We start from the raw sequence: 57,671 nt of genomic DNA, 5'->3' as shown, positions 1-57,671 counted from the left end.
AGCCCACTCGTTACGCGATAAATGTGTTTTACGGCCACTTCTTCTTCAAAAAATAGCAAATAAGGCTCCAATAATTGCATGTCCATTTGGAACCAATTAGCTAAAAATCGTTTGATATAGTAACGTCCGGTATGAAGCTGGTCTACAACCGCAAATATTTCCGTTCGATTACAGGTTGAGATAATAACGTTTTCTAAAATGCTTTTTTCTTGATGCAAGGAAACTAATGCCATTTCCTCTTCTTCGGTGTGGAAAGCAAGCCGTTCTCTAATTTCAATTGGTGCGCTCGTATGGTTTAACCCTACAGAGAGAATGTACATTAAGATGCCTCCTTGTTTATTGAATGCAACGTTCATTTTATCACTTTTTTAGAGTGGTTCCAACTTGTTCGCTTGTGAATTCTGGCTGGTTACTGCATTGCTTTTTCGATAAGTTCCCATGCTTCTTCTTTGCCCATCTTTGTTTCGGATGAGAACATGACAAATCCGTCTTCTGGATCAAAATCGAGTGTTTCTTTGACAACTTTCATGTTTTTGTGCCATTTGCTTCGTGGGATTTTGTCGGCTTTCGTTGCAATAACGATAACTGGAATTTGGTAGTATTTCAAGAATTCATACATGGTGCAGTCGTCTTCTGTTGGTTTATGACGCAAATCAACAATTTGAATGACTGCCTTTAGTTGGGTACGGCTTGTCATGTATGTCTCAATCATTTCGCCCCACTTCTCGCGTTCTTTCTTCGAGACTTTTGCAAAACCGTAACCGGGAACGTCTACAAAATAAAAGGAATCCTCGATTTTGTAAAAGTTCAATGTTTGCGTTTTGCCGGGCTTTTGTGAGATACGTGCCATACTCTTGCGGCGAATCATTGTGTTGATAAATGATGACTTCCCAACGTTCGAACGGCCAGCGAGTGCAAATTCTGGTAAATCACCTTCTGGATACTGTTCTTTCCAAACAGCGCTAATCACAAGTTCTACATTATTTATATTCATTATTGTCCACCTTTATTTAAAATAATTCTTTTTTAAGTATAACGGAATTAGCCAAATTAAGCAAAAAGGCTCTCCGTGAATGGGAGAACCTTTCTTCTTTACTTATAATTGGGAGACTTCTACTTGTACGCGAGCGATGAATTCGTCTAATGGTAATGTTTCTGAGTCTTTTTCGCCGTATTTACGTACGTTTACTGTGTTGTTTTCTACCTCTTGATCGCCAATTACGAGTGCATATGGGATTTTCTTCGTTTGCGCTTCACGAATTTTATATCCTAATTTTTCATTGCGTTCGTCGATTTCTGTGCGGAAACCAGCGTATACTAGCTTATCTTGCAGGGCTTTACTGTGCTCTAAATGAGCGTCAATGCTAACTGGGATGATTTCCATTTGTACTGGGGCAAGCCATGTTGGGAATGCACCTTTGTATTCTTCAATCAAGTAAGCAACGAAGCGTTCCATTGTAGATACGACACCGCGGTGGATAACGACTGGACGATGTTTCTCGCCATCTTCGCCGATATAAGTTAGGTCGAAACGTTCTGGTAATAGGAAGTCAAGTTGGACAGTAGACAATGTTTCGTCTTTGCCGATTGCTGTTTTTACCATAACGTCTAGTTTTGGTCCGTAGAAGGCTGCTTCACCGTCAGCTTCGTAGTATTCTAAGCCCATGTCGTCCATGGCATCTTTTAGCATACCTTGTGCTTTTTCCCACATCGCATCATCATCGAAATATTTCTCTGTGTTTTCTGGATCACGGTAACTCAGACGGAAGCTATAGTCGGTAATATCGAAATCTTTGTATACTGCTAAGATTAGCTCTACTACACGTTTGAACTCGTCTTGGATTTGGTCTGGACGAACGAATACATGTGCATCGTTTAGCGTCATGCCACGAACGCGCTGCAGGCCAGATAGTGCGCCACTCATTTCATAACGGTGCATCATGCCAAGTTCCGCGATACGGATTGGTAATTCACGATAGCTGTGAATGTCATTTTTATAAATCATCATGTGGTGCGGGCAATTCATTGGACGCAAGACTAGTTCTTCGTTATCCATTTTCATAGTTGGGAACATGTCTTCGTGATAGTGATCCCAGTGACCGCTTGTTTTGTAAAGTTCTACGTTCGCCATAATTGGTGTGTAGACGTGGCTATAGCCTAAGCGTTCTTCTTTATCCACGATGTAGCGCTCGATAACGCGGCGGATTGTTGCGCCTTTTGGTAGCCACAGTGGCAAGCCTTGCCCTACTTCTTGACTGTTTGTAAATAGTTCTAGTTCTTTACCTAATTTACGGTGATCGCGTTCTTTCGCTTCTTGCTGCAAACGTAAAAATTCTTTCAAGCCTTGTTTGTCAAAAAATGCAGTGCCGTAAATGCGTTGTAACATCTTGTTATTACTATCACCACGCCAATAAGCTCCGGCAACGCTTAGCAATTGGAAGACTTGAATTTTGCCTGTCGAGGGTACGTGAATACCACGACATAAATCAAAAAACTCGCCTTGTGTGTAGATGGTTACTGTTTCATCGGCTGGAATTGCTTCGATTAGTTCTAGTTTGTAGTTGTCACCGATAGCTTTGAATCGTTTGATAGCTTCTTCGCGCGATACTTCTTCCCGAGTGATTGGTAAGTTTTCGCGGATAATTTTTTGCATTTCTTTTTCGATGGCTGGGAATGTTTCTTCACTGATGGCTACTTCTGTATCCACGTCATAGTAGAAACCTGAATCGATGGCTGGTCCAACGCCAAAAGTGATGTCCGGATATAGGCGTTTTAGCGCTTGGGCTAGTAAATGCGCCGAACTATGTCGCAAAATCTGTAATGCGTCTTCATGGTCGGGAGTCACAATTTCGATTTTTGCGTCTTCTTGAATTGGTGTCACTAGGTCTACCAGCGTTCCGTTTACTTTACCTGCTAACGCTTTTTTCTTGAGACCGGGACTGATGGATGCTGCAATATCTGCTGTTGAGACGCCGACCTCAAATTCTTTTACTGCACCATCGGGAAATGTAATTTTCATTTTTTTCGACTCCTTCTTCAATTTTTTGACGAAACGCGGACTTTACGGCTCCGGAACAAAAAAAGACCCATCCCAAGCTTATGCAAGGACGAGTCTTTCAACACGTGGTTCCACCCAAGATTTAAGAACGATAAAAAAGTTCTACTCTTGTCACATATAACGGTGTGTTCCGTTCCATACTACTCAAATTTCGAATGGAAAGTTCAAAGGGGGTCACTTTATTGGCTAATTGGGAGGTTCGCAGCAATGCCTCCTTCTCTGTGAATCAGACTCGAATAAAATGTTGTCCTTATCAATACTTGTTTCATCATTACTAGTATTATAAAACGGATTTTGTGAAATGGCAAGCTTTTCTACTAAAAAAATTAATAGCGTCGATTTCTGCCGTCCAATTCTACTTCTGTTGCCAGATAGCGAATTCGCTCCATGATTCGACGTGCTTTCATTCGTTCTTCATTTCCGTTATTGGAGAACATCAAGTGGCTTTCTAGTTGTTCCATACTGTAATTAGAAGAAAAGAATGTCGGGAGTTCTTCTTGCATTCTAAATTGCAAAATCGCGCCAAGTACCTCATCGCGGGTCCATGTTGTCATCGATTCTGCACCGATATCGTCTAACATCAAAATATCTGTTTCTTTAGCAAATTGGATTTTCTCGCCGACACTGTTATCTGCAATCGACTGCTTGATTTCACGCATGAATTCTGGTAAGTAAACCAATGTGGAAGAGATCCCTTTTAACGCTAAATCTTTTGCAATGGCACCAAGTAAGAATGATTTCCCCGTACCGAAACTACCGTGAATATATAGCCCTTTTTGCATGCCTGTTGTGCCTTGTTGGTATGTGCTTAGGAATTCGCCGGCTGATAAAAAGGCGGCGCTACGCGATTCGTTATCGATTGTGAAATCGTCCAATGTTGCTTCCATAATTTGTTTTGGCATATATAGCGAACGGATTCGTTTTTCGACGGCACGCTGGCGGTCTGCTTGGATTTTTTCTTCTGTTGGATAATATGTGACGGTGATGTATTCCCCATCCAGGCTAAGCCTTGGCGCATAGCCAGGCATTAAGGTGTCTTGTTTGTCTCGATATTTTTGATGTTCTGTCATGAATTCATATAGTTTGGATAGGTTTTGGTTGATGATTTGTTCATTTAAATCGGACTGATTTTCTTGTAAAAATGCTTTGACTGGCTCATAGGCGAAAACTTGTTGTTTTAGCGCCTCATATTGTTTTTCAAAGTCGCGGCCTTGGAATAATTGTCCTAATGTTCGTTCGATTTTATCCATACGTATCACCTACCTTCTTTTAGTCGTCTCTTCATTTCGGCTACTTGTTTGTCGAGCGTTGATTTCTCGCGCGTTGTCATCGCTTGCTGTGCGGGAGCCACTTCTTCTTTATCAAACCAGTCTGGTAATACTTCTTTTCTGCCTGTTTTATTAAATTTGCGATTGTTTGCAGGGGTTGCTTTTGTGCCTTCTTCTTGGAGTTTCTTGTATTTTTCATGTTCTGCCCAAGCAAGTTCCATGGCCTCTTTTGCGGTTTGAATTTTCTTGCGTTTCCAATGAGCAGCAATAGTCATCATGAAATTTTTGGCGATTTTGCCATCTAGGCGGAGTAAGACATATTCGATGAGGACATTCATGACTGGGATTGGTAAGTTTTGCTGTGTCATAACTTCATCGACCGTTTTTAAATCGGTTTCAGCGGGAACAGCACCATCGCTTATATCGACTAATAATTGATAGGGAGTAATGGTGTCGAGATATGCCTGAAGCGCTTCGATATCAGCGGTGTCTTCAGGTCTTGATACGCGTGGTTGCTCTTTGTTTGCCATGGGTTTCTTGGTTCTTACTTTAAGTTCTGGCAAGCGTTGATGCTGTAACTGATAGCCATCGCGAACGATTTTTCGTAAGTAATCCAAGTCTAGTGAACCATCAGATTGAACGGAGCGATATAAATAATGCACCATATCAAGCTCAGTTATCGCATAAATCGCATGCAATTTCAAAATACAAGCGCGTACTTCCTCGTTTATTGCTTGTCGGGATAACATCGTCGGCGATAAACTTTGCAACATGACCGAGAAATCAAAGCTTTTATCATCCAAAGAAATGCCTTGCGATGTGGCACGCCCAACAGGTTCACCAATTTCTGGAGCGCTTACTGGTAATTCACTACCGTTAAATGTCTCAAAAACATCTTGAAATGATCGCGTCACTTCATCAAAGCCAATTTCTTCGCGCGGTGCATCAGAGAAAAAACGGCGTAAGCGTTGATATTGCGCGTTCCCAATTTTGCTATATAAATAAATGTTTAGCAGGCCGTCGGAGAAAAATTGTTCTGGTGAAAGTGGTGCCGCGATTTCATATATGTAGTGGCGGGACTCACCGTTTGTGCGAACAAAGCTTCGCAGCAAGCCTAGCCCCTCCAGCTTCAAACGTGCTTGAAACAAGTTAGACAGACTAATTCCGAGCAGATTTAGCAACTGTGTATGACTATGACTCTCCGACCAAAGGCGATTTTCTTCGACTTCTGTTGTCAGCGTGTCATATAGCGCCAAGCATTCTGCGCCCATCAACGGCTGGTACAAAAATGTCAAGATATTGCGGTCGTTCGGAGACAGCATACCGCTTGCTTTGACTTGATAACTATCTACTGGCTGTAATTCCATCCAAAATTCTGCCACGTTTTCTCACCTTTCTAGTCGTTTTTCGTACGATCCATTAATTCTTTGAGTTCTTCTACAAAAACACTAATATCCCTAAACTGGCGGTACACGGAGGCAAAACGAACATAAGCAACTTCGTCTAATGTTGCTAATTTATCCATTAATTTCTCACCAATTAAATGCGAGGACACTTCACTTTCTCCAATGCTGCGCAGTTCACGTTCCACTTCATTAACAACGCCTTCCAATTGTTCGACAGAAACTGGTCGTTTTTCACAAGCTCGAATAAGCCCTCGCAATATTTTATCTCTGGCAAATTCTTCGCGCGCGCCATCTTTTTTCACGACGATTAATGGACTTTCTTCTACCTTTTCAAAAGTTGTAAAGCGAAAGCCACATGTTTCGCATTCTCTGCGTCGTCGAATGGAATTGCCATCATCTGCTGGTCGCGAATCGACAACACGTGAGCCGTTGCCTTTACAAGATGGGCATCTCATTTTCATCCACTCCTTGTTCGTCTTTTTCTTAGTATACCACGACTACCTCACTAGCTTCTACTTTCAAAAGTTTGCATGAGTGCTTCTACTTGTTGCTCTGTTTCTGCTAAACTGCCTGCGTTATCAATAACGACATCAGCGCGTCTTACTTTCTCATGTAGGGGCATTTGGCTTGCCATACGTGCTTGGGCATCGGTTTTTGTTAGTTTGTTACGTTCCATTAAGCGGGATATCTGGGTGTTTTCGTCTACAGACACAACAACAATTTGCTGAACCATATCTTCTAAATGACTTTCAAATAGTAGTGGGATGTCTAAAATAATTGTTTTGGCGCCATTCGCCATATGCTGTTCTTGCTCGGCAAGCATCCACTGTTTCACTAACGGGTGTACAATGGCATTTAATTTCTCTCGCTTCTCGGCATCATGGAAAATAATATTGCCTAATTTGGATCGATCTAACTCCCCGTCTGCTTGAAAAACTCCCGAGCCAAATGCTTCTTTGATTTGTTGTGCGCCAAGACTATCTTTTTTGACAACTTCACGGGCAGCTATGTCAGCATCCACGACTGGGTAGCCTGCTCTTTGTAGCATTTTACTAACCGTACTCTTGCCGCTTGCAATACCGCCTGTGAGACCTATAATTGTTGTCATATGGATTTCCACCTACTTTTGACATTTCGGGCAAAAATGCGTGCCCCTGCCGTTTAGTTTTATTTTTACAATCTGTGTGCCGCATCGTGGGCATGGATTTCCTTTTTCGCCGTATACTTGGAGTTTCTCTTGGTAACCGCCAATTTTTCCTTGTGAGTTAACGTATGTTCGGATAGTGGAGCCGCCAAGTGCGACGGCTTCGGTCATAATGGCTTTTGTGCTATCGTAAAGTCTTGTGATTTCGGCTGGTTTTAACGTGTTCGCCGGTCGTTCTGGCAAGACTTTCGCTTGAAAGCATATTTCATCCGCATAAATGTTGCCGATGCCTGCTACTAAGCTTTGATCCAATAATACCGTTTTGACGGCGCGTCCGGATTTTTGAAGTTTTGTGCCGAATGATTTCTTTTCAAAATTCGCAGAAAGTGGTTCGGGTCCTAATTTTTGAATCGATTTCGTTGTGTCTTCTTGGTGTTTTGGAACAAGCTCCATCGTACCGAATTTGCGGACGTCGAGGTAGCGCAGTTCGGTGTCATCTGTGAAATGGAAAATGACGTGGGTATGCTTGTCTACAGGGTCGCTTGCGTTGTTTAGACGGTACTTTCCTTCCATTCGTAGATGCGATAATAGCGTGCCGTCTGTCGTATCGATGAGTAAGAATTTACCGCGACGGCGTACGGCTTCAATTTGTTGGTCTATCATGTTATCTATGAAAGCTTCGGCTGGCATTCCTACAATCATTTTGGGAACACCGACAGAAACGCAATCGATTTTTTTACCAACGACGAGTTCTGCTAACGTTGCGCGAACGTTTTCTACTTCTGGTAATTCAGGCATGTTTTTAACTCCTTGCTTCTGTTATTTAGCGTCGTACCACGTATCGCCAAATGCACTATCGACTTTTAGTGGAACCGCGAGTTTAACGGCGTTTTCCATGACATCTGGTACGATTTCTTCGAGTTTTGCAATTTCATCTTCTGGTGCTTCAAAAATTAATTCATCGTGTACTTGCAATAAAAGGCGTGCTTCAAGCTTCTCTTCAATAAGGCGGTCGCTCATTAGAATCATCGCTTTCTTAATGATATCGGCGGCGCTACCTTGGATTGGCGTGTTCATTGCTGTCCGTTCTGCAAAACCACGCACATTAAAGTTGCGGCTTGTAATTTCAGGGATGTAACGACGGCGATGCAAAATTGTTTCCACATAGCCTTTCTCCTTGGCAGAGCGAACAATTTCTTCCATGTATTCTTTCACAGCAGGATAACTGACGAAATATCGATCGATAAAATCGCGCGCGTCTTTGCGGGTGATACCCAGATTCTGCGATAAGCCGTAATCACTGATGCCATACACGATTCCAAAGTTCACAGCTTTAGCTTGGCGGCGCATGAGAGAATCGACTTCTTCTTGCTCCACATGAAAAACATCCATTGCCGTTTTTGTATGAATATCATAATCATGCTGGAAGGCGTATTGCAAGTTCTCGTCACCGGAAATATGGGCTAAAACGCGAAGCTCAACTTGCGAATAATCCGCGGAAAAGATTTTCCAACCGGCTTCGGATGGAACGAATACTTGACGGATTTTGCGACCTTCTTCTAGGCGAATTGGTATGTTTTGCAAGTTCGGGTCTACAGAGCTTAAACGACCTGTTTGCGCTAAGGTTTGGTTAAATCGTGTGTAGACTTTTTGCGTGTCTTGATGTGTTACTTTTAGCAAGCCTTCGATGTAGGTAGATTGTAGTTTGCCCAACTGGCGGTACATTAAGATGCTCTCGATAATTGGATGCGCGCCTGAAAGCTTTTCTAAGACGTCGGCGGATGTGGAATAGCCTGTCTTCGTTTTCTTTTCTGCTGGTAATCCTAGGTTTTCAAAAAGGATAACGCCTAACTGTTTCGGCGAGTTGATGTTGAATTCGGAGCCGGCATATTCGTGAATGGTTTTCTCAAGTTCACTCAAGCGGCCTGCCAGTTCTACTTTCATATCTTCTAAACGTGCAATATCGACTTTTACGCCGTACATTTCCATTTTCGCAAGGACTTTGGATAACGGTAATTCTAGGTCTTCAAAAAGTGCTAATTGCTCGTTATTTTCTAATTCAGTTTCGCATTTTCTTTTCGAGTTCTGCGACTGCGGTTACTTTTCTGGCAAGATGTTCTGCGACGATTTCTTCGGCTGGGATAGCTCGTTTAGCGCCTTTTCCGTAAATGGATTCGTCTGTGTTCACCGCGTCATAATCATGACTAATGGCCACACTTGCGAAGTCATCGATGGTATCTGACGGGTTTAGTAAGTAGGAGGCAAGCATGATGTCGAATGTTATTCCTGCAACGGCAATATCGAATTTCGATAGGCCGACAATTGTTTTTTTGGCGTCATAGACGGTTTTTTCTTTTGATTCGTCTTCTAGCCATGTCTGGAAGGCCGGTGATTGTTTTACAGCTTCTTCGTTGGCAAAGTAGACGCCTTTTTTGGACTGAATCGCGATGCCGATGAATGGCGCCGTATGGTAATTATCGTTGTCTAATTCTACGTAGAGTGCCATTGTATCCTCAAAATGTGCGTCTGTAATCTCTTGCACGATTTCGAATGGAATATTTTCCAGTGTTTTGTCAGTTTCAGCAACATCGCCTTGCAAATTCTTTAACAGTGTCGCAAAACCGAGTTCTTTCAGTAGTGGAATGACTTTTTCGGTATCGTAGCCGTTATATTTTGTGTCAGTAATCTTGATTTCTAGTGGTGAATCGGTGTTGATTGTTGCTAATTCTTTACTCATGATGGCTGATTCTTTGTTGTCTTGTACTTTTTCTTGGAGTTTCTTGCCTGATATTTGGTCCGCATTCGCTAAGACTTCTTCCACTGTGCCAAATTGATGTAATAGTTTCAATGCTGTTTTCTCACCAACGCCTGGAATGCCGGGAATATTATCCGATGAATCGCCCATCAAGCCTTTCATATCAATGATTTGCTCGGGAGTTAAGTCATATTTTTCTTTGAGACTCGCCGGTGTGTTTTCTTCCATGTCAGTAATACCTTTTTTAGTAATAAAAACGGTGGTTTTGGGACTCGCGAGTTGTGTTAAATCCCGGTCTCCGGTAATAACAACGACTTCTAAATCCGCTTTTTCAGCTTCTTTTGTTAGCGTGCCAATAATATCATCGGCTTCGTAATTCACAAGTTCATAACGTGGAATGGAATACGCATCTAAAAGTTCACGAATGAATGGGAATTGTTCGGATAGCTCGCTCGGTGTTTTTTGGCGACCGCCTTTATATTCTTTATATTGACTGTGTCTAAAAGTCGTTTTTCCCGCATCAAAAGCGACTAATACATGATCTGGTTGTTCTCTTTCTAAGACGTTCATTAACATCATCGCAAAACCATATACCGCATTCGTGTACACACCTTTATCATTACTTAAAAGTGGCAAAGCATAAAAGGCACGATTCGCGATACTGTTTCCATCGATTAATACTAATTTATTCATAGGGATTCCTCCTCCAAATTTTGCGCTCATTATGTCTATTTTACCATAGTTACTTGGAATTCGCCCGTACTTCGAAAGGCCTTTGCACAAATAAAAACCGTGTCTCGTAGGAACGAAAACACGGTTTTTGCTTTTTAGAAATTACGAATTAGCGCATCGGCAAATTCAGAACATTTTACTTCTGTTGCACCGTCCATCAAACGAGCAAAGTCGTATGTGACCGTTTTGTCGGCGATTGTTTTTTCCATGGATTTGATAATAAGCTCTGCAGCCTCGCCCCAGCCAATATGTTCTAGCAATAATGTACCAGAAAGAATGACGGAGGATGGGTTTACTTTGTCTAGGTTCGCATATTTTGGTGCTGTACCATGTGTTGCTTCAAAAATGGCATGACCTGTTTGGTAGTTGATGTTCGCGCCTGGCGCAATACCGATACCGCCGACTTGAGCAGCTAGTGCATCAGAAATATAATCGCCGTTCAAGTTCATCGTCGCGACAACATCAAATTCTGCAGGACGTGTCAAAATTTGTTGTAAGAAAATGTCTGCGATAGAATCTTTGATAAGGATTTTCCCAGCAGCTACGGCCGCATCTTGTTTCGCGTTCGCCGCATCTGCGCCTTCTGCTTCCACAATACGGTCATATTCCGCCCAAGTGAATACTTGATCGCCAAATTCGCGTTCTGCAAGCTCGTAGCCCCATGTTTTAAATGCGCCTTCTGTGAATTTCATAATGTTGCCTTTATGCACAAGCGTCACGGATTTACGATTTTCTTTAATCGCATACGCAATTGCCGCGCGGACCAAGCGTTCTGTTCCTTCTTTAGAAACAGGTTTCACACCGATTCCTGATGTTTCTGGAAAACGGATTTTATTTACGCCAAATTCTGTTTTTAGGAAGTCGATTAATTTCTTCGCTTCTTCGCTACCTTCTTTGAACTCGATTCCTGCGTAAATATCTTCTGTGTTCTCACGGAAAATCACCATATCCGTATCTTCTGGGCGCTTCACAGGAGAAGGCACACCCGTGAAATAGCGAACTGGACGCAAGCAAACGTATAAATCTAATTCTTGGCGTAACGCCACGTTAAGTGAACGAATGCCACCGCCGATTGGTGTTGTCAGTGGTCCTTTGATTGCAATGAGAAATTCATCAATCGTATCTAAAGTCGCTTGTGGCAACCATTCGCCGGTTTCATTAAATGCCTTTTCACCAGCCAAAACTTCTTTCCAAGCAATTGCTTTTTCACCGTTGTATGCTTTTTTCACAGCTTCGTCCAATACGCGCTTGGATGCACGCCAAATATCTGGACCTGTGCCGTCTCCTTCAATAAATGGAATCACTGGATTGTTTGGTGTTTGTAATACGCCGTCTACAACTTGAATTTTTTCACCTTGTGTCAAATCAATTTCCTCCTTCTATTTTAGTCCCGTTCCGTAACAGGGATATATTCGCGTGATTCTGGACCAACGTAAATGGCACGTGGACGAATCAATCGATTATCACGATATTGTTCAAAAATGTGCGCCAACCAGCCAGATACACGACTCATCGCAAAAACAAGCGTGAATAAGTCATGGTCAATGCCTAACGCATGGTATACAGATGCGGAATAAAAATCAACATTTGGTTTCAAATGCTTGAACTCCCAAACTGCTTCTTCTACTTCTGCAGAAATTTCATAGTATTCTGGTTCGCCACTTCTTGCAGTTAATTTCTGGGACATTTCTTTTAAATGACTAGCACGTGGGTCGCCACCTTGATAAACGCGGTGTCCGAAGCCCATGATTTTTTCTTTACGGTCGATTTTGTTTTGAATGTATTCGCGAGCATTGCCTTTTTCTTTGATTTCTTCTAGCATGTCAATGACGCGTTCGTTCGCACCGCCGTGTAATGGGCCTTTAAGAGCGCCAATTGCAGCTGTTACGCCAGAATATACATCGGATAAAGTCGCAACACATACGCGAGCTGTGAAGGTGGAAGCGTTAAATTCATGATCGGCATGTAAGACAAGCGCTTTATTCATTGCTTCTTCTGCCAAGTAGCCAGCTTCCTCTCCTGTTAACATGTACAAGAAATTGGAAGCCATACTTAAGTCATCACGTGGTGGAATTGGATCTAAGCCACGACGAATTCGTGAAAATGCAGCAACGATTGTTGGCATTTTGGCTTGCAAGCGAATTCCTTTACGGTAAACCGCTTCTCCGTCATCCATTTCTGCTTCTGTGTCAAAAACACCAAGCATTGATACCGTTGTTCGCAAAACGCTCATTGGATGCAACTTTTGATGGTGTTGCAGACGCAAACTTGTAATAATTGATTCAGAAACTGCCATATTTTCGCGGATTTCTCCTGTGAATTTTGCCAGTTCTTCTGCATCTGGTAAACGCAAATGCCATAGTAAATAAATAACCTCTTCGAATGTCGCGTTACTTGCCATTAAATCATCAATGCCGTAGCCAACATATGTTAACATATCATCTAAAATCGAGCTAATGGACGTTTCCGCCACATATACATTTTCTAATCCTTTTGAAACTGTCATCTTGTTTCCCCCTAACAATATGAATTTAGCATCATTTGCTATGTAAATTATTTGAATAGAGCGACACCTTGCATAAGTACATACGCAATTCCCGCTGCAATGACTGGCCCAGCCGCCACACCACGAAATAGCACAACCGCTAAAATAGTACCAAACACAAGCGATACTGTTACTTGTGGATCAACAGCCATGTAACCAACGCCCTTCTTCGCTAAAATGGAAACCGCGATTCCCGCGCCTAAACCAATCCACCCCGCCGCTGACTTGAAAGAGTCTAGTAAGTCTTTAAAACCAATTTGTCCCGTCGCAATCGGTATTAAAATCGCAACAGTAATAACCGTCACGCCCCAGTTAATGCCTCTTGATTGGATTGTTTCCATTATTTTTCCGTCCACATGGAAAAGCTTTAGCAAGATAACGACTGCCACAGCTATAATCAAAGAATTATTCTTGGCTAGCAACCCGAGTAAAAGAAATAGTAATAAAAATAGCATACTCTCTGTAAACAAAAAGACACAACCTTTCTGCCTGAATGACCGTTATTTTTTGAGTCAGTTGTTGTCTTCAATCTATTTTGGCCACAGTAGCCCTATTATAGCACACCTGTACCCCTGTGTGTAAAGCGATACTTATTGTAAATCTAAAAATAGATAAGAAAACCCAATGACTCTTTATTTCATATCAAAATACGTAAAATTCCCCTGATTGATTCGTTGTTGTACCCACCTGCTGAGACGCGGTTTAATCCAAGTACGTATGAATGGGAGAAATAATAGTAACCCTGCGATAGTGGTAATGATGCCTGGAATGATGAGCAGTATTCCTGCTAAGAAGAAGCAAAACATGTCTAGTAGGTGCGGCGTTATGTTTCTACCTTCACTTACGTTCTGCCCGATACCGCGCCATAGTCGTTTTACGATAAAAATGCCGAAAAGACTGGAGGCAATTTGAATAAAGATTAGTGGCCAAAATCCAAGCCAGAGGAATAATAAGATATAGGTGAGTAGTTCGATGAGACCATATGCGGCCCAGTAATATGTGATTTTTTGCATTTGGAGTGTCGCCACCTTTCTTATGTGATAAAAAACCAGATCATGCTTTCCCTCCGATTAGTTTGGTGGGAATAGTGATCTGGTGTTTTGCTTAGAGTCTTACGAAGCTTTGTTTGCTGAGTTTGATCCTAAATATTAGTTTTATTGCAGGAATTTTGGCTCTGTTTATGTTGTTTCACAATCTAGCTACACACGCTAGCCCTTGTAAAATTCACACCCATCAAAGAGGACTCTCCGACGGGCGTGTTTCGCTTTTCAATTAATGTGTTGCTGTTTTACCATTGTAGACATTGCCTTGGCGAGCATCTACTGTGATTGTTTCGCCGTCTTTTACTAAGTCTGTGGCGTTTGTTGCGCCCACGATTACTGGAATACCAAGCGTGATACCCACTACTGCAGCATGGCTTGTTAGTCCACCTTCTTCAACGACTACTGCAGCGCTTTTTTCGAAAGCTGGCAACATTTCTTTGTCTGTTGTTTTAACGACTAGGATACTACCTTCCTCTGCTTTTTCTAGCGCTTCTTTATTGGATTTTGCAACGACTGCTTTTCCGATAACAGAGCTTGAACCAATACCGTGACCTGATACTGCTTTGTCACCGATTAATTGGATTTTCATTAAGTTTGTTGTACCGGATTCCGTAACTGGTACACCGGCTGTGATGATGATTAGGTCGCCTTGTTTCGCTAAGCCTGATGCTAGTGATTCTTTAACTGCAAGGTCGAACATTTCATCTGTGTTTGAGATTGGCTCTGCTAGACGTGGGTATACGCCCCATGCAAGAGATAGTCCGCGACATACTTGTTCGTCAAATGTCACTGCTAAAATGTGTGATTTTGGACGGTATTTCGAAATCATGCGTGCTGTATGACCACTTTGCGTTGTTGCAACAATTGTGTGTACATTAAGATTACGCGCTGTGTGGCCTACTGCTTGACCGATTGCTTCTGTCATATCAGAATTAGAATGTGCTTTAAGTGCAAATTTATCTTGTGCTACCAATGCTTCTTCTGTACGAAGTGCGATTTTAGACATCATTTGCACAGACTCTACAGGATAATCCCCAGCCGCTGTTTCACCAGAAAGCATGATAGCATCTGTACCATCAAAAATGGCATTGGCTACATCACTTGCTTCGGCACGTGTTGGACGTGGGTTGCGTTGCATAGAATCAAGCATTTGCGTAGCTGTTACAACAGGTTTCGCAAGCTTGTTACATTTCTTAATCAACTCTTTTTGAACGATAGGTACTTCTTCTGCTGGAATTTCAACACCAAGATCTCCACGAGCAACCATTAATCCATGAGAAACTTGTAAAATTTCATCGATGTTATCCACACCTTCTTGGTTTTCGATTTTAGGAATGATTTGAACGTGGGTTGCATTGTTTTCTTCTAAGATTTTAGTGATTTCAAGGACATCTGTTGCACGACGAACGAAAGATGCCGCGATGAAGTCAATGCCTTGCTCTAAACCAAAACGGATATCATTGGCATCTTTTTCTGTGATACCTGGTAAATTGATAGATACATTAGGTACATTAACACCTTTTTTGTTTTTAAGTACGCCTGGGTTTTGAACAAGCGTTACTAGTTCACGATTTGCAGCGTCTTTTTCTGTTACTTCAAGACCGATCAGACCGTCATCTAAAAGAATAACAGACCCGATTTCAACATCGTCAAATAGTTCTGTATATGTTACTGAGAACTTCTCTTTCGTTCCTAAAACTTCTTGCATTGCTACGCGAACAATGTCACCTTTAGCAAATTCTAATTTCCCGTTTTCCATATCATTTGTACGAATTTCAGGACCTTTTGTATCCAGTAGAATCGCTACTTGTTTTCCTGTAATTTTAACTGCTTCACGAATATTTTTGATACGCGCGCCATGTTCTTCGTAATCGCCATGTGAAAAGTTAAGACGGCAAACGTTCATACCTGATTCGATTAATTGTACTAATGTCTCCACCGTTTCACTTGCTGGTCCGATTGTACAAATAATTTTTGTTTTTTTTCATTTTTTATACTCCTCCTAAGAATACCTATTCATTCGTTATTTATTATAAACTCATCGGCTCCATTTTACCAGTAACTACACTAGTAAACAAGGGTCTTGTGAATTCATATGCATGTTGACTAAAGTTTTGATGTCTTTTTGGGCAATTGTGTATGTAGCATTGGTTCACTTGATTTTCATTTTAATCCGTATTAAGAGGCTTCTAACATGATTGCATTAGAAACCTCTGTCATAGTCGTATTAAATCGAAAGAATCGTTGCTAAATCAAACATTTCTTTATCGATAACGTGTTTTTCTTTCAGAACTTCTGTAATGTCGTTCTCAACGATTTTGTTATTCTTGATGCCTACAGCAAGTCCGCCGCGGTTCTCCATTAATAAATCAACGGCACGCGCGCCTAAACGACTTGCTAATACGCGGTCAAATGCTGTTGGGCTACCACCACGTTGCACGTGTCCTAAAACGGTTACGCGTGCATGATAATCGCCAAACTCCGCTAATTGTGTTGCAAATTCATTTCCTGAAATAACGCCTTCTGCAACAACGATAATACTATGTTTCTTACCTCGTGCAAGACCTTTGTTCAAGCGATCCACAACATCTTCCATTTTGAAGTTATGTTCTGGAACGATGATAGCTTCAGCACCACCTGCTAGACCAGACCAAAGCGCGATATCACCAGCATCACGACCCATTACTTCAATAATGAAAGTGCGTTCATGACTTGTCGCTGTATCACGAATTTTATCTAGTGCATCTAAAACAGTGTTTAATGCTGTATCAAAACCAATTGTAAAATCAGTACCAGAAATATCGTTATCGATTGTTCCTGGAATACCAACTGTTGGGAAGCCACGTTTTGTAAGGGCTTCAGCACCGTGATAAGAGCCATCTCCACCGATAACAACAAGACCTTCAATACCGAATTTCTTCAGTTGTTCGATACCTTTAAGTTGTCCTTCTTCTGTCGCGAACTCAGGGTAACGCGCGGAATATAAGAACGTTCCTCCACGATGAAGTAAATCACCAACAGAACCTAGGTCTAATTTATGAATATCGCCATTGACAAGACCTAAGAAGCCATAATCAATACCATATACTTCTAAACCTTCATAAATACCTTTACGAACAACGGCACGAGCCGCAGCGTTCATTCCTGGTGCGTCTCCACCACTTGTTAAAACTGCAATACGTTTCATCAAAATCCCACCTCAAACAATGAATATTATTTTTCATCACATGGTTACATTCTACATCACTTTTCCCAAAAATGAAAGCACGAATCTAGTCCTTTCTTCATGTTTTGTGAAACTTTTCATTAATTATACACTTGAATGGTGTAGACCAATTCTCACTTAGCCGGACACCGTATTGATTTATTACCCTATGAGGATGTATACCAAACATAGTAGGAAGAGGTATCTATCCTTATTTCTTATCTTGTTTAGTATAGGCTTCGCTCTCTTTTTTATTTTTGCTTCTTCGGATAGCAATATTTTAGCAAGATATATTTCAGCAACTTTATGCATTGTTTTTGGTATTTTTTATGTATCAATTGCTTTATCCTATGTTCAAAAATATCACATTTATACTCTAAAAAGTGTATTGAAATTATATACAATGCAAATAAAAACCAGCCTAAACGGCTGGTTTTTATTCACAATTCTTCATAAACACCAATTTTTTTGAACTTCTCATATCTCTGATTGGCTAATTGCTCGCTACTTAGTGCAGACATTGCGTTTAAACCTTTACGAATAACAGTTGAAATTAGTGCCGCTTGTTCTTCGACATTACGATGGGCACCGCCACGGATTTCTGGAATAATACCATCTGTAATACCTAAATCAAATAGGTCAGCAGCAGTAATTTTCATGGATTCAGCGGCTTGTTTGGCAAGGCCTGCGTCTTTCCATAGAATTGCTGCTGCACCTTCTGGTGAAATAACGGAATAAACCGCGTTCTCCAGCATGTAAATCTGGTTTCCGACTCCAAGAGCTAGTGCACCACCACTCCCGCCTTCACCGATGACGACAGAAATAATTGGCACAGTCATATCGCTCATTTCATATAAATTACGCGCAATCGCTTCGCTCTGTCCACGTTCTTCTGCGGCACGACCTGGATACGCGCCTTTTGTATCAATAAAGCAAATAATTGGGCGTCCAAATTTATTCGCTTGTTTCATCAGGCGTAGCGCTTTACGGAAGCCTTCTGGATGGGGCATACCAAAATTACGATGTAAATTATCTTTTGTATCTTTTCCGCGTTGATGACCGATAACCGTTACTGGTCTTCCATGAAAAGTAGCCACTCCTGCAACAATTGCTGCATCATCACCAAAATAACGATCGCCATGCAATTCCATAAACTGGTCGAAAATTAGCGGAATATAATCGAGTGTTGTTGGACGTTCTGGGTGACGTGCAACTTGAAATTTGTCCCACGCCGACATATTTCCATAAATCGCATCCTCTAATTTACCTAAGCGAATCTCTAATTTCACAATTTCTTTTGTTAAGTCTACGTCAGACTTCTCGTTGTACTCTTTAAGATCGGCAATTTTTGTTTGTAATTCTAAAATTGGTTTTTCAAATTCGAGCTCATTCGCCATCAGACGCGACCTCCTTTTTGGTGTGGATATCCAGAAGAAAACGCAATGTTTCACGCATATCAAGGCGCGAAATAACATCGTCTAGCTGACCATGTTTGAGCAGAAATTCTGCGGTTTGAAAATCATCTGGCAAATCTTCACGAACCGTTTGTTCAATAACGCGACGCCCTGCAAAGCCAATTAACGCGCCTGGTTCTGCAAAATTATAATCACCCAACGACGCAAAGCTGGCAGAAACGCCACCTGTTGTAGGGTGGGTCATGATCGAAATCGCTAAACCTCCGTGATTACTAAAACGTTTAAATGCCGCAGATGTTTTTGCCATTTGCATTAAGGAAACCATACCTTCTTGCATTCTTGCACCACCGGATGCAGTGAAAATAAGAAATGGAATGCCTAGTTCGTCCGCTTTTTCAACGGCACGTAAAATCTTCTCTCCAACAACAGAACCCATACTCGCCATTCGAAAACGTGAATCCATGACTGCCACGACAAACGGTAACTCAGCAATAGTAGCCGTTCCGGTCAGAACCGCCTCGTTTAAATCTGTCTTCTTCTTATCTCTAGCAATGCGATCCATATAATCTTCGAATTGAAGTGGATTTGCGGTTGTTAAATTCCCATCTATTTCGTGGAATGATTCTTCGTCAACTAAATAAGCGACACGTTCTTGCGCGCTAAGTGAATGGTGATAGCCACAGTAACTACATACCTTCAGGTTTTTCTGTAACTCCTTAGAGTACATAATTTTTTTTACATGAAGGACATTTTGTCATAATACCTTCCGGAACATCAGGCTTTGCGCCATCTGAAGGAATTGTTGCATATTTCCTCTTTTTCGGTTTTGTAAATAGATCTCCTAACAAAGGATGAACCCCCTTAAAACACAATCTCTTTTCCTATCAGCGCGAAAAAATAATAAATAATAGCCGTACTTGTGCGCTTATATTATGATAGTTTATATTCTTGCTTAACAATAGTAGCATTTTTTAACGCATTTGTCTTATTTATTCTATGTCTATAGCAAAAATAGCCACTTCATCCCACTACTATATCATATTTGGTAACACTTTTAAAAGATTAACGAATGATAAAATTACCTTCACCAAGAAGTTTGGTAATCGCTTTGGCAGTTTCAGGACTACCATTAATGCTAAACTTCGGTTGTAGTTGGGTCGTTTTTTTCGTTGCTTCGTCGTGCAGAATAACGCTGATATCGCCTCTGTTAGCAAGTAAGATTGGTTTTAATGTTTCGAATTGACTGGCTGTTTTAACGCGTAGGAAAGCACGCTTTGGCGGTTCGACATCTTTTACGTTTCCTGCTTTATGGATAACAAGCTGTAATTCACCATTTCGTTGATCGACTTTGGCTTGAATAAGTAAAATAAGCCCCTTTTGTGCTAAATCTGTGTATTTGCGGTAGGTTTCAGGAAACATCACAGCGCTTATTTCACGGCTGTCGTCACTTAATGTTAGGAAACACATCGACTCGCCTTTTTTTGTACGGATGGTTTTGATGGCGTGCACATAGGCGGCTAATTGATAGGTTTTACCAACTTTTATTTGTGAAAGAGCTGTGATGTCAAGTGCGCGTAGCTTTTCCTGGTAAAATGTAACAGGATGCGCGGATACATATTGGCCCACATACTCTTTTTCTTTTTCCAATTTTTCATCAAGAGGTAACGGGCTTGATTCGCGGTACTTCGGTTTCATTTTGTGGAAAAGTTCATCGTCGGTTGTAAATAAATTGATGCCTTTTTCGTCATCACCAAGTAAGCTAACGTATTGAAGCGCTGCATCCATAGAAGCGATGTAGGTTGCGCGGTCTTTGCCAAATTCATCGAAGCAACCAGCATAAATGAGTGCCTCAAGTACTTGTTTTGTTAATTGTTTTTGTGGCATGCGTTCGCAGAAATCGAAAAAATCCCGGAATAGTCCGTTTTTGCGTTCGTTTACGATGGCCAGCGCGAACTTACTTGGAATTTTGTGAATAATACGTAGACTAAAGCGTATCGCGTCGCCTTCTACTTGGAAATGGTAGTGGCTTTGATTGATTGATGGACCATGCATTTTGATACCGTAATTCTTGGCTTCCGTGATATACTGACTAATTTTGTCGTCATTGCCAAGAACAGCGCTGAGAAGTGAGGCCATGAAAGCGGCTGGATAATTGGCTTTTAAGTAGGCTAATTGGAAGGCGATCTTGGAATAAGCTACGGCATGGCTTCGGTTAAAACCGTAATTGGCAAAACGCACAATAAGATCATACACTTGATTGGCGCTTGCTTCTGTGTAGCCTTTTGTACTTGCACCAGACACGAAATGAATGCGTTCTTGTTCCAAAACATCAGCCTTTTTCTTACTCACTGCTCGGCGCAATAAATCTGCTTCGCCAAGTGAGAAGCCTGCCATTTGTGAAGCGACTTGAATAATTTGTTCTTGGTATACGATAATGCCATACGTGACACCTAAAATTGGCTCTAAATCAGGATGCGGATAAACAATGTCTTGTTTGCCGTGTTTGCGTGCAATGAACGTGTCGATTTGTTCCATTGGACCTGGGCGATACAAGGCGTTTGTCGCAACAATATCTTCAAACGAAGTCGGGCGCAAATGTTTCAACACACGCCGAATGCCGTCTGATTCGAATTGGAAAATCCCCGTTGTGTCCCCTTTTTGAAAAATTTGCAATGTCTTAGCGTCGTCTAGCGGAATGTCTTGTAAAGTAAGCGATGTTTTGCGTGTATAATTGACATTTTTTAAAGTTCGGTCAAGCAATGTCAAATTTCGCAAGCCCAAGAAATCCATTTTGAGCAGGCCGATTTGTTCTAATTCTCCCATCGCAAATTGCGTCAAAAGCGCATCTCCGCTTCCTTTTTGAAGGGCAATTTGATCTACAAGTGGGCTATCACTAATCACCACACCAGCAGCATGCGTCGAAATATGGCGCGGCAAACCTTCAATTTCCGTCGCAATCTCCCAAATGAGTTGGTTCTGTTCGGAACTAATAATATGGCGTTGCAACGCAGAAGATTGATCGTAGGCACGCGTCAACGTAATGCCCAATTCACGTGGAATCAATTTCGACCAGTCGGCGAGCTGCATGGCATTTAAACCAAAAGTCCGCGCTGTATCACGAACCGCGGCCTTCGCAGCTAGCGTCCCGAACGTCCCAATTTGCGCCACGTGTTGCGTCCCATACTTCGAAACGACATAAGAAATCACTTCGTCGCGTCGATTATCAGGAAAATCCAAATCAATATCCGGCATCGTAATCCGCTCTGGGTTCAAAAACCGCTCAAACAAAAGCTGGTATTGAATCGGATCCACATCTGTAATCTGCAGCACATAAGACACGAGCGAGCCAGCCGCCGAACCACGACCAGGCCCCGTCAAAATCCCGTTCTCACGCGAATATTTCATCACATCCCACACAATCAAGAAATAATCAGAGAATCCCATATCTTGAATGACCTTCAATTCATAATTCAGCCGCTCCCAATAAACCGCATCAGGATTTGCCACCCGTTTCAGAAGTGCTTCATAACATAAATCTTTCAAAACCGGTCCTGCTTCAAAACCAGAAGCTAGCGGGAATTTCGGTAATAAATGTTGATCCATCGCGATTTCTACATGGCACAGCTCCGCGATTTCACCAGCACGACACAATGCCTCTTGCTCAAATGGCGTCACAAATAACTGTCCCATTTCCTCTGGCCCAGCAAAATAAGCCCCACCAGCCATCGGTAAGTTATGCCACGCAACTGTTTCATTATCTCGAATCGCACGCAAAATCTCTGTACTCCGAACCCCTTTTGGCTCCAAGTACTGCACATTTTTCGTAGCTACTGCTGGCAATTGCTCGTTCTCGCAGAAATCACGAATCATCTCATACGCCGGATTTTCTTTTTGCAACGTCATATAAAAGCCAGATTCGCCAGCGATTTCTTGCCATTTGGAAACAACGATTCTAGCATCCTCTATCATACCTTGGCGAACTAGGCGTTCGATTTCGCCAGTTTCACCTGGTGAGAAGAAAAGCAAGCCTTCTTGGTAGGACTCCAACCATTTTAACGGCAATACTTGTTCTTCGCGCGTTTCAATGGCACTGGAAATTTTGAGTAGATTGCGGTAGCCTTGCGTTGTTTTTGCTAATAATAACAGTTCGAATGTTTCTAGCGACTGGGTTACGCCTTCCACCGAAATCGTCATGCCAATAATCGGCTTAATGCCCGCCGCTCTGCATTTCTGGTAAAACTCAATAACACCGTACATCACATTGTGATCAGTAATGGCAACAGCAGGATAATGAAATTGTTGCGCTTTCTCGATAATTCCGTCGATGGTTGCGGTACTTGAAAGCAAATCGTATGCACTCGCCACTTGTAAATGAACAAATCCCATTATCCTTCTCTCCTTTACGTATTCTCTTTTCTATTATATCGGTTGTTCTCCAAAAAAGAAAGCGTATGTTCGGTTTTGTTTGAAGAAAACCAGACATACGCTTAAGATATGCGATTACAACGCTTGAAGCATATCGAATTGAGATTGGTACAACTGATAATAATAGCCTTTTTTCGCCATCAACTCATCATGACTACCCGATTCTTGAATGCGTCCATTATCGATATAAAAAATTCGCGAGCTATTCTTAATTGTGGAAAGTCGATGCGCGATAATAAATGAAGTTCGTCCTTCCAGCAACTTCTCCAGCCCTTCTTGTAGTAACATTTCCGTTTGCGTATCAATGCTTGATGTCGCCTCATCTAAAATCAGAATTTTCGGGTCTGCTAAAAGCGCTCTTGCAAATGAAATGAGCTGCCGCTGTCCTGCAGAAAGCGTGCTACCACGCTCCTTTACTTCTGCATGATAGCCATCTTTTAACGCAGAAATGAAATCATGTGCCCGCACAACTTTTGCCGCTGCGATAACTTCTTCTTCCGTCGCATCTAATTTGCCGTAACGAATATTTTCTAAAATCGTCCCAGAAAAAATGAATGTATCCTGCAACATCACGCCCATCTGCTCACGCAAAGATCGCAATTTCACTTCCGCAATATTTTCGCCATCTACCGAAATCTCACCCTCATTGATATCATAAAAGCGACTTAGCAAATTGATGACTGTGGTTTTTCCAGCCCCGGTCGGACCAACGAGCGCAATACTTTCACCAGCCTTCACATCGAAAGAAATGCCTTTCAAAATATTTTTGCCTTCCTCATAACGGAAATATACATTATCAAAGCGCACATTTCCCTTAATTGTTGGCATTTGACGCGCGTTTGGTGCATCAATAATATCTGGCTCCACATCCATCGTTTCAAAAATTCGTTCTAAATAAGCTGTCGCCGTAATTAGCGAATTATAGAAGTTCCCAATATTAATAACCGGATTCCAGAAGTTACCGACATATCCAACAAAAGCGACAAGCGTACCCGTAGAAACATCAACGCCAAGCCCTTTAATCCCTACAAAATAAATGAAGCAGGTCGTAATAACCGCGATATTCTGCACACCCGGCCATAGCAAAAACTGAATTTTAACAGCCTTCATCCAAGATTCGCGGTAAGCATCACTCACTTCTGTAAAAATTTCATGATTCTCCGTTTCTCTTGAGAACGATTGCGTCACCTTAATACCTGCGATACTTTCATGGATATACGCGTTCAAATTCGACTGCTTATTGCTCAATTGTTGATACGCGCGACGTTGCGCATTTTTTATAACCATAACAATGACGAATAACACAGGAATCAAGATTAAACTGTAAAGTGTCATTTTAACATCAATGGCAAACATAAACGCCAAAGTCACAACGACACTCAAAATATCCGAAATCAAGTTAATCAGCCCATTCGAGAGCAAATCGCTTAACGTATTGATATAATTGACCACTCGAATCAGAATTTTACCATGCGGACGGCTATCAAAATAGGCGAATGGAAGTTTTTGCAAATGTTCGAATATAGAGAAGCGCATATCTTTTAAAATATCTTGTCCAATTCGTGTAATAGCACCAATTCGGTACCACATACATAAACCCGTGACAATAACAGAAGCAACGAAAGCAACACCAAGCCATGCGAGTAATGTCATGTCTTTTTGCGGAATCGCCGTATCGATGACTACTTTTGTCAAATAGGGGCCTAACATTGTTGCTACATTGGCCAGCAAAATAACGAACAGCGTGATATAAATCGATTTTTGATACGGTTTGACAAACACCATAATGCGTTTTAAATGCGTCATATCAAATTCTGCTTCCAGCTCCTCGTCAACATTGAACTTATTGCGCGCCATCGTCATCCACCTCCAACCCTAGCTGTTTACGATATGTGTCATAATAATAACCTTTCGCCGCAAGTAACGATTCATGCGTCCCTCGCTCAATAATTTTTCCATGATCTAAAATTAGAATCTCATCCGCATCCTTCACAGAAGAAATCCGGTGCGCGATAATAAAAGTCGTCTTGTCATGCGTGATTTTGTTTAACTCCTCTTGAATTTTCACTTCCGTTTCCATATCAACCGCAGAAGTCGTATCATCCAAAATTAAAATCGCGGGGTCTTTCAGCAACGCTCGAGCTAGCGAAATCCGTTGTTTCTGCCCACCAGACAAACCAACACCGCGCTCCCCCACAATCGTATCGTAGCGTTCTGGCATCGTTTCGATAAAATGATCCGCATCCGCAATCCGCGCCATTCGCCGCACATCCTCTGCCGTCGCATCTGGCGCCCCAAACGCAATATTGCCCTCAATCGTATCCGAGAACAAGAAAATATCTTGCATCACCGTTGCAATATGATTTCGCAATTCTCGAATATGCCATTTTCGCGCGTCTACACCATCTATCAGCACAATCCCCGCCGTCGGATCATAAAACCGGCAAATCAAGTTCACTAGCGTCGACTTCCCAGATCCCGTCTCACCAAGAATCGCGACTGTCTCACCTGGTGACGCCTTAAACGTAATATCCGTCAAAACCGCCGTATCCGGATCATCCTCAAAATAAAACGACACATTCTGAAACTCCACAAAACCCTTCAACTCTGGCGCTGCTTTCTCTGCCTGAATTGGAATTTTCGTCTCCGTTCCAAGCATATCTCGAATTTTAAAAGAAGAAGCAATAAAACGTTGCGCATCATTAATCAACCAGCCACTCATCCGCATCGGTCCATTTAACATCCATAAAAATCCGTTAAACGCCACTAAATCCCCCAGTGTCATCTGGCCTTGGATGACCAGAAAGCCACCATAAATCAGCGTAATCACCACAAGAATCCCAGCAAGCGAATCTAATACGGGCAAATAGCGTTTCGAAACCGCCGCAGAATCCATGTTTCGCTGTTTAAAATCCTCATTATGTGCCTTAAATTTCTCAATCTCATAATCCTCGCGCGCAAACGCCTTCACGACCCGGTTGCCACTAATATTCTCTTCCACCATCGAATTCAGCCGCGAAAAGCTCTCCCGAATCTCATAAAAAACCGGCTGCGCATATTTGGACATTTTGATTGTAAAAAACGCAATAAACGGCGTCACAACAAGCAATACCAACGTCAGCTTCCAATCAATCCGCATCATCACAATAATCGCAAACAAGAACAAGCACGCATTTTCCAAAATATTATAAACCACCCAAGAAACAAAATGCCGGATCGCATCCGTGTCCCCTGTCATCCGCGCCATAATATCTCCGACCCGCGTATTATTAAAAAATGCGAAATCAAGCGATTGCAATTTTTTATACAAGTCTTCTCGAATTTGAAACAACGCGTTCTGACCTACACGCTCAAACATAATTTGATACGTATAACGAAAAATCGTCCGCAGCACTGTCGTCCCAATCATAATGAATAAAAGTGGCAATAACCAATTCATTTTCCCTTGATAAATTACATCATCGATTACCTTACCACCAATAATTGGATACACCACACTAAGAAGCGACGCGATAATAATAAAAAATACAGAAACCCAAACAAACCCGCGCTTCCCCTTCGTATACTGCCAAATCCACTGCAAACTACCCACAATACCACCCCATTTCAACCTATTCACCCATCTATTTTACTCCCCCCAACAAAAAAAAGAATGGTGTATGTTAGGGTTTATGATGGAGAATGTTGTATAATGAATGAAAAGCTGAATGGGCTCGTCCAGCTCCGAAAAAACTGGAACGGCCGCAGTAAAAACCCGCTCTTGGTTTTTGCGGAGGGCGTGAAGTTTTCGAGGAGCTAGCCCGTGAAGCTGGATCGCGAAACCAAGACACACCCAACAAAGAAAAACCACTACCCCAGAACCAGCAACCAAACCAAAAAAACACAGCTTCCACCCAATCAAACAAAGGAAAATCAAAAAAAGACCCACTACACCCATTAATCTAACTTCAAAAAAACTCAAAAATGCACACGCTTACAGAAAAAGGAGGCACTACCATGCTAAAAATCAACACAACCACCTTCAACCCCCAAATTCTATACATCGCCGACTGCTATACAAACGAACCGAGCATCGGCACAAAACACCACCACGACTTCCTCGAAATGAGCGTCATCTATTCTGGAAGCGTCAATTATAACATCGACAACCAAATCTACCACCTAAAAGCCGGCGATGTCCTACTATTCAACCCAGGCATCGACCATTTCGAATTTTCCGAAGACGGCACTGAGAACACGCAAATCCATATTGGTTTCCGTCATTTCTCGCTAGAAGGCTATCCGCGCGATACATTTCCATTCAAAACATCTGTCATCCGCCTTCACGAAAACAAAACCAAATTCATGGAAACCTGTACCCAGCTACTCGCCGAAAAATACCATGAAAAACCCGGCTACGATCTCATGTTAAAAGCATTACTCATGCACCTTATCATCTACATCCTGCGCGATGCCGATCCAGAACAACTCGAAAACAACGGCTTCAAACTTTCTACCGAAGCCCAAGAAAAAACAAAACACTCGTCAACGAAATCATCCATTACATGGAAAAACATCACACCGAAGACGTCACGCTATCCAGCTTATCGCAAACAATGTACATCAGCCCAACTTATATTTCCAAAGTTTTCAAAGAAGAAACAGGCGAGTCACCAATCAACTACCTTATCAAAATCCGCCTATCACGCGCGCATGACCTACTAACTTCTCAAGACGTTACTGTAAAAGAAGCCGCCAAACTTGTCGGATACAACGATGCCTTTTATTTCAGTAAACTTTTTAAAAAATACTATGGCTTTCCACCGTCCGATGTTCTCAAACAGACAAGCTAAAAAAGGAACCACTTTTCATCTCGAAAAGCAGTTCCTTTTTTCATGTTAATAGTTTCCTTTTCTCATGCTCTCGGAAATGACTAAGAAAAGCCATGTCACCGCGACAAAAGGCATCGTTAAAGCAGGTAATCCAAACGGTTCTAGCGCAATTGTCACGACAGGCGTTAACAACACCGTTAGAATCCCACCAATGATGACATACACATAACCACCACGAACTTTCGTGTAAAACGCTGAGCCAAGCGCAAGCATTGTCAAAATCGTATTATACGAATACAAGCCCATCTCCAAGCTATGCAAGTTAAGTCCGCAAATATATACGACTGCAATACTAATCACTACCCCCGCGCCTGCCATCACGGTGTTACGCCAGCCAGAAATGACAATGGCCGCCAAAATAAAGAGCGAACAAATATAACTATCTTGTAAAAATACCTCGCCAAAATCTTTAATTAGTGCCCCGAAAAAGTCAATATCTTGCTGGCCACTTGTCAATTTCTCAATCGGAGTCACTGTCACAGCATCGCTCAAATGAACATGCGTCATCGCATAACTCGCTAAGATAATGCACCAAGTCACCATAATAAAAGGAAACGTAAGTGACGGCAAACCGAAATGTCCAGCTAACCGATTAAATGCTACAGTGAAAAATACCGCAATAACCGCTCCAATCAACGCCGCAACATATTTCGAATCACCATCCAAAAATAACAAACAAGCAATGCCCGTCAAAACGGAACTAAAGCCATACAGACCTTGCTTGATTTTGTCACGGTTTGCACCGATATAATAAGCCGTTGCCGTTCCTAAACAGCTCGCCACAAATGCAGTGAGACCAACGTCCCATGATGCCAAGGAAAGCCCGATAAGAATCAGCAATCCGCTCCATGCGTTATCAATCAACAACACTTGCGAAACGCCTTTTAAGACACTTTTCAAAGCAATCGTTATATTATTTTCCCCCACACATCTTCACTCCTCAATATTTTCTCAGTAGCAGTGGGCTTTTTTCAAAACAATGTTGGCGAACATAGCGATGGCAAAAATCGATAAATCGCTCTAATTCCTGCGTTGAATTCGCTAAAATGCGTGCCGAAAAACCGTGTACATTGAGCAGTGAAATTCCAAATCGTAAATCCGCAAATTCCTGCTTTAATACCTCTTGAAAATCATGCACAAACGCCTCATCAATGCTTGGGGTCACAACGAGTAACGAACCAACATGCGAGAAGCTTTCCAACATACCAATATCGTGCAAAACACCGTCTGCTGGCGTCAAACGAAACGCGTCAACCACAGCAAGCTTCCCGTCCATATACACTTGATTTTTCAGTAGCAACTGTTCATAGCGAAATCCGTCCTGTTCGCGCGTCCATCCTGGTGTAATCATCTCACTATAAAAAAGACTCGCCGTCTTATCCATATGCACGACCTGTTGCTGCACATATCGCGCTTTCTCGTACGCAATCACGGGATCTGAAATAAACTCAAGCAGACTGTTTTTCCCGAGCGTAATCTCCGTTTCTTGACGCACTTCCGTATTCGGTGTCTCATACACCTTCGTCGCTGATTGCGTCGTTAAGAGCAACTCCGCATTATCCGCAAGTGTCACATCGATTTTGTAGACATCCCCGCCAACATAACCGCCACCCGGATTTAAAATAAAGTAAACCACTTGCCCCGAATCATCCAAATACTGCGGTCGCATCACTTTGAGTGCTCCTTGGAAGTACGTATTCGCAGGCACAGATTTCCCGTCTCTTTCCGCAATCGCAAGCGCCAATGTTCCAGTTAATTTCTCCATCTATTTCGCATCCAAAAACGCATATTTCCGAATCCATGCCACAACATCATTCAGACCTGTGCCATCTTGTAAGTTCGTAAATATCGTTGGTTTTTTATCGCCACGGAATTGCTTCGTATCGCTTGCCATCACGTCTAAATCCGCATGTACATACGGTGCCAAATCAATTTTATTAATAATAAATAAATCCGACTTAATCATGCCTTGACCGCCTTTACGAGGAATTTTTTTCCCCTTGCGCCACATCAATAATATAAATCGACAAGTCCACTAATTCTGGACTAAACGTAGCCGCTAAATTATCGCCACCACTTTCGACAAAAATCAATTCCACATCTGGATGGAGCGCTTCTAACTCATTAATCGCCGAGACATTCATGGAAATATCTTCACGAATCGCAGTATGCGGGCAACCACCCGTTTCCACACCGATAATCCGGTCTTTGTCCAAGACTCCATTTTCGACTAAATATTTCGCATCTTCCTTCGTATAAATATCATTCGTTACGACCGCCATGCTGATTTCATCTTTCAAAATCCGTGTTAGCTGATCCACAAGAAACGTTTTTCCAGCACCAACCGGGCCACCAACGCCAATTTTTATTGTATTTCCCATAATTCTATTTCCTTCTTTCATCCAAAAATACTACGACATAAAATTCCGTGCAAACAACAACTCGTGACGCATTTGCGCAATTTCAAGGCCTGGAGGTGTGGAACCAAAATCAGCCTCGGACAACTGCTCAATTCGTAAAAACGCCTGATGAATTTCTGCCTGAAAAGCAAGCAATAATTTTTGCCCTGCCGTCTGACCAATTGGAACACCACGAACAGCATTTTGCACCATCGTCGAAATCGTTGAATACAAAAAAGCTTCAATCGCTTCTTGCTTTGTGAGCCTCAAATGATGGGCAATAATCGTTAAAACAACGACGGAATGCGCATCGGTTTCTTTGTTTTTCACAGCTTGGTGGTACGTGTCTAGCGCATGAATATCGAATAATTCTCTGCCTAAGACAAGGAATCGTTCACCCATTTTCTGATTAGCTACACGAATCTCACGCGGTAAAACCTGCGCTGTCAACGCTTGCGAACGGTGAATCAATTCTGTCTCGTCACCATTTTCCAGGGAATCATATACGAATCGCGCCGCCAAACCTTCTGAATACACAAGCTGCTCTTGTAAAAATACCTTCAACCACGCTCCGAACGAGGAAGCGTCGTGAATTACTTCCTCATTCATATACGTTTCAAACCCGAACGAATGACTAAAAGCCCCTGTCGGAAAATTAGAATCACAGAGTTGAAAAAAAGTTAGCATTTTATTCGTCATGGCTGTGACCAATGTGGCGAAATGCCTCTTTCAAATAACGATTTTCACGCTTGAATGGAATCCCTGCTTCTTTTAACAAGTTTTCCACTAAATAATCAAATTGCACAATCATCGTCTCATCTACAAATTGCGCTGGTAAATGGCGATTTCCGAGGGCATGTGCGATTTCGCCCATCTCATGAATCGAGCGTGGCATAATCGTCAACACATCTTCACTTAGCACATCAACCACGACAAGATTGCCGTCTTCTTGTACTAAAATATCACCCACATGCAAGTGCTCACCTTGTGCCAAACGAACGCGGACTTCACGACCATGGTCTGTTTCTACCAAATGCATTCGTTTTGCTAGAGATTCATTTTCAATGTAAATACGCTCGATATGATACGCATCAAGTTGTTGTTCGGTAAAGTCGTCTATATTTCCAATCACTTTCTCTACAATCATATCGTCACCTCAGAATAAAAAGTAGCGTTGCGCCATCGGAAGTTTGTCCGCAGCTTCACACGTAATTAATTCGCCGTCAATTTTCACTTCATACGTTTGTGGATTGACATCGATTTCAGGTGTTGCATCGTTCCACTTCATATCTTTTTTCGTCAAATGGCGCACACCTTTGACTGGCAATGTTTCTTTTTGCAAGCCGTATTTTTCGCGAACGTTATTGTCTTGTGCGGCTTGAGAAACGAATGTGAAAGAACTTTTCGCAAGTGCTGTTCCGATAGAAGCGAACATTGGACGATAAAGCGCTGGTTGTGGCGTAGGAATCGAACCATTCGAATCACCCATGACACTATTCGAAATCATTCCGTTTTTCAAAATTTTATCCGGTTTTACACCAAAGAATTTTGGCTCCCAGAGTACTAAGTCGGCAATCTTGCCAACTTCGATAGAACCGACATAGTCCGCAATACCATGCGTAATCGCAGGATTAATTGTGTATTTAGAAATGTAGCGTTTCACACGTGTGTTGTCGCTTTTTTCTGTATCGCCAGCAAGTGCGCCGCGTTGTGATTTCATTTTGTCTGCCGTTTGCCACGTACGAATGATGACCTCACCAATCCTACCCATTGCTTGTGAATCTGAACTTGTCATGCTGAAAACGCCCATATCTTGCAAAACATCTTCTGCAGCAATCGTTTCTTCGCGAATACGTGAATCAGCAAATGCCAAATCTTCCGGAATATCAGGGTTCAAATGGTGACAAACCATTAACATATCCAAATGCTCATCAATTGTGTTTACCGTGAATGGCAATGTTGGGTTAGTCGACGATGGTAAAACGTTTGGAAGACCTGCTAAACGAATAATATCCGGCGCATGTCCGCCCCCAGCACCCTCTGTATGGTACGTATGAATAACGCGATCTTTAAACGCCTCGGTTGTGCGTTCAACAAATCCCGTTTCATTTAGTGTATCTGTGTGGATAGCAACTTGCACATCGTACTCGTCCGCTACTTGTAACGAATGATCGATAGACGCAAAAGTGGCACCCCAGTCTTCATGTATTTTTAGACCCATTGCGCCTGCTTCAATTTGTTCCGCGATTGGAGCATTTGCTGCTGCATGTCCTTTTCCAAGTAGGCCTATATTTACTGGTAGGCCGTCCACTGCTTGTAACATCCGTTCAATATTCCAAGCACCTGGTGTTACAGTTGTTGCGTTTGTCCCTTCTGCTGGGCCTGTTCCACCACCGATTAATGTTGTGACACCGCTGTTCACCGCTGTTTCAATTTGTTGTGGTGAAATAAAGTGAATATGCGTATCAATCCCACCAGCTGTCAAAATTTTATTCTCACCAGCAATGATTTCTGTAGAAGCGCCAATTGGGATTGTTACATTATCCATTACTAATGGGTTTCCAGCCTTACCAATCGCTGCAATTTTTCCATCTTTTACGGAAATATCAGCTTTGAAAATACCTGTGTAATCGATAACCGTAGCGTTTGTAATAACTAAATCAGGAATTCCTTCATCGCGTGTTGCTGTTGGATGCATGCCCATGCCTTCGCGAATGACTTTTCCGCCACCAAATACAACTTCATCGCCATAATTTGTGTAATCTTTTTCAATTTCGATACGTAAATCGGTATCCGCCAACCGTACGACATCACCGACAGTTGGTCCATATAAATCTGTATATTGTTTACGAGGTATGTTTAAACTCATCCTAATCGCTCCTTAGTCTAGTGATCCATTTGTTTTATTGTTTAAGCCGAATACTTTACGTTCTCCTGCAAGTGCTACAAGTTCCACCGTTTTCTTATCTTGTGGTTCAAAACGCACTGCCGTTCCTGCTGGAATATTTAAGCGATAACCGAATGCCTTGTCACGGTCAAAAGCAAGCTCACTATTAATTTCAAAAAAATGATAATGCGACCCAATCTGAACTGGCCGATCTCCCGTATTTGTCACTTCTACTTCTACCGTATCACGTCCCACGTTACATGCGATATCTTCACCGTATAAAATAATTTCTCCTGGTTTCATTTGCTGTTTTCCTCCTTCGCTTAGCGGATTGGTTGATGTACTGTGACAAGCTTTGTACCATCAGGGAATGTTGCTTCCACCTGAATATCACTAATCATCTCCGCGATACCATCCATCACATCATCTACCGTCAAAATAGTTGCACCGTACTGCATCAACTCTGCAACAGTTTTACCGTCGCGCGCTCCTTCTAAAACTTCATACGTAATTAGCGCAATCGATTCTGGATAGTTAAGCCTCAGCCCACGATCTCGCCTTCTACGTGCTAAATCCGCCGCAACGACAATGAGTAATTTCTCTTGTTCCTTGGCTGTTAAATTCATGATCCAGACTTCCTCTCTACATAAAAAATGATTTAACCGACTAAAGTATTCGTCGATTAATGGGACTAATTCTAGCACTCCGGCAAAGCATCGTCTAGCGATAAGTTGAAAAGTCACAAAATCGCTATATTTTCTGTTATTATTGCGTAATTTACGTGTTTTATTTGGCTTTTTAATACGATTTTAGTGTTCATTTACACTTTTTATTTTTGTGTTCTGGATAGCATTTTCATTGTAAAAAAAAAAACACTAACTCCGTGTTTTAAGTGGTTTCATAGTTGATCATTATGAATCGCTTTTTCTAATTTAGTTTGAATTTCTATTTAGCGCTCTTCTGGAGAAATAATTTTTACATCAGGACCAAATGACAGCAGAAAAAACGGGAACAAACAGCATTACTAAATTCGAGAATTACGCTGATTTTTTGGAGCAGGACTCATTGCTTGCATGCATTTTCGATTTATAAGCAAGATTAAGGTTTCTAGTAAACGACCAGTTTTCATAACTCACCACCTTTTCTTTCAGTCGGGCATAAAATAGGACATAGTGTAGCCAAACTAAGATGGTATACTGGGTAAGAAAGTGGGGTTATTTTAAATGGAAAAGCAACTATTTATCATTAACGAAGTACGTACGAACAATTTTAATGATTCGCAAGTCGCTGATAAAATCGGAACACTGTGGTCAGAAGCGAAGCAATATCAGCAAGAAAGCAGAACATTTTATGGGATTTATCTGGACTATGAGAGCGATTTTTTTGGTGATTATACGCTATGTGTTGCAACCGATTACCAAGCTTTTATGGGAGCAAAAGTAATGATTATTCCACAACAAAAATATCACGTTTTCCCTGTAAAAAATGATGTTTTTACAACATGGCAGGAAATTTGGAAGTTATCGCTTAACCGAAGTTATTTATTTGATTACGAGGAATATTTACCCGATGGCTCTATCCTAATTCACATTGGACTAAACACCTAAAAAAAAGAGCAGTAACCGTTAATTTAAAAACGGTCAACTGCTTTTTTAGTTACATAATTGTTCTAATTTCGCGACCATTTCTGGAATTTCTGATTCTGAAATAAGTGTCGCACCAGATGCTAATGGATGCCCGCCACCTCGATATTCTTTCGCTAAACCGTTGATAACAGGACCTTTGGAGCGTAAACGTGCGCGAATGATGTCACCTTCTTGCACAAACAATATCCAAGCTTTAATACCGATAACGCTATCTATACGATTCACCAATTGCGATGCATCACGCGAAGATACATCAAATTCTTCCAATAATGCTTGATTAACATAAATATGCGCTGCACCATTTTCCGTCATTTGAAAGTTTTGCAAAATATAACCCGATAATTTTACTGCACTCAACGGAGTTTCATACATTTTTGTAAAGATTTCTGTGCGATTAAACGGAAATGTAACTAAATCTGCTGCATAGCGCAATGTTTTCGGCGTGGTATTCGGGAATAAGAAACGCCCTGTATCACCAACAATACCCGCATAAAGCAATCGTGCTGCTGTTTCATTTAGCATTAATTCTTTCGGAAATGCCTCTACAAACGCTGCAATCATCTCACTACAAGACGAAGCCTCAGTGTCAACATATACTAAATCCCCGTACACATCTTCATTTGGATGGTGATCGATTTTCACCAGTTTCGCACCCATTGTAAAGCGCCCATCATCGATTCGTTCCGTGTTCGCTGTATCACAAACAATCACAAGCGCCCCACTATAGACCGAATCCGCAATAACATCAACCTCACCTAAAAAACATAAGGATGGCTCACTTTCTCCAACGCAATACACTTTCTTCTTCGGAAAATTACCTTTCAAAATCGCGGCAAGTCCCATTTGTGAACCGTATGCATCCGGATCTGGCCGCACGTGCCGGTGTATAATAATCGTTTCATATTCTTTTATGACATCTAAAATTTCTCGCTTCATTGTTTCTCCACCAATCTTTAGCGTTCCATCATTTGGCAAGCTATCACTGCTTTACCAACCAAAATACCTTCTAAATAAAGTTCCACATCAATTTTACTAGCTTTGCGTCCCATTTCGAGAATTCGAGGCTTAATCGCAATAGTCGCATCCATTTGCACAGGCTTTAAAAAATAAATGGAAATATTTTCAATAGCGACATTTCGTTTCTTCATGGAAAATAGTTTTTGTTGGGCAACATCACACACAATTTGTGTAAACACCCCGTAAGAAAGAGTGCCAATATTGTTCGTCATCTGTGGCGTTACCGTAAACTGAAAATCAAGTTCTGCCTCATCATTCGTCTTTTCTAGCAACTGGTTCGTGATTGTATCATCAATCGTTTCTCCAATTTGAGGCTGTCGTTGAATCATTTGCAGCGATTTCAAAATATCTTGCCGGCTCACAATTCCAATCAGCGTCAAATCATCTTTTACAACGGGAATAACCTCGATACCTTCCCAAATCATCATATGTGATACAGATGCGACGCTCATTTTTGGACCGACAGTTAGCGGATTTTTTGTCATTACCCGTTCTAACGAAAACGATAAATTTTTGTCAATCACATCTTTGCTCGTAATCATCCCAAGCAAACGCATCGATTTGTTCACCACCGGAAAACGACTATGCCCTGTCGCGGTTTCCTTCTTATACCAGTCTTCGATTCGATCCGAATTCATCAAATAAGCCGTCTTCTCAATCGGCGTCAAAATATCCTCAACAAAAACGACTTCCTTCTTAATTAACTGGTCAAAAATCGCCCGGTTAATCATCGTCGCCACAGTAAATGTATCATAAGTCGTCGATAAAATCGGCAACTCCTTCTCATCTGCCAACTGTTTCACCGAATCATCCGTATCAAAACCACCCGTAATCAATACTGCCGCGCCGCGTTCAAGCGCTAATTCCTGCGCACCAACCCGGTTACCGACAATCACCAAGTTCCCCGCATCGGTGTAACGCTCCATCGCTTCAAGCGTCATCGCTCCAATCACGAACTTATTCAGCGATTTATGAAGCCCAGCGCGGCCGCCTAACACCTGGCCATCAATCATATTCACAATTTCGGCGTAAGTCAATTTCTCAATACTGTCTTTTTGTTTACGCTCAATTCGAATCGTCCCAACACGCTTAATCGTGCTTACAAAGCCAACAATCTCCGCATCCTTGATGGCCCGATATGCCGTTCCTTCGCTGACCTGCAAGTTTTTCGCAATTTTACGAACGGAAATTTTTTCGCCCACCGCAAGCTCTTCAATATATTTCAAAATCTGTTCATGCTTCGTCGCCAAGCCACTCACCTATCCCTCTAAATTATCATTGATTCGCCAATTTCTAATACTTTCCCACGTGATTCTGGGTTCAAGCTCGCCACAAAAGCATGCGGGTCCTGCGCAATGAGCGGAAATGTATTGTAATGCATTGGCACAACTACCTTTGCTTGCAAAAATTCCGCCGCAATCGCTGCATCTTCCGGTCCCATCGTGAAATTATCACCAATTGGTAAAAACGCAACGTCTAGCGGATTTAACTGACCGATTAGCTTCATATCCGAAAACAAGCCCGTGTCTCCCGAATGGTATAAATGCTTGCCATCCACCGATAAGACAAATCCCGTCGGCAGCCCCAAATTAATAATTTTGCCGTCCTGCACTGTTGAAGAACCATGAAACGCCTGTGTTAACTTCACTGTTCCAAACTCAAACGGACGTTTCCCACCAATATGCAGTGGCGCTAAATTCTCCACACCTTGCATACTTAAAAAAGTCGCCAACTCAACATTCGCAATCACGGTTGCACCAGACTGTTGCGCAATCGCTACCGTATCACCAACATGATCATCGTGCCCGTGTGTCACAATAATATAATCCGGATTTTCCTCCGCAACAACCAAATCACATTTCTCATTTCCTGAAATAAATGGGTCCACAAGAATCGTAACGCCTTTCTCTGTTACAACTTTTATACAAGATTGTCCGTGAAATGAAACTTTCATAGTATGACTTCCCTTCTCTTTATAAACTACTTTCATTATAAGGCATTCCATTTATTTTGGCACTTTATTTACATTCAAATCGTTGGTAATACATCTGTTTCACCTGAAATCAGTGATTAATTTTTCCAGCCCAGCAACAATCTGCGCCTTCTCTTTTGCTGAAATAACCTGTTCCATTTCCTGGTTCAAATCCGCAAAAGCTTGCTGCACCTCGCCAACCAATTGCTCACCACCAGATGTTAGGAAAATCTTCTTCTGCCGTTCATTATCTTTCGGAATTTCGCGGTAAATCAATTGCTTCTTTTCTAACTCTTTTAAAATATTCGTCACTGTCGCATTTTGCTTTCCTAAATAATTCGCCAAGTCTTTCTGAATTGTCCCTGAATTTACCGAGACGTAGTTCAAACTTTTCGCTTGTAGGACATTTAAGTGAATTCCCTTCAATCGCTTGGAAATATAGTCTTGTTGCAATAAACTCAACATATAAATTTTTTCAGACAGCTCATTTTCACCCAAAATCACAGGCCTTACCTCCTTCACATCTCCTAAACAGTTTAATCTAAAACAATTCAATTGACAACTATTTTACAAAAGCGTATAATTCAGTTTACTGAAAATAGTTTTAACTACAACTGTATTAAAAACAACTATGTCAAGGAGGCAATCTCATGTCATTAACGCAACAACAAGTAACCGATACAATTCGTGAATTTCAACAAAACCTAGCCATATCAGAATGGAGCGTCGATCAAATTGCCGCAAAACTACAAACGAGTTCAGAAAAAATCAACCGTATCTTGCATTTAGAACAGCAATCCATCGAAGACCCGTGGATTCTCAAAGAATTTTTAGAACAACAAATCGAGAAATCAGGCAAAACAGCAGTTCCCTTCACGGCTTTAAAAGGTGATTACCATCAATACTGGTTTTTAAAAGCGAAGAAAATCGACAAGATGCAACTTAGTAAAGGCGACTATTAATAGGAGGAATAAATCATGACAACAACACTCATTACAGGCGGAAACGCTGGACTTGGCTTTGAAACCGCAAAACGTTTGAAAGCATTAGGACATAACGTATATATCGGGGCTCGCGATGAAGCACGTGGCAAAGAAGCCGCCACAGAACTAGGCGTGCCATTCGTCAAACTCGATGTTACCGATGAAGCAACCGTTGCACAAGCTGCTAAAATAATCGCCGAACTAGAAGGCCATCTCGATGTACTCATTAACAACGCAGGTATTTCAGGCCCGTTCGTCACGCCAGAAGAAATTACGCCAGATATGATGGAACAAGTTTTTCAAGTAAATGTTTTTGGTGTCGTCCGCGTTACGCATCACTTCTTACCATTACTAGAAAAATCCGCGAATCCTGTAATCGTCAATGTAAGCAGTGGCTTAGGCTCTTTCGGTCAAGTGCTAAACCCTGAACAAATCGAATCCAAATTAAATCCACTAGTCTACAGCTCTTCCAAAGCCGCTGTTTCGATGCTGACAGTGCAATACGCGAAAGGACTTTCAACTATTCGTATCAATGCCGTTGATCCTGGTCCAACTAAAACAGGATTAACAGGTCAAGGACACCAAACCGTCCAAGAAGGGACCGACGCTATCGTTCAAATGGCTACCATTGATAACAATGGGCCAACTGGTACTTTTATTAATCGCGATGGCATTATCCCGTGGTAAATATTTAATTTCCGCCCTCTTTCGTGTTATGATATAGCAGATGAGACAAAGAAAGAAGGTTGTATGATGGAAAAAAATATTGATATTCTACAAAGCTGGCTTAAAGAACAACAAGCAGAAGTCGCTTTTATCACCGATCCAGAAAACATTGCCTACTTCACAGGCTACCATAGCGATCCACACGAACGCGTACTAGGCCTAGCTGTTTTTGCCGAAGAAGAGCCATTCTTATTCACACCAGGACTAGAAGTGGAAGACGTAAAAAACAGTGATTGGGCACACTCCGCATATGGCTACAGCGACATTGAAAACCCTTGGGAAATCATCGTTACTGAAATCACAAAGCGCGTCCCAACCGTGAAGAAATTCGCCATTGAGAAATCGCATATGAGCGTCGATCGTTTCGAAGTGCTATCCAAGTACCTAACAGACGCCACATTTATTTCCATCGAACAAAAGATCCAAATGATTCGCCTTATTAAAACACCCGAAGAACTTGCCATTTTAAAAGAAGCTGCCCTACTCGCTGATTACGCCATCCAAGTCGGTGTAGACGAAATAGCAGAAGGCAAAACAGAGGCCGAAATCGTAGCAAAAATCGAATACGAAATGAAGAAAAAAGGCGTGTCCGACATGTCCTTTGCAACCATGGTATTAACAGGAACAAACGGCGCCTTGCCACACGGCACACCCGGCGATACCAAAATCAAAAAAGGCGACCTTGTCCTATTCGACTTAGGCGTTGTCCATAAAGGTTACTGTTCTGACATCACACGCACCGTTGCGTACGGCGAAATCAACGACGAACAAGAAAAAATCTACAACACGGTTCTAAAAGCCCAACTCGCAGCTATCGAACAAGTAAAAGCCGGCGTTCCTGCCAAAGACGTCGACCTAACTGCGCGAAACATCATCAAAGAAGCAGGCTACGGCGACTATTTCCCACATCGACTCGGTCATGGTTTAGGCGCAAGCGTCCACGAATTCCCATCGATTACAGAAACAAATGACATGCCACTACAAGAAAATATGGTTTTCACCATAGAACCAGGTATTTATGTCCCAGGCGTTGCAGGCGTGCGAATTGAAGACGATATTGTCGTAACGAAAGATGGTTATGAGATTTTGACAGAGTACCCAAAAGAATTAGTACATGTGAAATAAACCAGCTATCAAAGCAGTCCACCAAACTGGGCTGCTTTTCTTTGTATATTCACATTTTTTTGAAAGCGTTATCAAAATCATCTTTTCTTCCAAAAAATCCTTTTTTTGTATACAGTAATTCCAATGTTTTCTTGTTACACTTAATTTGGAAGTAAAAATTATAAAAATAAAGAAGGGATTTGAGAAAAATGAAAAAAAGCGTACTAATTAGTGCCCTATCCGCCGGTATTGTTCTTTCTCCATTAGCTAGCCAATACACACCTCTTGTTGATTTTGCTAGTGCTGCAACACAAGTTCCCGTTACACCGAAGCAATCTTTCCCACCTTATGCAGTATCTGAGTTGAAGTACTCACTCACACATGTGCAAGTAGATGTGGGCACTTTTGCGATGAATGCTATTAATTTAGGTGTTCCTTTCGGAAACGGAATATCCTACAGTCATTGGCCTGGTAGTAGCGGGGAAACAACATTTAATTATCCTCTCAATGTTGCTACTGCAAACGATTCGAAATTATGGACAGGAGGTCTTGAACTTACCATTGGTAAAAAACTTTATGCCCCTATTATTAACCAACTAGTGACTACCAATAGCACAGTCATAACGGGATACGGCGTCCCTGATGCGAAAATCACGCTCAAAAAGGGGACGCAAACAATAGGTGAAGTGTTAGTTAATCAATGGGGACAGTATGCGCTAACCATACCGAAACAAACATCAGGTACAAGACTCAGTATCGTACAATCTAAAAATAGTGAAACGAGCATAGAGACACAAACAACCGTTCTTGCCCCTCCTACATGGCTACTCCAATTGTTTACAATACGGCTACCCATGCTGTCGTCCTTGGTAACGGCTCTCCAGGCGAAAAGATTAGTCTCAGAGATGCTACAACATACGCAGATGGAAATGCTACTGTTAACGCACATGGCAATTATGAAATGAGAATAAATGGTTCACCAACATCTAATACTATGGGGCTTTTACATGGCAGACCCGAACATTATTATTTCTCTGAACGCACTGGAACTCCTGAAGTTACAGGAAGTGTTACACCCACTGCGATCAAAATAGGTAGCGCCTATGTCAGAGGAACTTTTACTGGCCCTGTTACCAAAGGATTGCTAGTAATTAATGGCAACCCAGAAACATTACGAGGCGAGTTCACTAGTACTGGATTCCGCTACTACATTGACCCTAGTAAATTCAAAGTAGGCGATCGCTTAGAATTTATTGGCTTCAACTCAGAAAATAAAGTCATAACCCATGGCAAAACAGTGACAATAACACCATAATACAGCGTAAGAAAAAGAGTAGTTCTACGTACCTCAGAACTATTCTTTTTCATATTCGCGTAACCTTTCCGCAAGCGTCCCTGTGTGGAACTCAAACAAATGATTATCAAAATCATAAAAATAAATCGATTTCGCCTCTCCGCCTACTCTTGCTCGCCCGTCCTTTATCTCTAATCCTAAACGCTCGATTCGTTCCAAATACATATCATACGCATCATTCTCAATCTTAAAAGCAATATGATTATACGTCCGACTCGGCAAACTTTCCCCTTCCATAATCGCAATCCACAAATCCCCAATCAAGAAAAATTTCTCTCGAGATAGCGAATGCGTTTCATCCCCGCTTGCATAAACCTCCTTCGCATCCAAAATCGTTTCGAAAAACAATGTTGCCTTTTCCAAATCATGTACAATAAACGTCATATGACTCAATCCCTGCATCTAAAAACCTCCTTATTTTGAGCAAAATATTTTCCAAACACTCTACTTCCGATTTACAATAAAGAAGAAAAGAGGTGAATCCCATGAACTTAACATTTACCCCTGCGGCTATCCGTCGAATCGAACTTCTCCGTGGCGACTTACCCGGCAGACTCCATCTTGATTATAGTACTGAGGGCTGTGTATGCGAAAATAGTGGCATTTTTAGACTTCGATTAGTGACTGGTCCCACCTCAGAAGATACCGAGTTCACATCCAATCTCGGCCCAATTCTCATCAAGGAATGGACCGCCGTTTTTCTGGAAGAAGTGCTTACCATTGATTTTGATCGTAGAACAACTGCCCTCATTTTGAAAAGCGATGGACAATATTACAATCAGAATCTTCTTTTTGCCGATGTCGCTGGTAATTTTATTTATCCTAATATAACATAAAAAGAGCAGAAAACTAAGTTCCCGCTCTTTTTTTCATTATGCTAATGCTTCTTCAACAGCTTTGTACTCGTAGCCTAAATCATCTGCAACTGCTTTATATGTCACAAAACCACCGACCGTATTCACGCCTTTATAAAGTGGCAGATTTCCAAGTACCGCATCTGCAAGACCTTTATTAGCAAGCGTCAGACCGAACTGTAATGTCGCATTAGTAAGCGCGATGGTTGAAGTTCTTGGCACCGCACCCGGCATATTCGCTACAGCATAATGTACCACACCATGCTTTTCATATGTTGGATTATCATGCGTTGTTACCCGATCTGTTGTTTCAAAAATGCCGCCTTGGTCAATCGCTATATCCACGATGACCGCGCCTTGTTTCATTTTCTTCACAAGGTCTTCCTTTACAAGCTTCGGAGCACGAGCACCTGGAATTAAAACAGCTCCAACAACCAAATCCGCTTTTTTCACAGCAGTTTCGATGTTAAAAGCGTTACTCATCAATGTCGTAATTTGATTTCCAAAAATATCATCCAACTCGCGTAAACGATGTAAATTTAAGTCAAGGATCGTTACGTTAGCACCAAGTCCAATCGCCACTTTCGCTGCGTTTATTCCTGCCATACCACCGCCAATAATTACAACTTCGCCACGTTCCACACCTGGTACACCACTAAGTAGAATACCACGCCCACCGTTATTTCGTTGTAAGAATTGCGTCCCAATCTGTGCTGCCATCCGACCAGCAACCTCACTCATTGGGCTAAGTAGCGGTAGTGAACGATCATCTAATTCTACCGTTTCATACGCTACACTGTTCACCTTGTTCTCCGTTAACGCTTTAGCCAACTCCGGTTCATTTGCTAAATGCAAATACGTAAATAACAATAAGCCTTCTCGAAAATAACCATATTCTGAGGCAATTGGCTCTTTTACTTTGACTACCATGTCAGCAGCCCAAGCCTCTGCGGCCGTTGCTACAATCGTTGCTCCTGCTTTAACATAATCCTCATCCGGAAAAGCCGATCCGATACCAGCACCTTGTTCCACTAGAACCTTGTGACCTGCGTGTATGTAAGATAACACACTCGCTGGGGTCATTGCTACCCGATTTTCGTTGTTTTTAATCTCTTTCGGTACTCCTATTAACACATATATCTCTCCTTTGTAAGTATTATTACCCATAAAATTCAAATAGTATCCGCTTACAAACCAAGATTAACACATATGACCTAAATTGTAAAAATATACGGGTTGAAAAATTCCGCAATGCTTTTGATGGTTGTTTTTCCAAAAAAGGGGTACAATAAGAATATAAAAAGATATTCCAAATGGGAGGGATTTTGTATGTTACAACAATACAAAAGAGTTTTAGTTGCAGTTGATGGATCGCAGGAAGCTGAAAGTGCATTCCAAAAAGCAATTCAAGTCGCCAAAAGAAATGAAGGTTCGCTTGGACTTGTCCATGTTATTGATACGCGTGCATTCTCATCAGTCGCTAACTATGATACATCCATGGCCGACAAAGCTACAGAATATGCAGATGAACTATTAAATGGTTACAAAGATGATGCATTAAAGCAAGGCGTGACAAACGTCGAAACGTACATCGAATATGGCTCTCCAAAAACAGCCATCACAAAGGAAGCCGCCAAAGCCTTCAAAGCGGATTTAATCATGTGTGGTGCTACTGGTTTAAATGCCGTGGAACGTTTACTTATCGGTAGTGTTTCCGAGTATATCATCCGTCATTCACCCTGTGACGTATTAGTTGTAAGAAATGAAGACCCTGTATATAAAGACGACAAATAAGAGATAGTGGGAAGCCCTCGAATCAGCAAAATGATTGGAGGGCTTTTTTGTGTTTCCCTACTAAACGCTGATTATTCTGCGACTTTTTCCATCAAGTTTAAACACGAACTTTTTAATATCTTTAATTTCTTCTAAAGACGGGATTGTTTGACTGCCATTCACAGTTGTTCTAGTCGCTTCTGCAATATCTAATAAACCTTTTGCAGTCTTATTTTCATAGAAAACACCTTTGTTAGGCATCACTTGATAAAACATGACAAAAAAGCAGATTTTTATTTAAATAGAAATCTACTTTTTCGTCGTCCATATAATTATTTATCTCTCAGCACGAATTTTTTCAACATCTCTTGCAATCATTAATTCTTCGTTTGTTGGAATAATGATTACTTTTACTGGAGAATGTGGATAGTTCAAGAATGCTTCGACACCACGCACCTGGTTCAACGCTGGGTCCCAATAAACTCCCATGAACTCAAGGCCACGAAGTACGCGTTCGCGGATGTAAGAACTGTTCTCACCAATACCGGCTGTGAAAATAATCGCGTCGACGCCGTTCATGCGAGCAGCATACGAACCGATGTATTTGTGAATACCGTCAACGAAAACGTCCAACGCCAGTTCCGCACGGTCATTTCCTTTTGCAGCTTCACTTTCAAGGTCGCGAAGGTCACTGGAAATACCAGAAACACCTAGCATGCCTGATTCTTTATTTAGAACATCTAGTACTTGTTCTGCAGATTTTCCTGTTTTCTCCATAATGAATGGTACTAGCGCAGGGTCAATGTTTCCTGAACGAGTTCCCATAGATACACCGGCAAGTGGTGTAAAGCCCATCGATGTATCCATTGATTTACCACTTTCGATAGCTGCGATACTAGCACCGTTACCTAAGTGACACGTGATTAGGCGTAATTCGTCAACTGGACGACCTAACAAATCGGCTGCGCGCTCGGATACGTATTTATGGCTTGTGCCGTGGAAACCGTATTTACGGATGCCGTATTCTTTATAGTAGTTGTATGGCAAGCTATATAAGTAGCTTGATTGTGGCATTGTTTGGTGGAACGCTGTATCAAAAACAGCTACAGACACGATATCTGGCAAAACTTTACGGAATGCGCGAATACCAGTTACGTTTGCTGGATTGTGCAATGGCGCAAGTTCAGAAAGTGCTTCGATGTCTGCGATAACTTTATCGTCAATGTAAACAGACTCCGTGAATTTTTCACCGCCATGTACGACACGGTGGCCAACGCCTGTAATTTCATCATAAGATTTAATGATGTTATGTGAAATTAATTTATCAAGCAACATTTGTACTGCGACTTCGTGATCGGGAATATCTGTTACCTCTTTCACTTTTTCGTCGCCTACAGAGATGGTGAAAATTGAGTCTTTCAAACCGATACGCTCTACGATTCCTGCTGTAATTACCGTTTCAGACGGCATATCATAAAGTTGAAATTTAAGTGACGAGCTCCCAGCGTTAATTTGCAATTGTTTTTTCCATGTTTCTTAATCCATTCCCTTCCACTTACTTGTTTTCGTTAAACCAGTTTTCTATTTTGGCAAGTACGTTTGCCGTTGCCTTTGGTTCGTTTAAGTTCGGCAAATTGGCAAGCAATACTTCCTTTGGTGGCACGACATTATCCGCTGATTTTTGCAAAATAAGAATACTTTTTCTAGCACTCTCTGAAGCAAATAGCGTTTCTGGAAGTTGAATAATGCCTTGAATGTGTCCATGTTTTTTAATAAAGCGATCGACTTTCGCAAAATCAGCCGTTCCAAACATGGCACTTGGTACGAGGAAGAATAAATAGCCTCCTGCCTTCGTGTAGCGCATCCCTTGCTCAATAAATAAATAGTGCGCAAAAGAATGTCCATCTTCCCGACGCAACTCAAATTCCGTAGCGCGCGTATCGTTCGGGTAGTATCCAACCGGTAAGTCACTGACAACCACATCCACTGGGTCTACGAGCAAGTTACCTAATCCATCTTGATGCAAAAGTTGGATTGGCAGGCGTCCTAAATCAGCACCGACGTAAGCAAGCGAAATGAGCAAATCATCCACGTCTACACCTGTAGCATCGAGATCTAATTTGCCTTCCAATTGATTCACAATCGTTGCGATTAAATTACCTGTCCCACATGCTGGATCTAGCAAACGAATCTGTTTCGCACCAGAAAAAGCCTTATCAACCAAATAGCCCAAAATAAAACCAATTGAATCAGGCGTCATTTGGTGATTAACTTGAATACCATGCTTCATACCTTTTAAGAGTGCAAGTTGATAACTCTTACGGATATCTTCTTTCGCAAACTCGTCCAACTGAATCGAACCATACCGCTCTTCCAGATTTAGAACTGCTTCAGCAGAAAGTTCATCCTTTTGAAGTACCTCTTTCTGAAATAAATTCTCGCCAGTCTCGTATACTGCTTCCAAATAACTCATCTCAAGCGCATTTTGGATAATAATCGCTGTATCATCGAGAACACGGAATAATTCCTCAACTGTTGCATTTGTCAAAAGTGAACACCTCGAATTCTTTCATTTCTAACACCAATTAAATATTATACAGCATTTTCAGCTAAGATGATAGCATTTTCTACTACAGAAAAATGATAATTATCGGTTGCGAAACAATGGCTTCATACTGCGCTATGCGCTGTTATACTCAACAGTTGTTCTATTACTATAACAGCAAAAAACTAGCAAACCATTCATGATTCGCTAGCTTCTACCTCTTATTTAGCTTCTTTTGCCTTTGCAATAGCTGTATCATAGTCTGGATGGTTTGTGCCTTCACCAACGTATTCTGCGTGTACGACTTTGTTATTGCTATCGACAACAAATACAGAACGAGCTAGTAAGCGTAATTCTTTCATAACTACACCATATGCTTCGCCAAATGAAAGATCGCGATGATCCGACAATGTAATAACATTTGGTAAGCCTTCTGCAGCACACCATTTCTTTTGCGCGAATGGTAGGTCTACTGAGATTGTAAGTATTGCTGTATTTTCTAAACCGGAAGCATCCTCATTGAACTTGCGAGTTTGTTGGGAACAAACGCCTGTATCAATCGACGGAATCACACTAATTATTTTTACTTTCCCGTCATAATCAGCTAATGTTACTGGTTCTAAGCCTTGATTTAGCACCGTGAAATCTGGCGCTGCGTCACCAACTTTTACCTCTTTTCCAAGTAACGTCATCGGGTTGCCTTTAAATGTTACATTTGCCATGTGTTTGTTCCTCCTTTGATTTCTTTCTACATTCTCTATTCTATCGAAGTCGACCGCGTTGTTCTATTTTTTTGCCTATCAAAAAAGAACTTACAAGCAATGCCTGTAAGTTAGAATTTCAATTTATCGCCATTTGCCGTCGAGTTTTAAATAGCCTTCGTGGACGACAGCGGTGCTTTCTAGCAGGTCTGCGATGCCTTGTTTTTTTGGTGTAAAAGCGCAAATGATGTAGAGTCCCCAAACGATGTAAGTCACGAAACGAAGTGCTCCTTCGCGGAAAATGACGGTGGGCCATGTTAGTCGGTCGTTTTTTAGTGAAATGACTCGGATTCCGAAGATCATTTTGCCAAGCGTTTGGCTCCAGAATTTTGTCATGATGATAAAGTAGCTAGAAAGACGATCGTGACTAGTGCGCCGTATATGGCGAAAAAGGAACTATCCATTTTCCAATTCGCTAAACGGAAAACGGGGCTTATTAAAATGCCAGAAAGCGCCGTTGTTACGAGTAAATCAATCAAGTAAGCCATGAAACGAATCCAAAAACCTGCATAATATTGGGCTGGAAAACCGGTCTTTTCTTCCGTCGGAGGCTCGTATTTAAACACGGGACGCTGCGTTGGCGTCATTGTTTCTTGTTCCATTTGAACTCCTCCTTTATTTCCCATACATATACATTAAGCGTGGTGCGCCCATCATATTCATGAGTTGCACCGCCTGTTCTGCTTCACTCTTCTTGCCGATAACTTGGCTTACAGAGGATGAGAATAACGACGCAAGCCCACCACCTGATGTATCGTATTCAAAAACTTCGGCATCTTTTAGCTTCTTGTCTTTTTTCAAAGCATCAAGTGCGTTTTCTTCATAGCCAAACGCATCTATAAGCCCGTTTGCCTTCGCTTGGCGTCCATCATAAATACGTCCGTCGGCAATTTTGCGAACCTCAGCTTCGGTCATGTGACGACCTTGTGCCACGACTTTTACGAATTGGCCGTAGGAATCGTCAATCATCGACTGCATAATCGCCTTTTCTTCGGCAGTCATTGGTCGTGTGGAGCTCATAATGTCTTTGAACTTACCACTTTTAATTGTATTGTCTGAAATGCCGACCTTCTTCATCAGCTCGCTGAAATCGTACCCTTGCATAATGACACCGATGGAACCAGTTAACGTCTCTGGACTTGCAAAAATCTTATCGGCTGGCGCGGATACGTAATAACCGCCAGATGCTGCCATGCTACCAAATGAAACATAGACCGGCAACTTCTTCTCTTTTTTGATTTGTAAAATTTTATCACGGATTTGTGCTGATTCGACAACACCACCACCTGGTGAATTCACGTTAAGCAACACACCAGAAACCGTATCGTCTTCACGAATCTTTTCCAATTGATCCATGAAATCGGTATGGTTATACCCTTCACTACCCCCAAGCAACGAGTCACTTGATCCTGTATCTTGAATCGTACCGTTAATCGTTAGGACGGCAATTCGATTGTTCCCATCTCCGTCTTCTAACACCATTTCTGCTACATCCGAGTCTAGCGCCATTAGCGAGTCCGTCAGAGACATCGTTTCCTCATCACTTGCTAAAAGTGTACTCGTGATTTTGGTAACCGCACTTACGATTAGTAATGCTACTACAATCCCAAGCGCAATCCATCTTTTTGCGTTCACATTGTTTCCCCCTTTTTTCATTCCATAGAACTATCATAACGGAAAATCGTGGCTTTTTACAGTAAAACATGAAAAATTATTATTTTCACAAGATTAGTGATGAGCATTCGTGTTATAATGAGGAGGTAGATTGAATTTAACTAAGAACACTGGAGGTTTTAAGTATGGCGGAAACAATTTTTTTATTTTTTCCTATCGTAAAACAGAAGAGTTACAAAAACATGCGGACGAACTAAAGAAAGTAACGAAGGAATATGGTTTTGAAGTAACGGATGACTTTACGAAAGCAACTGCTATTATTAGTATTGGTGGAGATGGGGCTTTCCTTAAATCTGTACGTGAGACTGGTTTCCGTTCGGATTGCCTTTATGCGGGCATTGCGTTAACAGAACAACTCGGACAATATTGTGATTTCCATGTGCACCAAATTGATGAAATTATTAAAGCTGCGGCAGAAGATCGCTGGCTTGTTCGCCGTTACCCAACCATTTACGGGACGGTTAACAACTCGAAAGCTTTTTATGTATTGAATGAATTTAATATTCGCTCGTCGATTATCCGCACATTGCAAATTGATGTGTATATTAATGATAGTTTGTTTGAAACGTTCCGCGGGGATGGCATGGTCATTTCGACACCTACGGGAAGTACCGCCTATAATAAATCGATTAACGGCTCGATTGTCGACCCACTATTGCCATCAATGCAAGTGAGTGAGCTTGCTTCCATTAACAATAACCGCTTCCGTACGCTTGGTTCTTCATTCATTTTGAGCCCGAAACGTAAATTGCGTTTAGATATGCGCGCAAATGGCGTGAATGATTTCCCAATTATGGGCATGGACTCCGAAGCACTTAGCATTCAGCACGTAGAAGAAATCAAACTAGAAGTTGGCGATCGCTTTGTAAATATTATTAAACTGCATAATAATTCATTTTGGGATAAAGTGAAACGGAATTTCTTGTAGGTATTGGAAAAACAGGGCGGAGCTGATTGGCTCGTCCCTGTTTTTGTGTTGGTTAGAAATGATAGACTTTGAGTTTTTGAAAGATTGGTTTGCATATTAAAAATAATGCGTATCCAATAAGTCCGCCAGTTGTGTTCCATATGAGGTCATCCACATCCGCAGATCTGTATGCCGCCCGATAGAATATATTTTGAAGCAACTGACATAGTTCAATAGATAATGATAATATGAAAGCCGTGTATATCATTCGCTTCCAAGTCACATGGTATTTTGAACACAGTGGATATAAACAACCTAGAGGTATAAACATAATGATATTTCCTATTATTTGCGATATACCAATACGAGCATTCATACCCATGTAGACTGTATTTACATATGTATCATAAATACTGGCGAACGGAATTAAATTAATTCCTAAGTACCAATTCCCACCGAAAGTTAGTGTATAATCTATTCGGATAGGAAATATGGTATAACCCGCAACGCAAGACAGATACACATACATCGTAGTGTAAAAAAAGATTCTGGAAATCGGCATTTTCTTTCGTATCCAGTATCTAAGAAAGATTGCATAAATAATGATTAAAATCCATACCCATTCTCCCACAGTCATCATAGATGCCTCTCCAATCCTTCAAATCAATTATTTACTTCACACATTCAAAAACGAGGCCAAATCATCCTGACTTTCCGCAATATCTGCTAGTTTGGTTGACACTACTTTTTCGATAGTGGAACCTTCATAGGTTGTGTTCGAACTAGAGTCATTGCTGGTTTCATCAAACTGGAATGTCACCTTATCTACATTTGACATTAACGCAAATGGGAAAGCCACATTTTTCTCCAACATTTCACGTATTTCTTCTGCTTTGTAGGCATCTGGTAATTTATTGATACGGTTGCTTCTGTGTTTGCAATTGCATTTCCTGTTTATATTTTTGTAAGTAGAGATGTTGTAAGATTGTTGAAACCTTACTGTTATCGCCAACATATGTGCCTCGATTTTCAAATAGTACTTTGCGTCTTCTTTAGTTGGATTGGAAGTGTTGCTATTGTTAGAATATCCCACTAACAAAAACAATGTGTCTTCCTTTCGTACGCTAATCCCCTCGCTGTTTGTTTATTTCTTGCCTGTCGAACCAAATCCTCCGCGATTCTCATTACCTAAGCTCTCTACTTCTGTCATTTGTAGTTCAGGCATTTTTTCCATGATTCGGAATTGGCAAATGCGGTCGCCTTTTTCAATGACTGTATCACGTAATGCAATGGCTGGGAATTTCCAAAAATCATTGTCGCCACAGTAGCTTTCATCGATAACGCCCATACTGTTTGCTTGGATGACTCCGAACTGTTTATATGTACTAGAACGAGGTACAACATGCGCTTCATAACCTTTTGGTAATTCCATCGCTAAACCTAGTTCGATTAATTTGTAGTCTCCTGAAGCTAGGTGAACTTCTTCGTTTGCGTGCAAATCAATCCAATCTCCTTGTTCAATTTTACTTAATCGTGATTCTTGATTTTTCGCATATTTCACTTTTATTTCCATCTCAACACACTCCTATATATTTTTCTTATATGCTATATATGGTACCATAAATACAGCCTTGGTAACACAAAATTTCTCCATAAAAATAATCTCGGAAAGTTTGTCACCCTCCAAGATTATTTTTTCTTGTCTTTTCTTACTAATTTCGTTTAATTTCCACATACTCTGCCGTTGGGCTGAGCGTTGCTCTGCAGTCTGTTTCGGTGTTTATCGTATGAATAAATCTAGGTATCTTGTCATCTTGTACTTTGAGTCTGATACTTCCAATTTCATTCAGAATAGTAGAATAGTTTGTGTGTATTTGGAAGCGTTTGAAAACCGTTACAATACGCTCCATGCATAACCCCTCCTTATTTGTTATCTTTGTAACATTCTAAAAATTCGAAGGACATAACAGCAGTTCCATCCATTTCCATTTTACCGCGTGACGCAAACGCTGTCAAATAATATACAAAAATCCAATGCACATAACATCTCTGCATTGGATTCTAATTATTACCCTAAAATCATGACAAGCAACGCCTTTTGTGCGTGAAGTCTGTTTCCTGCTTGTTGGTAGACTAATGATTGCTTTCCGTCAATAACAGCCGTTGCAACTTCTTCTTCACGATGCGCCGGTAAGCAATGCAAGAAGTGATAGTCCGCTTTGGCATGTGCTACTAATTGGTTCGTCACAGCGTAACCTTCAAAATCAGCAAAGCGTTTTGCATTTTCTTCCTCTTGCCCCATACTTGTCCACACGTCTGTATACACAAAATCAGCATTCGATACAGCAATAACTGGGTCTGTCGTTATTTGAATGTTTGCTCCTGTTTTTGCGGCGATTTGTTGTGCTTCATTTAGCACCTTTTCATCTGGTTCATAGCCCACTGGCATCGCACAGGAAATATCAAGGCCCACCATTGCAGCGGCTAGAACTAGCGAATGACACACATTATTCCCGTCTCCAATATAGGCCAATTTGACACCTTCAAATGTGTTTTTCACTTCAAAAATGGTTAATAAATCAGCGAGCGCTTGGCAAGGATGATGCAGATCCGTCAACCCGTTAATAATCGGAATCGATGCGTGTTCTGCAAGCTCCTCTACGCCTTCGTGGCTGAATGTCCGAATCATCACAGCATTAATATATTCACTCAATACGTGCGCTGTATCTTTAATCGGCTCTCCGCGGCCAATTTGTAATTCTTTGGACGACATCACAATCGCTTGCCCACCCAATTGCAAAATACCTGCCTCAAAAGAAATACGTGTCCTCGTTGACGGCTTATCGAAGATCATCCCTAAAATTTGACCGCTTAATGTATGGCTATAGTGCGCTGGATTAGTCTTAATGGCTAGCGCTAGTTGCACTAGCTCTTCGATTTCTTCATTGCTCCATTCTAGTAAGCTAAGCATATCTTTCCCTCTGGTTGTCTCTTTATGATACATCATATTTTCATCCCCATTTCTTGTTTTTTCAGTACAGTTGCTAATTTTTCAGCAACTTGTTCGAGTTCTGTTTTAGTTACGGTCAGTGGCGGTAGGATTCGCAAGACGTTCGTGCCTGCGGTTAATGTGAGTACGCCGACTTCTTGTAGCAATTTCACGACTTCCACAGCTTCTGTTTCCAGTTCAATACCAAACATTAAGCCCTCACCTCGAATGACGACTCCTGGCAATTGCTCTGTTAATAAAGCTTGGAAATACGCGCCCTTCTCAGTCACTTCTGCTAAAAATGTTTCCTCAAAAATAGAATCAATAACAACATTCGCTGCTGCCATCGCGATTTTATTACCACCAAATGTAGAGCCATGTACACCTGGTCCAAAACTTTGGGCAAGTTCTGCTTTGCCAACCATCGCGCCGACAGGTAAACCATTGCCAAGCCCTTTTGCTAAGGTAAAAATGTCTGGTTCGATTCCTGCGTGTTCAAAGGCGAAACGTTTTCCTGTGCGCCCCATACCGGTTTGCACTTCGTCGATGATGAGTAGGGCATCATATTTCGCGCATAAAGCAGCAGCGCCTTGTAAAAATTCCGTCGTTGCTGGGATTACGCCACCTTCACCTTGAATGACTTCTAGCATGACGGCCGCAGTTTGTTCCGAAATAGCTTGTTCTAGTGCTTCTAAATCATTGTATGGTAAGTATGTAAAACCTGGAAGGAGCGCACCGAAGCCATCGTGAATTTTGCCTTGTCCTGTTGCTGTCATAGTCGCGATTGTTCGGCCGTGAAAAGATTGGCGGAATGTGATAATTTCATCGCATCCGGTATGTTTTTTGGCTAATTTCAAAGCCGCTTCGTTAGCTTCTGCACCACTGTTGCAAAAGAAAACGGCGCGATTGGAGCCTGCGGTTAATTTGTCGGCGACTTGTTCTTGGATGCTGCTTTCAAATAGATTGGACGTATGCCAAATTTGTGTGAGTTGCTGTTGTACGGCGATCAAAACGGCTTCGTTGCAATGACCAAGATTACAAACTGCGATGCCCGAGGTAAAATCTAAATACACCTTATCGTTTGCATCTTTGACGATTGTTCCTTTCCCCTCAACAATTTCGATTGGAAATTTTGCATATGTTGGAAATAAATTGCTCATCCTACTTTCACCCCATCGCTTATTATTGTTCCTTGCTTTGTGATTTCGTTTGTAATAATGACTTGACCTACGCCTTGTTCCACTGCTTTTTTAGCACTTGAAAGTTTTGGAATCATACCACCTGTAATAATTTCTTTTGCGAACAAGGAGTCGAGATCTGATGTATCGATTTGCGTCATAACTTCGCCTTCCTCTAAAACGCCTGCTACATCGGTGAGTAAGATGAGTTTCTCGGCTGCAAGTGCTCCTGCAATTGCGCAAGCAGCTAAATCAGCATTTACATTAAGCCACTGCGCCGCCCTTGTTAAGCCAAGTGGTGCAATAACTGGTACAATTTGTTGGTCCACCAAGCTCTGAATAAAATCGGTTTGCACTTCCGTAATTTCTCCTACTAACCCAAGTTCTTTATCTGCGAGCTGTTCGGCATGCATCAATCCCGCATCACCAGCATGCAAACCAATAGCAGGAATCCCTTCTTGATCAAGCGCCGTCACGATTTCAGGCTGTACTTGCCCAATTAAAACCATTTTTGTCACAGCAAGCGTTTCTTTTGTCGTTATGCGCAAGCCCGCTTTTGTTTCCACTGAGATTTGCAAAGCTTCCATCATTTTATTGATTTGAATCCCACCACCATGGACGAGTACGACTTGTTTGCCCTTTTCTTGCCACACTTTGATTTGATTGAAAAAGTTTTCATGTAAATGGCTTCCCGCGACGCCACCAATTTTGACAACAATGATTTCATTCATCTTTTTGCGCCCCCTTTTTTAGATTACGTCCGGTAACATGCGTTTATTTTGACATAATCATAGCTCAAATCGCATCCCCACGCTGTTCCTGTTTCTAAACCGCTATGCAAATTGACGTCTATCATAATTTTTTCTTGTTGTAAATAACCGGCTAAAGCTACCGCATCATATGCTACTGTTTCGCTCTTTTCAAGAATAGCTATATTACCGATTTTTATCGTAATATGGTCTGGTGAAAAACGACCGCCACTGTAACCGATCGCGCAAATAATTCGCCCCCAATTGGCATCTTCCCCGAACATGGCGGTTTTTACAAGGCTAGAGGAAACGATTTGTTTGGCAATCATTCTTGCATCTTCTCGCGATGTTGCACCATTGACTTGCGCTTCAATCAGTTTTGTCGCGCCTTCTCCATCCCTTGCAATGCTTTTTGCTAAATGCTGACAAACTGCATAAAACATTTTTGCAAATTGTTTAAACTCTGGTGTACCTTCTAAAAAAGCGTTATTTCCGGCACACCCATTCGCCATCACAACGACCATATCATTTGTTGATGTGTCGCCGTCTACTGTGATTTGATTGAAGGTTTGATCTACTTTTTGTTTTAGCAATTTTTGCAATAGAGTGGCTGGTACAGCTGCATCGGTAGTAATGAAAGCTAGCATGGTAGCCATATTCGGATGAATCATTCCTGAACCCTTCGCGACACCTGAAATTGTCACAATCTTCCCACCAATTTCGGCTTGTAATGTCAATTCTTTTTGCACGGTATCCGTCGTTAAAATAGCTTCGTGAAAATGACTACTAACACCAGACTGTAAATCGAGTTCTGCGATTCCTGCTGTCACTTTATCCATCGGTAAATATTCGCCAATCACGCCTGTCGATGCAATCGCAACACTTTGTTCAGGAATACCTAAATGCTGCGCCGTTAAAGTCCGCATCGCAAAACCATCTTCCAAACCTTGTTTCCCAGTACACGCGTTGGCTACACCACTATTTACTACAATGGCTTGCAACGTTTGCTCGTTCGTCAAGCTGTCCTTTGTTACAAAAATCGGCGCGGCTTGCATTTGATTCATCGTATAAACTGCCGCGGCTTGTGCTGGAACTTCCGAAAAAATAATACCGATGTCCTTCTTCTTATATTTAAGCCCACAATGCGCACCAGCCGCCGAAAAACCGAGTGGTGTTGCAATCGTACCGTTTGGAATCATTATCCAATTATCTTTTTCCAATATTTTTTCCATCCTAATTCCCCCTAATTACGGATAGACGGGTATAAAATCAAGTCCAGCCGTTTCATCAAACTTGGCCATCAAATTCAAATTCTGAATCGCTTGTCCCGCAGCCCCTTTGACCAAATTATCAATCACGACAACAATCGTAATCATATTCGTGCGCTCATTATAGCAAAGTCCAATATCACAAAAATTCGAAGCCGTTACTTGCTTTAACGTCGGATACACATCTTGTGCCTGAATTCGCACGAATGGTTTCCCATCATAACTTTCCCGATATAACGTCAAAAGTTCTTCCGTCGTTGTTCCCGTTTTCGACTTCGCATAGATCGTTGCAAAAATGCCTCGCGTCACCGGAATTAGCGATGTCGAAAACGTAATTGCATCAATATTCTCATTCCAAACTTGCAACTGCCTCATAATCTCTGGAATATGCTGATGCTTATTCATCCGATACAACATCATATTCTCATTCGTCTCCGGAAAATGCGTATTCTCACTTGGCGTCTTGCCCGCCCCGGAAATACCTGATTTCGCGTCCACAATAATCGAATCCGCCTCCACCAAGTCCTGCATCACAAGTGGCGCTAAACCTAGCAATGTCGCCGTCGCATAACATCCTGGATTCGATATAAACGTCGCGTCCGTTCCCGTTCGCCATTCCGCCAACCCGTATTCCGCCTGCTTCAAATAAGCATCCGGCGCTGCGTCCTTGTTATACCACTTCTCATAACCTTCCTTAGACAACCGAAAATCACCCGACAAATCAATGACCTTCATTCCCGCATCAATAAAAGGTTGCGCCGCATCCTTCGCTACACCACTTGGCGTCGCCAGAAACACCGCCTCACTCTCTTCTGCAATTTTCACTGCATCAATCTCAGCTAAAGCTTGATGATACACCGTATGTAAATGTGGGTAAAAACGTGAAATATCCTCCGTCTGTGCTGAAAAACTATGCAAGGATGCAATCTCAACGTGCGGATGCTGATGTAATAATCGGAGTAATTCAAGCCCTCCATAACCCGTTGCCCCAATAATTGAAACTTTCATGATTTTCCCA

53 protein-coding genes, 5 pseudogenes and 1 other annotated feature (1 of these 59 running past the window's edge) are annotated in these 57,671 nt (G+C 41.7%); of the genes and pseudogenes, 10 read left to right on the top strand and 48 right to left on the bottom strand.

Features of this window, described 5'->3' with window-relative positions:
* The 20 genes and pseudogenes from hemA to PRIP_RS10230 all read right to left on the bottom strand — a co-directional run.
* On the bottom strand, positions 1-320 hold the beginning of the coding sequence (gene hemA, locus PRIP_RS10330) for a glutamyl-tRNA reductase (RefSeq protein WP_036101147.1). Its footprint begins 943 nt before the window's first position; only the first 320 of its 1,263 coding nucleotides appear in the window; its start codon is at positions 318-320; its stop codon lies off the left edge, out of view.
* Between the two features lie 89 nt (positions 321-409).
* A complete protein-coding gene (gene yihA / locus PRIP_RS10325; protein ID WP_036087825.1) occupies positions 410-994 on the bottom strand; it encodes a ribosome biogenesis GTP-binding protein YihA/YsxC in 585 nt (194 codons plus the stop codon).
* A 102-nt stretch (positions 995-1,096) separates the two neighbouring features.
* A complete protein-coding gene (gene thrS / locus PRIP_RS10320; RefSeq protein WP_036101114.1) occupies positions 1,097-3,019 on the bottom strand; it encodes a threonine--tRNA ligase in 1,923 nt (640 codons plus the stop codon).
* Positions 3,020-3,100: 81 nt separating this feature from the next.
* Positions 3,101-3,324, bottom strand: a binding site (T-box leader).
* Positions 3,325-3,384: 60 nt separating this feature from the next.
* A complete protein-coding gene (dnaI, locus tag PRIP_RS10315) occupies positions 3,385-4,308 on the bottom strand; it encodes a primosomal protein DnaI (RefSeq protein WP_036101113.1) in 924 nt (307 codons plus the stop codon).
* A 5-nt stretch (positions 4,309-4,313) separates the two neighbouring features.
* Positions 4,314-5,708 (bottom strand): replication initiation and membrane attachment family protein, encoded by a 1,395-nt coding sequence (locus tag PRIP_RS10310; protein ID WP_036101112.1) that lies wholly within the window; start codon positions 5,706-5,708, stop codon positions 4,314-4,316.
* Positions 5,709-5,722: 14 nt separating this feature from the next.
* Positions 5,723-6,187, bottom strand: coding sequence for a transcriptional regulator NrdR (nrdR, locus tag PRIP_RS10305; RefSeq protein WP_036101111.1), 465 nt, complete (start codon positions 6,185-6,187; stop codon positions 5,723-5,725).
* 50 nt (positions 6,188-6,237) lie between these two features.
* Positions 6,238-6,840, bottom strand: a complete 603-nt coding sequence (gene coaE, locus PRIP_RS10300) for a dephospho-CoA kinase (RefSeq protein ID WP_036101110.1) — start codon at positions 6,838-6,840, stop codon at positions 6,238-6,240.
* A 12-nt stretch (positions 6,841-6,852) separates the two neighbouring features.
* Positions 6,853-7,674 (bottom strand): DNA-formamidopyrimidine glycosylase, encoded by an 822-nt coding sequence (mutM, locus tag PRIP_RS10295; protein WP_036101109.1) that lies wholly within the window; start codon positions 7,672-7,674, stop codon positions 6,853-6,855.
* Positions 7,675-7,695: 21 nt separating this feature from the next.
* Positions 7,696-10,324: pseudogene (gene polA / locus PRIP_RS16330) on the bottom strand (DNA polymerase I).
* A gap of 134 nt (positions 10,325-10,458) precedes the next feature.
* Complete coding sequence (icd, locus tag PRIP_RS10280; protein ID WP_036101106.1) at positions 10,459-11,727, bottom strand: NADP-dependent isocitrate dehydrogenase; 1,269 nt, start codon at positions 11,725-11,727, stop codon at positions 10,459-10,461.
* A 20-nt stretch (positions 11,728-11,747) separates the two neighbouring features.
* On the bottom strand, positions 11,748-12,869 hold the full coding sequence (citZ, locus tag PRIP_RS10275) for a citrate synthase (RefSeq protein WP_036101105.1): 1,122 nt from the start codon (positions 12,867-12,869) through the stop codon (positions 11,748-11,750).
* Positions 12,870-12,916: 47 nt separating this feature from the next.
* A complete protein-coding gene (locus tag PRIP_RS10270) occupies positions 12,917-13,378 on the bottom strand; it encodes a DUF441 domain-containing protein (protein WP_036101104.1) in 462 nt (153 codons plus the stop codon).
* Between the two features lie 162 nt (positions 13,379-13,540).
* Entirely contained in the window at positions 13,541-13,921 is a 381-nt protein-coding gene (locus PRIP_RS10265; protein ID WP_036101103.1) for an FxsA family protein, read from the bottom strand.
* A 259-nt stretch (positions 13,922-14,180) separates the two neighbouring features.
* Positions 14,181-15,923, bottom strand: a complete 1,743-nt coding sequence (gene pyk / locus PRIP_RS10260; RefSeq protein WP_036101102.1) for a pyruvate kinase — start codon at positions 15,921-15,923, stop codon at positions 14,181-14,183.
* Positions 15,924-16,178: 255 nt separating this feature from the next.
* The gene (gene pfkA, locus PRIP_RS10255) at positions 16,179-17,138 is read right to left on the bottom strand and encodes a 6-phosphofructokinase (RefSeq protein WP_036101101.1); all 960 of its coding nucleotides are present in this window, start codon (positions 17,136-17,138) and stop codon (positions 16,179-16,181) included.
* Positions 17,139-17,596: 458 nt separating this feature from the next.
* Positions 17,597-18,553: an acetyl-CoA carboxylase carboxyltransferase subunit alpha gene (locus tag PRIP_RS10250; RefSeq protein WP_036101100.1), complete on the bottom strand. Its 957-nt coding sequence runs from the start codon at positions 18,551-18,553 to the stop codon at positions 17,597-17,599.
* Positions 18,543-19,419, bottom strand: a pseudogene (accD, locus tag PRIP_RS10245) (acetyl-CoA carboxylase, carboxyltransferase subunit beta). Before accD ends, PRIP_RS10250 begins: the two are co-directional and overlap by 11 nt.
* Before the next feature lie 214 nt (positions 19,420-19,633).
* Complete coding sequence (gene dnaE, locus PRIP_RS10240; protein ID WP_036101099.1) at positions 19,634-22,957, bottom strand: DNA polymerase III subunit alpha; 3,324 nt, start codon at positions 22,955-22,957, stop codon at positions 19,634-19,636.
* Between the two features lie 114 nt (positions 22,958-23,071).
* Complete coding sequence (locus PRIP_RS10235; protein ID WP_036101098.1) at positions 23,072-24,853, bottom strand: ABC transporter ATP-binding protein; 1,782 nt, start codon at positions 24,851-24,853, stop codon at positions 23,072-23,074.
* Positions 24,840-26,588 carry an ABC transporter ATP-binding protein gene (locus PRIP_RS10230; RefSeq protein ID WP_036101146.1) on the bottom strand — a complete coding sequence of 583 codons (1,749 nt, stop codon included), beginning with the start codon at positions 26,586-26,588 and terminating at the stop codon, positions 24,840-24,842. Before PRIP_RS10230 ends, PRIP_RS10235 begins: the two co-directional genes overlap by 14 nt.
* Positions 26,589-26,992: 404 nt before the next feature.
* Here PRIP_RS10230 and PRIP_RS16325 point away from each other — a divergent pair.
* A pseudogene (locus PRIP_RS16325) lies at positions 26,993-27,828 on the top strand (helix-turn-helix domain-containing protein).
* Positions 27,829-27,873: 45 nt separating this feature from the next.
* Here PRIP_RS16325 and PRIP_RS10215 read toward each other — a convergent pair.
* The 8 genes and pseudogenes from PRIP_RS10215 to PRIP_RS10180 form a co-directional block, all read right to left on the bottom strand.
* Positions 27,874-28,794 (bottom strand): urea transporter, encoded by a 921-nt coding sequence (locus PRIP_RS10215; protein ID WP_036101096.1) that lies wholly within the window; start codon positions 28,792-28,794, stop codon positions 27,874-27,876.
* A gap of 13 nt (positions 28,795-28,807) precedes the next feature.
* Positions 28,808-29,632, bottom strand: coding sequence for an urease accessory protein UreD (locus PRIP_RS10210; RefSeq protein ID WP_036101095.1), 825 nt, complete (start codon positions 29,630-29,632; stop codon positions 28,808-28,810).
* Positions 29,633-30,248: pseudogene (gene ureG, locus PRIP_RS10205) on the bottom strand (urease accessory protein UreG). It lies immediately after the preceding gene.
* A 30-nt stretch (positions 30,249-30,278) separates the two neighbouring features.
* The gene (locus PRIP_RS10200) at positions 30,279-30,953 is read right to left on the bottom strand and encodes an urease accessory protein UreF (RefSeq protein WP_241434151.1); all 675 of its coding nucleotides are present in this window, start codon (positions 30,951-30,953) and stop codon (positions 30,279-30,281) included.
* A gap of 1 nt (position 30,954) precedes the next feature.
* Positions 30,955-31,413: an urease accessory protein UreE gene (locus PRIP_RS10195; protein WP_036101093.1), complete on the bottom strand. Its 459-nt coding sequence runs from the start codon at positions 31,411-31,413 to the stop codon at positions 30,955-30,957.
* 9 nt (positions 31,414-31,422) lie between these two features.
* Positions 31,423-33,135 (bottom strand): urease subunit alpha, encoded by a 1,713-nt coding sequence (gene ureC, locus PRIP_RS10190; protein WP_036101092.1) that lies wholly within the window; start codon positions 33,133-33,135, stop codon positions 31,423-31,425.
* Positions 33,136-33,147: 12 nt separating this feature from the next.
* On the bottom strand, positions 33,148-33,456 hold the full coding sequence (locus tag PRIP_RS10185; RefSeq protein ID WP_036087780.1) for an urease subunit beta: 309 nt from the start codon (positions 33,454-33,456) through the stop codon (positions 33,148-33,150).
* A 20-nt stretch (positions 33,457-33,476) separates the two neighbouring features.
* Complete coding sequence (locus PRIP_RS10180; protein ID WP_036101091.1) at positions 33,477-33,779, bottom strand: urease subunit gamma; 303 nt, start codon at positions 33,777-33,779, stop codon at positions 33,477-33,479.
* Positions 33,780-34,376: 597 nt separating this feature from the next.
* On the opposite strand from PRIP_RS10180, the gene PRIP_RS10175 reads away from it, so the two are divergent.
* Positions 34,377-34,760, top strand: coding sequence for a GyrI-like domain-containing protein (locus PRIP_RS10175; RefSeq protein WP_036101090.1), 384 nt, complete (start codon positions 34,377-34,379; stop codon positions 34,758-34,760).
* Positions 34,761-34,805: 45 nt separating this feature from the next.
* Here PRIP_RS10175 and PRIP_RS10170 read toward each other — a convergent pair whose 3' ends face one another.
* From PRIP_RS10170 to PRIP_RS10155, 4 genes are all read right to left on the bottom strand, one after another.
* Positions 34,806-35,735 carry a DHH family phosphoesterase gene (locus tag PRIP_RS10170; protein WP_036101144.1) on the bottom strand — a complete coding sequence of 310 codons (930 nt, stop codon included), beginning with the start codon at positions 35,733-35,735 and terminating at the stop codon, positions 34,806-34,808.
* 17 nt (positions 35,736-35,752) lie between these two features.
* Positions 35,753-37,066, bottom strand: coding sequence for a CBS-HotDog domain-containing transcription factor YtoI (gene ytoI, locus PRIP_RS10165; protein WP_036101143.1), 1,314 nt, complete (start codon positions 37,064-37,066; stop codon positions 35,753-35,755).
* A 17-nt stretch (positions 37,067-37,083) separates the two neighbouring features.
* Entirely contained in the window at positions 37,084-37,770 is a 687-nt protein-coding gene (locus PRIP_RS10160) for a metal-dependent hydrolase (protein ID WP_036101089.1), read from the bottom strand.
* Positions 37,771-37,869: 99 nt separating this feature from the next.
* Positions 37,870-38,292 carry a MarR family winged helix-turn-helix transcriptional regulator gene (locus PRIP_RS10155; protein ID WP_036101088.1) on the bottom strand — a complete coding sequence of 141 codons (423 nt, stop codon included), beginning with the start codon at positions 38,290-38,292 and terminating at the stop codon, positions 37,870-37,872.
* A 146-nt stretch (positions 38,293-38,438) separates the two neighbouring features.
* Here PRIP_RS10155 and PRIP_RS10150 point away from each other — a divergent pair, with 146 nt between their 5' ends.
* From PRIP_RS10150 to PRIP_RS10130, 5 genes are all read left to right on the top strand, one after another.
* Positions 38,439-38,750 carry a DUF2316 family protein gene (locus PRIP_RS10150; protein ID WP_036101087.1) on the top strand — a complete coding sequence of 104 codons (312 nt, stop codon included), beginning with the start codon at positions 38,439-38,441 and terminating at the stop codon, positions 38,748-38,750.
* A gap of 12 nt (positions 38,751-38,762) precedes the next feature.
* Positions 38,763-39,458 (top strand): SDR family NAD(P)-dependent oxidoreductase, encoded by a 696-nt coding sequence (locus tag PRIP_RS10145; protein WP_420912119.1) that lies wholly within the window; start codon positions 38,763-38,765, stop codon positions 39,456-39,458.
* A 66-nt stretch (positions 39,459-39,524) separates the two neighbouring features.
* Positions 39,525-40,622, top strand: a complete 1,098-nt coding sequence (locus PRIP_RS10140; RefSeq protein ID WP_036101085.1) for a M24 family metallopeptidase — start codon at positions 39,525-39,527, stop codon at positions 40,620-40,622.
* A gap of 188 nt (positions 40,623-40,810) precedes the next feature.
* Positions 40,811-41,566: an Ig-like domain-containing protein gene (locus tag PRIP_RS10135; protein ID WP_036101084.1), complete on the top strand. Its 756-nt coding sequence runs from the start codon at positions 40,811-40,813 to the stop codon at positions 41,564-41,566.
* The gene (locus PRIP_RS10130; protein ID WP_036101083.1) at positions 41,563-41,916 is read left to right on the top strand and encodes an immunoglobulin-like domain-containing protein; all 354 of its coding nucleotides are present in this window, start codon (positions 41,563-41,565) and stop codon (positions 41,914-41,916) included. Before PRIP_RS10135 ends, PRIP_RS10130 begins: the two co-directional genes overlap by 4 nt.
* 39 nt (positions 41,917-41,955) lie before the next feature.
* On the opposite strand, the gene fosX is transcribed toward PRIP_RS10130, so the two are convergent.
* On the bottom strand, positions 41,956-42,357 hold the full coding sequence (fosX, locus tag PRIP_RS10125; RefSeq protein ID WP_036101082.1) for a FosX/FosE/FosI family fosfomycin resistance hydrolase: 402 nt from the start codon (positions 42,355-42,357) through the stop codon (positions 41,956-41,958).
* 83 nt (positions 42,358-42,440) lie between these two features.
* Between fosX and PRIP_RS10120 the strand changes: the two genes are divergently transcribed.
* The gene (locus tag PRIP_RS10120; RefSeq protein ID WP_052008858.1) at positions 42,441-42,791 is read left to right on the top strand and encodes an iron-sulfur cluster biosynthesis family protein; all 351 of its coding nucleotides are present in this window, start codon (positions 42,441-42,443) and stop codon (positions 42,789-42,791) included.
* Positions 42,792-42,827: 36 nt separating this feature from the next.
* Here the strand turns inward: PRIP_RS10120 and ald are convergent, their stop codons facing one another.
* Positions 42,828-43,943: an alanine dehydrogenase gene (gene ald / locus PRIP_RS10115; RefSeq protein WP_036101081.1), complete on the bottom strand. Its 1,116-nt coding sequence runs from the start codon at positions 43,941-43,943 to the stop codon at positions 42,828-42,830.
* 195 nt (positions 43,944-44,138) lie between these two features.
* On the opposite strand from ald, the gene PRIP_RS10110 reads away from it, so the two are divergent.
* The gene (locus PRIP_RS10110; protein ID WP_036101080.1) at positions 44,139-44,603 is read left to right on the top strand and encodes a universal stress protein; all 465 of its coding nucleotides are present in this window, start codon (positions 44,139-44,141) and stop codon (positions 44,601-44,603) included.
* 315 nt (positions 44,604-44,918) lie between these two features.
* On the opposite strand, the gene PRIP_RS10100 is transcribed toward PRIP_RS10110, so the two are convergent.
* The 5 genes and pseudogenes from PRIP_RS10100 to sppA form a co-directional block, all read right to left on the bottom strand.
* On the bottom strand, positions 44,919-46,100 hold the full coding sequence (locus tag PRIP_RS10100; RefSeq protein ID WP_036101078.1) for an acetate kinase: 1,182 nt from the start codon (positions 46,098-46,100) through the stop codon (positions 44,919-44,921).
* Positions 46,101-46,137: 37 nt separating this feature from the next.
* Positions 46,138-47,130: a class I SAM-dependent methyltransferase gene (locus PRIP_RS10095; RefSeq protein ID WP_036101077.1), complete on the bottom strand. Its 993-nt coding sequence runs from the start codon at positions 47,128-47,130 to the stop codon at positions 46,138-46,140.
* 218 nt (positions 47,131-47,348) lie between these two features.
* Positions 47,349-47,849, bottom strand: coding sequence for a thiol peroxidase (gene tpx, locus PRIP_RS10090; RefSeq protein WP_036101076.1), 501 nt, complete (start codon positions 47,847-47,849; stop codon positions 47,349-47,351).
* 123 nt (positions 47,850-47,972) lie between these two features.
* Positions 47,973-48,490: pseudogene (locus PRIP_RS10085) on the bottom strand (RDD family protein).
* A gap of 13 nt (positions 48,491-48,503) precedes the next feature.
* Positions 48,504-49,523: a signal peptide peptidase SppA gene (gene sppA, locus PRIP_RS10080; protein WP_036101075.1), complete on the bottom strand. Its 1,020-nt coding sequence runs from the start codon at positions 49,521-49,523 to the stop codon at positions 48,504-48,506.
* Positions 49,524-49,653: 130 nt separating this feature from the next.
* On the opposite strand from sppA, the gene PRIP_RS10075 reads away from it, so the two are divergent.
* Entirely contained in the window at positions 49,654-50,490 is an 837-nt protein-coding gene (locus PRIP_RS10075; RefSeq protein WP_052008857.1) for an NAD kinase, read from the top strand.
* A 52-nt stretch (positions 50,491-50,542) separates the two neighbouring features.
* On the opposite strand, the gene PRIP_RS18255 is transcribed toward PRIP_RS10075, so the two are convergent.
* The 9 genes from PRIP_RS18255 to argC all read right to left on the bottom strand — a co-directional run bounded on the left by PRIP_RS18255 (position 50,543) and on the right by argC (position 57,661).
* Complete coding sequence (locus tag PRIP_RS18255) at positions 50,543-50,998, bottom strand: VanZ family protein (RefSeq protein ID WP_420912118.1); 456 nt, start codon at positions 50,996-50,998, stop codon at positions 50,543-50,545.
* A gap of 147 nt (positions 50,999-51,145) precedes the next feature.
* Positions 51,146-51,574, bottom strand: a complete 429-nt coding sequence (locus PRIP_RS17700; RefSeq protein WP_241434150.1) for a hypothetical protein — start codon at positions 51,572-51,574, stop codon at positions 51,146-51,148.
* Positions 51,575-51,613: 39 nt separating this feature from the next.
* Positions 51,614-52,042 (bottom strand): dUTP diphosphatase, encoded by a 429-nt coding sequence (locus tag PRIP_RS10060; RefSeq protein WP_036101073.1) that lies wholly within the window; start codon positions 52,040-52,042, stop codon positions 51,614-51,616.
* Positions 52,043-52,181: 139 nt separating this feature from the next.
* On the bottom strand, positions 52,182-52,379 hold the full coding sequence (locus PRIP_RS10055; RefSeq protein WP_036101072.1) for a hypothetical protein: 198 nt from the start codon (positions 52,377-52,379) through the stop codon (positions 52,182-52,184).
* A gap of 158 nt (positions 52,380-52,537) precedes the next feature.
* Positions 52,538-53,476 (bottom strand): ornithine carbamoyltransferase, encoded by a 939-nt coding sequence (argF, locus tag PRIP_RS10050; RefSeq protein WP_036101071.1) that lies wholly within the window; start codon positions 53,474-53,476, stop codon positions 52,538-52,540.
* On the bottom strand, positions 53,473-54,618 hold the full coding sequence (locus tag PRIP_RS10045; RefSeq protein ID WP_036101070.1) for an acetylornithine transaminase: 1,146 nt from the start codon (positions 54,616-54,618) through the stop codon (positions 53,473-53,475). The genes argF and PRIP_RS10045 overlap by 4 nt, the downstream gene beginning before the upstream one ends.
* Positions 54,615-55,367, bottom strand: a complete 753-nt coding sequence (gene argB, locus PRIP_RS10040) for an acetylglutamate kinase (protein ID WP_036101069.1) — start codon at positions 55,365-55,367, stop codon at positions 54,615-54,617. Before argB ends, PRIP_RS10045 begins: the two co-directional genes overlap by 4 nt.
* A 23-nt stretch (positions 55,368-55,390) precedes the next feature.
* Positions 55,391-56,587, bottom strand: coding sequence for a bifunctional glutamate N-acetyltransferase/amino-acid acetyltransferase ArgJ (argJ, locus tag PRIP_RS10035; RefSeq protein ID WP_077912981.1), 1,197 nt, complete (start codon positions 56,585-56,587; stop codon positions 55,391-55,393).
* A gap of 45 nt (positions 56,588-56,632) precedes the next feature.
* Positions 56,633-57,661: an N-acetyl-gamma-glutamyl-phosphate reductase gene (argC, locus tag PRIP_RS10030; RefSeq protein ID WP_036101138.1), complete on the bottom strand. Its 1,029-nt coding sequence runs from the start codon at positions 57,659-57,661 to the stop codon at positions 56,633-56,635.
* Between the last annotated feature and the right edge of the window lie 10 nt (positions 57,662-57,671).

Source organism: Paenilisteria riparia FSL S10-1204 (genome assembly GCF_000525995.1).
GTDB lineage: Bacteria > Bacillota > Bacilli > Lactobacillales > Listeriaceae > Listeria_A > Listeria_A riparia.
Note: the sequence above shows the minus strand (reverse complement) of the source record. Positions and strands in the feature narration are given on the sequence as shown.

Bases quoted from the DNA above. Each gene is read 5' to 3' on its own strand.
- yihA (WP_036087825.1), bottom strand. From the start codon at position 994: ATGAATATAAATAATGTAGAACTTGTGATTAGCGCTGTTTGGAAAGAA.
- thrS (WP_036101114.1), bottom strand. From the start codon at position 3,019: ATGAAAATTACATTTCCCGATGGTGCAGTAAAAGAATTTGAGGTCGGC.
- dnaI (WP_036101113.1), bottom strand. From the start codon at position 4,308: ATGGATAAAATCGAACGAACATTAGGACAATTATTCCAAGGCCGCGAC.
- nrdR (WP_036101111.1), bottom strand. From the start codon at position 6,187: ATGAGATGCCCATCTTGTAAAGGCAACGGCTCACGTGTTGTCGATTCG.
- coaE (WP_036101110.1), bottom strand. From the start codon at position 6,840: ATGACAACAATTATAGGTCTCACAGGCGGTATTGCAAGCGGCAAGAGT.
- mutM (WP_036101109.1), bottom strand. From the start codon at position 7,674: ATGCCTGAATTACCAGAAGTAGAAAACGTTCGCGCAACGTTAGCAGAA.
- citZ (WP_036101105.1), bottom strand. From the start codon at position 12,869: ATGACAGTTTCAAAAGGATTAGAAAATGTATATGTGGCGGAAACGTCC.
- PRIP_RS10265 (WP_036101103.1), bottom strand. From the start codon at position 13,921: ATGCAAAAAATCACATATTACTGGGCCGCATATGGTCTCATCGAACTA.
- pfkA (WP_036101101.1), bottom strand. From the start codon at position 17,138: ATGAAACGTATTGCAGTTTTAACAAGTGGTGGAGACGCACCAGGAATG.
- PRIP_RS10250 (WP_036101100.1), bottom strand. From the start codon at position 18,553: ATGGCGAATGAGCTCGAATTTGAAAAACCAATTTTAGAATTACAAACA.
- dnaE (WP_036101099.1), bottom strand. From the start codon at position 22,957: ATGGGATTTGTTCATTTACAAGTGGCGAGTGCATACGATTTGCTTTCA.
- PRIP_RS10235 (WP_036101098.1), bottom strand. From the start codon at position 24,853: ATGGCGCGCAATAAGTTCAATGTTGACGAGGAGCTGGAAGCAGAATTT.
- PRIP_RS10210 (WP_036101095.1), bottom strand. From the start codon at position 29,632: ATGGAGAAATTAACTGGAACATTGGCGCTTGCGATTGCGGAAAGAGAC.
- PRIP_RS10200 (WP_241434151.1), bottom strand. From the start codon at position 30,953: ATGCTAACTTTTTTTCAACTCTGTGATTCTAATTTTCCGACAGGGGCT.
- PRIP_RS10195 (WP_036101093.1), bottom strand. From the start codon at position 31,413: ATGATTGTAGAGAAAGTGATTGGAAATATAGACGACTTTACCGAACAA.
- ureC (WP_036101092.1), bottom strand. From the start codon at position 33,135: ATGAGTTTAAACATACCTCGTAAACAATATACAGATTTATATGGACCA.
- PRIP_RS10185 (WP_036087780.1), bottom strand. From the start codon at position 33,456: ATGAAACCAGGAGAAATTATTTTATACGGTGAAGATATCGCATGTAAC.
- PRIP_RS10180 (WP_036101091.1), bottom strand. From the start codon at position 33,779: ATGAATTTAACAGCCAAGGAACAAGAGAAATTACTCATTGTCGTTGCG.
- PRIP_RS10175 (WP_036101090.1), top strand. From the start codon at position 34,377: ATGGAAAAGCAACTATTTATCATTAACGAAGTACGTACGAACAATTTT.
- PRIP_RS10170 (WP_036101144.1), bottom strand. From the start codon at position 35,735: ATGAAGCGAGAAATTTTAGATGTCATAAAAGAATATGAAACGATTATT.
- PRIP_RS10160 (WP_036101089.1), bottom strand. From the start codon at position 37,770: ATGAAAGTTTCATTTCACGGACAATCTTGTATAAAAGTTGTAACAGAG.
- PRIP_RS10150 (WP_036101087.1), top strand. From the start codon at position 38,439: ATGTCATTAACGCAACAACAAGTAACCGATACAATTCGTGAATTTCAA.
- PRIP_RS10140 (WP_036101085.1), top strand. From the start codon at position 39,525: ATGGAAAAAAATATTGATATTCTACAAAGCTGGCTTAAAGAACAACAA.
- PRIP_RS10135 (WP_036101084.1), top strand. From the start codon at position 40,811: ATGAAAAAAAGCGTACTAATTAGTGCCCTATCCGCCGGTATTGTTCTT.
- PRIP_RS10130 (WP_036101083.1), top strand. From the start codon at position 41,563: ATGAGAATAAATGGTTCACCAACATCTAATACTATGGGGCTTTTACAT.
- fosX (WP_036101082.1), bottom strand. From the start codon at position 42,357: ATGCAGGGATTGAGTCATATGACGTTTATTGTACATGATTTGGAAAAG.
- PRIP_RS10120 (WP_052008858.1), top strand. From the start codon at position 42,441: ATGAACTTAACATTTACCCCTGCGGCTATCCGTCGAATCGAACTTCTC.
- PRIP_RS10110 (WP_036101080.1), top strand. From the start codon at position 44,139: ATGTTACAACAATACAAAAGAGTTTTAGTTGCAGTTGATGGATCGCAG.
- tpx (WP_036101076.1), bottom strand. From the start codon at position 47,849: ATGGCAAATGTAACATTTAAAGGCAACCCGATGACGTTACTTGGAAAA.
- PRIP_RS18255 (WP_420912118.1), bottom strand. From the start codon at position 50,998: ATGTATGTGTATCTGTCTTGCGTTGCGGGTTATACCATATTTCCTATC.
- PRIP_RS10060 (WP_036101073.1), bottom strand. From the start codon at position 52,042: ATGGAAATAAAAGTGAAATATGCGAAAAATCAAGAATCACGATTAAGT.
- PRIP_RS10055 (WP_036101072.1), bottom strand. From the start codon at position 52,379: ATGGAGCGTATTGTAACGGTTTTCAAACGCTTCCAAATACACACAAAC.
- argF (WP_036101071.1), bottom strand. From the start codon at position 53,476: ATGATGTATCATAAAGAGACAACCAGAGGGAAAGATATGCTTAGCTTA.
- PRIP_RS10045 (WP_036101070.1), bottom strand. From the start codon at position 54,618: ATGAGCAATTTATTTCCAACATATGCAAAATTTCCAATCGAAATTGTT.
- argB (WP_036101069.1), bottom strand. From the start codon at position 55,367: ATGAATGAAATCATTGTTGTCAAAATTGGTGGCGTCGCGGGAAGCCAT.
- argC (WP_036101138.1), bottom strand. From the start codon at position 57,661: ATGAAAGTTTCAATTATTGGGGCAACGGGTTATGGAGGGCTTGAATTA.